This window comes from Streptomyces sp. NPDC001700, assembly GCF_053596435.1.
Window position 1 is genome coordinate 285834 of sequence record NZ_JBSFGE010000010.1, and the last position, 42765, is coordinate 328598.

The 42765-nt window shown below is 67.6% G+C and carries 30 protein-coding genes and 11 pseudogenes; 17 read left to right on the plus strand and 24 right to left on the minus strand.

Annotated elements, in window-relative coordinates:
• Positions 1–40: 40 nt before the first annotated feature.
• Positions 41–754 (plus strand): annotated as a pseudogene (locus tag ACWC5C_RS20950) (ISAs1 family transposase); the annotation flags it as partial.
• Positions 755–1127: 373 nt separating this feature from the next.
• Here the strand turns inward: ACWC5C_RS20950 and ACWC5C_RS20955 are convergent.
• Entirely contained in the window at positions 1128–1709 is a 582-nt protein-coding gene (locus tag ACWC5C_RS20955; protein WP_450877297.1) for a TetR/AcrR family transcriptional regulator, read from the minus strand.
• A gap of 50 nt (positions 1710–1759) precedes the next feature.
• On the opposite strand from ACWC5C_RS20955, the gene ACWC5C_RS20960 reads away from it, so the two are divergent.
• Entirely contained in the window at positions 1760–2716 is a 957-nt protein-coding gene (locus tag ACWC5C_RS20960) for a quinone oxidoreductase family protein (RefSeq protein WP_450877299.1), read from the plus strand.
• Positions 2717–2806: 90 nt separating this feature from the next.
• Here the strand turns inward: ACWC5C_RS20960 and ACWC5C_RS20965 are convergent.
• Both ACWC5C_RS20965 and ACWC5C_RS20970 read right to left on the minus strand, forming a co-directional pair.
• Positions 2807–3510, minus strand: a pseudogene (locus ACWC5C_RS20965) (transposase family protein).
• Between the two features lie 320 nt (positions 3511–3830).
• A complete protein-coding gene (locus ACWC5C_RS20970) occupies positions 3831–4967 on the minus strand; it encodes an amidohydrolase family protein (RefSeq protein WP_450877301.1) in 1137 nt (378 codons plus the stop codon).
• Positions 4968–5521: 554 nt separating this feature from the next.
• Here ACWC5C_RS20970 and ACWC5C_RS20975 point away from each other — a divergent pair.
• Both ACWC5C_RS20975 and ACWC5C_RS20980 read left to right on the plus strand, forming a co-directional pair.
• Positions 5522–6579: pseudogene (locus tag ACWC5C_RS20975) on the plus strand (IS1380 family transposase); the annotation flags it as partial.
• 447 nt (positions 6580–7026) lie between these two features.
• Positions 7027–7857, plus strand: a complete 831-nt coding sequence (locus ACWC5C_RS20980; protein WP_450877303.1) for a LysR family transcriptional regulator — start codon at positions 7027–7029, stop codon at positions 7855–7857.
• Here ACWC5C_RS20980 and ACWC5C_RS20985 read toward each other — a convergent pair.
• Positions 7840–8607 carry an SDR family NAD(P)-dependent oxidoreductase gene (locus tag ACWC5C_RS20985; protein ID WP_450877376.1) on the minus strand — a complete coding sequence of 256 codons (768 nt, stop codon included), beginning with the start codon at positions 8605–8607 and terminating at the stop codon, positions 7840–7842. The two genes, ACWC5C_RS20980 and ACWC5C_RS20985, sit on opposite strands and share 18 nt — an antisense overlap.
• A 203-nt stretch (positions 8608–8810) precedes the next feature.
• Here ACWC5C_RS20985 and ACWC5C_RS20990 point away from each other — a divergent pair, with 203 nt between their 5' ends.
• A complete protein-coding gene (locus ACWC5C_RS20990; protein WP_450877305.1) occupies positions 8811–9200 on the plus strand; it encodes a hypothetical protein in 390 nt (129 codons plus the stop codon).
• A gap of 157 nt (positions 9201–9357) precedes the next feature.
• The gene (locus ACWC5C_RS20995) at positions 9358–9528 is read left to right on the plus strand and encodes a hypothetical protein (protein WP_450877307.1); all 171 of its coding nucleotides are present in this window, start codon (positions 9358–9360) and stop codon (positions 9526–9528) included.
• A gap of 45 nt (positions 9529–9573) precedes the next feature.
• On the opposite strand, the gene ACWC5C_RS21000 is transcribed toward ACWC5C_RS20995, so the two are convergent.
• Positions 9574–10332, minus strand: a complete 759-nt coding sequence (locus ACWC5C_RS21000; RefSeq protein WP_450877309.1) for an SDR family NAD(P)-dependent oxidoreductase — start codon at positions 10330–10332, stop codon at positions 9574–9576.
• Between the two features lie 147 nt (positions 10333–10479).
• On the opposite strand from ACWC5C_RS21000, the gene ACWC5C_RS21005 reads away from it, so the two are divergent.
• Entirely contained in the window at positions 10480–11139 is a 660-nt protein-coding gene (locus ACWC5C_RS21005) for a TetR/AcrR family transcriptional regulator (protein ID WP_450877311.1), read from the plus strand.
• Between the two features lie 296 nt (positions 11140–11435).
• On the opposite strand, the pseudogene ACWC5C_RS21010 reads toward ACWC5C_RS21005, so the two are convergent.
• Positions 11436–12006, minus strand: a pseudogene (locus ACWC5C_RS21010) (integrase); the annotation flags it as partial.
• A gap of 73 nt (positions 12007–12079) precedes the next feature.
• On the opposite strand from ACWC5C_RS21010, the gene ACWC5C_RS21015 reads away from it, so the two are divergent.
• Positions 12080–12367, plus strand: coding sequence for an integrase core domain-containing protein (locus ACWC5C_RS21015; RefSeq protein WP_450877378.1), 288 nt, complete (start codon positions 12080–12082; stop codon positions 12365–12367).
• A gap of 649 nt (positions 12368–13016) precedes the next feature.
• Here the strand turns inward: ACWC5C_RS21015 and ACWC5C_RS21020 are convergent.
• Positions 13017–14066 carry a methyltransferase gene (locus ACWC5C_RS21020; protein ID WP_450877313.1) on the minus strand — a complete coding sequence of 350 codons (1050 nt, stop codon included), beginning with the start codon at positions 14064–14066 and terminating at the stop codon, positions 13017–13019.
• Between the two features lie 268 nt (positions 14067–14334).
• On the opposite strand from ACWC5C_RS21020, the gene ACWC5C_RS21025 reads away from it, so the two are divergent.
• Positions 14335–15333: a helix-turn-helix domain-containing protein gene (locus ACWC5C_RS21025; protein ID WP_450877315.1), complete on the plus strand. Its 999-nt coding sequence runs from the start codon at positions 14335–14337 to the stop codon at positions 15331–15333.
• 72 nt (positions 15334–15405) lie between these two features.
• Here the strand turns inward: ACWC5C_RS21025 and ACWC5C_RS21030 are convergent.
• The 3 genes and pseudogenes from ACWC5C_RS21030 to ACWC5C_RS21040 form a co-directional block, all read right to left on the minus strand.
• Positions 15406–16139, minus strand: a pseudogene (locus ACWC5C_RS21030) (integrase).
• Positions 16117–17301: a serine hydrolase domain-containing protein gene (locus ACWC5C_RS21035; RefSeq protein WP_450877317.1), complete on the minus strand. Its 1185-nt coding sequence runs from the start codon at positions 17299–17301 to the stop codon at positions 16117–16119. Before ACWC5C_RS21035 ends, ACWC5C_RS21030 begins: the two are co-directional and overlap by 23 nt.
• Before the next feature lie 1227 nt (positions 17302–18528).
• Positions 18529–19257 carry an SDR family NAD(P)-dependent oxidoreductase gene (locus tag ACWC5C_RS21040; RefSeq protein WP_450877319.1) on the minus strand — a complete coding sequence of 243 codons (729 nt, stop codon included), beginning with the start codon at positions 19255–19257 and terminating at the stop codon, positions 18529–18531.
• 27 nt (positions 19258–19284) lie between these two features.
• Here ACWC5C_RS21040 and ACWC5C_RS21045 point away from each other — a divergent pair, with 27 nt between their 5' ends.
• From ACWC5C_RS21045 to ACWC5C_RS21065, 5 genes and pseudogenes are all read left to right on the plus strand, one after another.
• Complete coding sequence (locus ACWC5C_RS21045; protein ID WP_450877321.1) at positions 19285–19446, plus strand: hypothetical protein; 162 nt, start codon at positions 19285–19287, stop codon at positions 19444–19446.
• Between the two features lie 188 nt (positions 19447–19634).
• Complete coding sequence (locus ACWC5C_RS21050; protein ID WP_450877384.1) at positions 19635–19760, plus strand: hypothetical protein; 126 nt, start codon at positions 19635–19637, stop codon at positions 19758–19760.
• A 268-nt stretch (positions 19761–20028) separates the two neighbouring features.
• On the plus strand, positions 20029–21240 hold the full coding sequence (locus ACWC5C_RS21055; protein ID WP_450877323.1) for an erythromycin esterase family protein: 1212 nt from the start codon (positions 20029–20031) through the stop codon (positions 21238–21240).
• Positions 21241–21586: 346 nt separating this feature from the next.
• Positions 21587–22576 carry a helix-turn-helix domain-containing protein gene (locus ACWC5C_RS21060; protein WP_450877325.1) on the plus strand — a complete coding sequence of 330 codons (990 nt, stop codon included), beginning with the start codon at positions 21587–21589 and terminating at the stop codon, positions 22574–22576.
• 69 nt (positions 22577–22645) lie between these two features.
• Positions 22646–23014: pseudogene (locus ACWC5C_RS21065) on the plus strand (type VII secretion system-associated protein); the annotation flags it as partial.
• 255 nt (positions 23015–23269) lie between these two features.
• Here ACWC5C_RS21065 and ACWC5C_RS21070 read toward each other — a convergent pair.
• Positions 23270–24697, minus strand: a complete 1428-nt coding sequence (locus tag ACWC5C_RS21070; RefSeq protein WP_450877327.1) for a ricin-type beta-trefoil lectin domain protein — start codon at positions 24695–24697, stop codon at positions 23270–23272.
• Positions 24698–24764: 67 nt separating this feature from the next.
• Positions 24765–26735, minus strand: a complete 1971-nt coding sequence (locus ACWC5C_RS21075) for a BTAD domain-containing putative transcriptional regulator (RefSeq protein WP_450877329.1) — start codon at positions 26733–26735, stop codon at positions 24765–24767.
• Between the two features lie 835 nt (positions 26736–27570).
• Between ACWC5C_RS21075 and ACWC5C_RS21080 the strand changes: the two genes are divergently transcribed.
• A complete protein-coding gene (locus ACWC5C_RS21080; RefSeq protein WP_450877331.1) occupies positions 27571–28269 on the plus strand; it encodes a hypothetical protein in 699 nt (232 codons plus the stop codon).
• Positions 28270–28388: 119 nt separating this feature from the next.
• On the opposite strand, the pseudogene ACWC5C_RS21085 reads toward ACWC5C_RS21080, so the two are convergent.
• The 3 genes and pseudogenes from ACWC5C_RS21085 to ACWC5C_RS21095 all read right to left on the minus strand — a co-directional run bounded on the left by ACWC5C_RS21085 (position 28389) and on the right by ACWC5C_RS21095 (position 30496).
• A pseudogene (locus ACWC5C_RS21085) lies at positions 28389–29232 on the minus strand (IS5 family transposase).
• 211 nt (positions 29233–29443) lie between these two features.
• Positions 29444–29662 (minus strand): hypothetical protein, encoded by a 219-nt coding sequence (locus tag ACWC5C_RS21090; protein WP_450877333.1) that lies wholly within the window; start codon positions 29660–29662, stop codon positions 29444–29446.
• Between the two features lie 528 nt (positions 29663–30190).
• Positions 30191–30496, minus strand: coding sequence for a Smr/MutS family protein (locus tag ACWC5C_RS21095; protein ID WP_450877335.1), 306 nt, complete (start codon positions 30494–30496; stop codon positions 30191–30193).
• Positions 30497–30796: 300 nt separating this feature from the next.
• Between ACWC5C_RS21095 and ACWC5C_RS21100 the strand changes: the two are divergent.
• Positions 30797–31277: pseudogene (locus tag ACWC5C_RS21100) on the plus strand (transposase); the annotation flags it as partial.
• 165 nt (positions 31278–31442) lie between these two features.
• Here ACWC5C_RS21100 and ACWC5C_RS21105 read toward each other — a convergent pair.
• From ACWC5C_RS21105 to ACWC5C_RS21140, 8 genes and pseudogenes are all read right to left on the minus strand, one after another.
• Entirely contained in the window at positions 31443–32309 is an 867-nt protein-coding gene (locus tag ACWC5C_RS21105) for a hypothetical protein (protein WP_450877337.1), read from the minus strand.
• Between the two features lie 185 nt (positions 32310–32494).
• Positions 32495–32744: pseudogene (locus ACWC5C_RS21110) on the minus strand (hypothetical protein); the annotation flags it as partial.
• Between the two features lie 80 nt (positions 32745–32824).
• Complete coding sequence (locus ACWC5C_RS21115) at positions 32825–33121, minus strand: RICIN domain-containing protein (protein ID WP_450877339.1); 297 nt, start codon at positions 33119–33121, stop codon at positions 32825–32827.
• Positions 33106–34176 (minus strand): hypothetical protein, encoded by a 1071-nt coding sequence (locus ACWC5C_RS21120; protein ID WP_450877341.1) that lies wholly within the window; start codon positions 34174–34176, stop codon positions 33106–33108. The genes ACWC5C_RS21115 and ACWC5C_RS21120 overlap by 16 nt, the downstream gene beginning before the upstream one ends.
• 62 nt (positions 34177–34238) lie before the next feature.
• On the minus strand, positions 34239–34910 hold the full coding sequence (locus ACWC5C_RS21125) for a hypothetical protein (protein ID WP_450877386.1): 672 nt from the start codon (positions 34908–34910) through the stop codon (positions 34239–34241).
• 79 nt (positions 34911–34989) lie between these two features.
• Positions 34990–36210, minus strand: a pseudogene (locus ACWC5C_RS21130) (BTAD domain-containing putative transcriptional regulator); the annotation flags it as partial.
• 663 nt (positions 36211–36873) lie between these two features.
• Positions 36874–38496 carry an ISL3 family transposase gene (locus tag ACWC5C_RS21135; RefSeq protein ID WP_450877343.1) on the minus strand — a complete coding sequence of 541 codons (1623 nt, stop codon included), beginning with the start codon at positions 38494–38496 and terminating at the stop codon, positions 36874–36876.
• Between the two features lie 810 nt (positions 38497–39306).
• A pseudogene (locus ACWC5C_RS21140) lies at positions 39307–39483 on the minus strand (pirin family protein); the annotation flags it as partial.
• A gap of 110 nt (positions 39484–39593) precedes the next feature.
• Between ACWC5C_RS21140 and ACWC5C_RS21145 the strand changes: the two are divergent.
• Positions 39594–40721: a tyrosine-type recombinase/integrase gene (locus ACWC5C_RS21145; RefSeq protein ID WP_450877380.1), complete on the plus strand. Its 1128-nt coding sequence runs from the start codon at positions 39594–39596 to the stop codon at positions 40719–40721.
• A gap of 63 nt (positions 40722–40784) precedes the next feature.
• On the opposite strand, the gene ACWC5C_RS21150 is transcribed toward ACWC5C_RS21145, so the two are convergent.
• A complete protein-coding gene (locus tag ACWC5C_RS21150) occupies positions 40785–40970 on the minus strand; it encodes a helix-turn-helix domain-containing protein (RefSeq protein ID WP_450877345.1) in 186 nt (61 codons plus the stop codon).
• Positions 40971–42765: the final 1795 nt, after the last annotated feature.

Below are 42765 nucleotides of genomic sequence, written 5' to 3' on the forward strand. Positions count from 1 at the left end.
ATCCGACGAGGTCCCGCGCCTGCTGGAGCGGCTGGCCGAGGTGCCCGACCCACGAGACCCACGCGGCGTACGGCACGCTCTGGACCGGGCGGTCGGACGCTGGCTCGCTGACCGACGCCCGAAAGCGACCGGGCTGCGCGGCCTCGCAGTGGACGGCAAAAGCCTGCGCGGCGCGGCCAGAGCGAAGGGGCGGAAGATCCACCTGCTCGCCGCACTGGAGCACGCCACCGGCCTGGTCCTGGCCCAGCTGGACGTCGGCGAGAAGACGAACGAGATCACCTGCTTCCAGCCGCTGCTGGACACCGTCGCCGACCTGGCAGGAACCGTCGTCACCAGCGACGCAATGCACACCCAGCGCGAGCACGCCGACTACCTCCTCGGCCGGGGTGCCCACTACATCGTGATCGTCAAGAGCAACCAGAAGAAGCTGCGCCGACAGCTCAAGTCCCTTCCCTGGAAGGACATCCCGCTGCAGGGACGCACCCGGGGCATCGGCCACGGTCGCTCGGAGATCCGCCGGATCAAAGTCGCCACCGTGAACAACCTCGTCTTCCCCGGAGCCCGCCAGGCTGTCCAGATCAAGCGCCGGCGCACCGACCTCAAGGCCGGCAAGACCACCGTCAAGACGGTCTGCGCCGTCACCAGGCTGACCGCCGAGCAGGCCACCGCGGTCCGGCTCGCCGAACTAGTCCGCGACCACTGGAAGATCGAGGCCCTGCATCATTACCGCGACACCACCTTCGCCGAAGACACCTCCCAACTGCGGACCGGCAATGCGCCCCGCGCGATGGCCACCTGGCGCAACCTCGCCATCGGAGCCCTCCGTACGGCCGGAGTGAAGAACATCGCGGCCGACCTCCGCCGCAACGCCCGCGACCCTCGCCGCCCCCTCACACTCCTCGGCCTTTAATAATCACGAACCGGACGTAATGCGGCTACGTCAAAGCCCTGCCCTCACCGTTCCAGGGTCTTCTCGGAACTCTCGCAACTCGTCATGTTCGAGGATCGCGAGGCAGACCTGTGCGGTGCGGGCGGCGGCCCCGATCCGGTCGTCCGCTGATGGGTGGGCCACCCACCGGACGAATGCTTCCGCTTTGCATGCGGTCCAACTGCCGGTGATCGTGCGTTCACAACAGCAGGTGGTCGAGGCAGAGGTTCAGCCCGGCCTCCAGATGTTCCGCAGAGCCGGTAGAGAGCAGGACGGTGACACCGCCTTGGACCGTGGCGATCACGGCCGCTGCCGTGCGGTCGGCGTCGAGGGCTGGGTTGGCATCGCCGGTCGCTTGCGTGGCCTCGATACCGGCTCGGACGCACTCCTGCCACCGTCGCACCAGTTGCGCCGTGACGGCCTGCGCGGCCGGGCTGTACCGGCCTACGTCAGCGATCAGCACCCCGAGCGGGCAGTGCAGCCCCTGATCGCGGTAGCGCTCGACAATGAGGTCGCGCCACGCCTCCCAGGCCGCGCGCGAGGTGAGTTCGCTCAGGTATGGCTGCTGGTCGTCGAAAACGCGCTCGGCTTCTAGTTCGGCGACTGCGAGCAGAAGCTGTTCCCGGCCTTCCGGGAAGTAATGGAACATTTGCCCCTTGCCGGTGCCGCTGCGCCGGCCCACGTCGTCAAGTGTGATGGCGTTCGTGCCGCGTTCCCGGATCTCGGCTGCGGCGGCTTCGACGATACGCAGGCGGGTCGCGGCGCCTTTCCTCGTGGTCACCGCCCAGAGTGTACTTGCAGGTACATTTTCTGGTGCCTACCTTCGGCCGCATGAAAGCGATAGTTGTCAGCGAAGCAGGGGGACCGGAGGTGCTGCGGCTGCACGAGCGGCCGGCACCTCGTCCGGGCCGGGGAGAAGTTTTGGTGGACATGCGCGTGGCGGGTGTGAACTTCTTCGACACCGCCATCCGCAGACAGGCCTTGGCCGAGGTGCCGGGCGCGGAAGGCGTCGGCGTGGTGGTGCAGACGGGTGAGGGCGTGCACGGGTTCGCCCTTGGTGATCGTGTCGCGTGGTTGACGATCAACAGCCACGGCAGCTACGCCGAGCAGATCGTGCTCTCCGCGGACGGTGCCGTCCCGGTGCCCGACGCCGTCGACGACGAGACGGCCGCAGCCGTGCTCTTGCAGGGGCTGACCGCGCACCACTTCGCCACCGTGTCCCACCCGGTGCGACCGGGGGACGTCGCGCTCGTGCACGCCGCCGCCGGCGGGGTCGGGATGATGCTCACTCAGATCATCAAGGCCCGCGGCGGCGCCGTGATCGGCCTGGTGTCGCGGCCGGAGAAGGCCAAGTACGCCACCGACGCGGGGGCCGACCACGTCCTGGTCTCCGCCGGTGACGCGTTCGTCGAGCCGGTGCGCGAGCTGACCGGCGGCGAGGGAGTGCACGTGGTGTTCGACGGGGCGGGCGCGACCACGTTCGCCGCATCGCTCCAAGTACTGCGCACGCACGGCACGATGGTGTTCTACGGGCCGCTGATCGGTGACGTGCCGACCATCGCGATGAACGACATCCCCCGCAGCACCCGCCTCACCTACCCCGTGACCGAGGACCATATCCGCACCCCCGAACAACTCAAGGCGCGCACAGCCGAACTGTTCGCGCTCGTCGAGCAGGGCGAGCTGGTCGTCCGGATCGGCGGCCGCTACCCACTGGCGGAGGCGGCGAGGGCCCACGCGGACATCGAATCGCGTACGACCACCGGGAAACTGCTGTTGATCCCGTGACCGGTGAGCGCGCATGCTCATGTGTCGCGTATGCCGGTCCGCAGGAACGCGACCCGAAACCGCCCACTCGCCCTGCTCGGTCTCAGATGATCACGAACCGGGCGTCATGCGACTACGCCGAAGCCCTGCCAGGACTTCAGGCGTGCGATGCCGCGTTCGATCGGTGCCCGTGCCGCGGCCAGGGCCCGGTTGACGGTCTTCTCGGTGAGGGTGGGTTCCTGCAGGGGCCTGCGTTTGATACCGGTGGTCACCCAGGGACCGCCGCCCTGGTAGGCACGGTCGGCCAGGACGGGGACGCCCTGGCGCTCGCAGTTGCGGATGATCCGGTTGGTGCGCGCGGCGGTGAGGTCGTGGGCCCGGCCCGGCAGCGTGGGTGAGAGCCACAGCAGCCGGCCGTCCGGATCGGTGACCACCTGCACGTTCACCCCGTGCCGGCGGTGCTTGTGGGAGTAGTCGGCCCGTCCGTCGCCGGACCCGGTCGCACTCGGCGAGCGTGCCGTCCAGCAGGACGAAGTCGGCATCGGTCTCGCAGGACCTTCAGCAGACCCGGGGCGCGTTGGGCGAGCAGGTTGATGACCGCGCTGGTGTAGGCGTGGGCGGTGGACTCGCTGGTCCCGAACCCGGCAGCGATCTTCGCCAGGGTGGTGTGCTCACGCAGGCACACCAGTGCCACCATCGCTCGCTGGGACGGGCGGAGCTTACAGCGCCGGTCCCCCCTCACGGGTGACAAGAAGCATGGTCACCCACTCCACGAGCGCATGCGGCAGGTCGAGTACGGCAGGACAAATGACCAACGAGGCCCCCGAGCAACGTGATTGAGACGTCAGACATCTCGATCAACAGCCCGGGGGCCTCGCTCGTTGCGCTTCGTCGACCGTCACCCGATCGGTAGCCAACTCGAAGAAGCTCACTTGTGACCATCCGATTCAGACACTCAGATAATCACCGATGGGCTGCGAGCCCTTCACATTCGGGTCGCCTCCAGCCGCGAACCCCGTTCAATCTTAGAAGAGCCTGTATGAGGCCGCGTTATGGGGCAGCCGCGCATCGCATACTTCGGCCGTGCTCTCGCCTTACAGCAAAGCATTCTTTCACTCCGGTCGACGCTGGCGTATCACTTCACGGGAACTTTCATTCTGAACAGTTTCTCTGCATTTCGGAACGCAATCTTTTCCTTGTCTTCGCGTGGCAAATCGACTCCGCGGAACCAGTCGGTCTGCTCCTTTATGTCCGCGAACGGGTAGTCGGTTGCGAACATCACTCGATCCACGCTTATGTACTTCAGTAGGAGATCGAGCAGTTCGGTCTGGGGGAATGCGCTGGTTGTGACCCAGAAGTTGTCCTGGAAGTATTGCCCGATGGGCTTCTCGAGCGAGTCTTCGGTCGGCTCGCCCATGTCATTGACGATCCGCTCGTAGTAGAAGGGAAGGCCTTCGCCCATGTGGCCGATGATGATTTTCAGCTTGGGGAATCTGTCGAAAACCCCATACGCGATCATCCGAATGCATTGGGTCAGCACCTCCTGGTGCCAGCCATATCCAGACCCACTGAAAATGTAGTCTTGGTACTCTTCCTTGTATTTAGACCGTGTGGTGCTGTAGTAGATCTTGAAGACCTCGTCAGCTGGATAGCCGGGATGCAGGTAGATCGGCACATCGAGAGCAACGGCACGTGCCAGCACAGGCTCGAAATCGGGATGATCGAGATACTTCTTCGCGATGTGTCCGTTGGTCAGTGCGCCCAAGAAGCCATCTTCCCGAACCGAGCGTTCCAGTTCGTCCGCCGCCGCCTCCGGGCTCTGCAAGGGCAAGGTGGCGAAAGCCTTGAAGCGGCCCGGATATTTGGCGATTGGCCCGTCTACAAGTTGCCGGTTAAGACGATAGGCAAGGTCGATACCCCTTTGCCCAGGGACATTTTGTACGGAGGGTGTATGAGCAGAGAGGATTTGAACGTTGAGTCCCCCCGCATCCATATCGCCAATGCGGCGTTGGCCTAGATCCGAAAGACCAATTTCCTCAAGGAACGCTATGTGATCCTGATTGATGGAGTTCAGCTTCAACAACGTGGGAGTCGAAAAGGTCTCCTCCGTGCCGATGAAGGGCAGGTCCCGGTCTCGCAATGCAATGTCCGGAGTCTTGTCCGGAGTCTTGTTCCCGTCCGCTGCCGAAACGGCGGCATACGCGGACAAGCCGGCGCCAGCGCCAAGTGCCGTGGAAGCGGCTAGAAAGCCGCGACGTCCCATAGACTTCATGTCAGTCTCTGTTCAGGTGTTTGTGTGGTGTGGTATCCGTACGGCATCCGTCTGCGAGATGCTTCACTTCGACCCTTCGTCGTTACCAGGCGCGCCCAGGTGTCCACCCACGCCGCGTCCCCCCTTCGACCTCGGCTTCGACCTCGGCGCCGGCCGCGCCGGTTCCGCCGAAACACTGCCAGCCGAGACCACGGGTCCTCGCGCCCTGCTTGCGCACCACGGCAGCGCCGAGCAGCGGCACCACGAGGAACCGCTCGCCGACGCGCGGCGGCTGTGGTGGAGCTGACGACCCGCCCGCGTGCGCGCTGTGCGGGCCGGCCGCGCCGGGCCCTGCGCTGTTGCCGGCGTGCGACCCGCGGGCGGCGACAGGGGACGCCGTCACCAGCGCCATGGCGCCCACCCAGGATCTCAACCGCTGGGCGGCGCTTTCCCTGACGGCGTTACGCTGACAACCATCAACACCTCCTACACACGAGTTGCCTCGCTCGTCTGACGCCGACTTTGTACTAAGCGAATCTGAGACGACCGTTAGAAGCTCCTGACACGATCTCCTAGCCGGCGCCCGGGAACTGGCCTGGGCACAGGTCCTCGAGACCCGGCGCTCGCTGCCCGCCACCATGGTGCTCGGTCAGGCGTTGCCCGGGTTCGTGCTGGACATCGACGCGACAATCGTGGCGGCGCATTCGGAGAAGGAATCGGCGGCGGCGACCTGGAACACATCTTCGGCTACCACCCGCTGCTGTGTTTCCTCGACGCCACCGGTGAAGCCCTGGCCGGGATGCTGCGCCCGGGTAACGCCGGCAGCAACACCGCCGCCGACCACATCACCGTCCTGGACCAGGCCCTGCACCAGATTCCCGACGCGCACCGCTACGGCAGCCCGATCCTCATCCGGTCCGACTCGGCCGGTAGCAGCCACGAGTTCCTCGCCCACATCCGCAGCCTGCGCGAATACGGCCTGCACACGCAGTTCTCCGTCGGAGTTGCGATCACCGGACCGATCCGGACCGCGATCACCGTCACCGCTGACTGGGTGCCCGCGCTCGACGGCGACGGCAGCCTGCGTGACGGCGCCCAGGTCGTCGAGCTCACCGACCATCTCGACCCCGGCGTGCTGGCCGCGTTCCCGGCCGGCACCCGGCTGATCTGCCGCCGGGAACACCCCCATCCCGGCGCGCAACTGTCACTGTTCGACCAGGTCAACGGCATGCGGTATCAGGTCTTCGCCACTGACACACCCCACGGTGGCGGCTCGATCCAATTCCTTGAAGTGCAGCACCGCTGCCACGCCCGCGTCGAGGGCCGCATCCGCACCGGCAAGACCACCGGGTTCGGCCGGTTGCCGTCGCAGCAGTTCGCCATCAACCAAGCGTGGCTCGAACTCGCTCTGACCGGCATCGACCTGCTCGCCTGGACCCAAACCCTGCTCCTGGACGGCGCCCTCGCCACGGCCGAACCGAAGAAGCTGCGATACCGGCTACTGCACGTCGCCGCGAAACTGAGCCGCACCGCCCGCACCACCACCCTGCGCATCGCCGCCGACTGGCCCTGGACCACCGACCTCATCGCAGCCTTCGAACGCCTCGCCGCGCTACCCGAACCCGTGACCTGACAACAGGAACCACCGCCCACCCACGACCAGGAACCAGGGCGCAACCCGGCCCACGGCCGTGTCTGCGGCCGCGACATCACACACGATCTTGCCCGGAGCATGGATGGCGCGCCGACCACGCCACGGCGCGAGCACGACCGACAACGCTCGCTGCGCCCCGGACGAGGATGTAACGGCAGGCACGGGACCTCGATGTGATCAGCTGGCGTAGACACCCTGATGATCACCGGTCTCGTACCTGTGCTGTTGCTGCGTCAACTCCCGCTGGAAGCGGACGATCTACGCGATTCCGGAACTTGCAACCGCCCTGGTCGTCGACTGGGCGCTCTCAGCCTCGCAGAGCAACACATCGCATCTCTCGGTAAGCCGCGTGAGGTTTGTGCACGGTGCTGTGTCGTCCCCGGAGTAGACCAGCGATCGGCCCTTACTATTCCTTACTCTGGGGGTATGGACCGAGTGGAAACACGCGAGCTCGAGTACTTCGTCGCCCTCGCCGAGGAGCTGCATTTCGGGCGGGCCGCAGAACGGCTCGGGATCGCCCAGCCACCGTTGTCCAGGGCGATCCGCAGACTGGAACGCCGGATGGGTGTGCAGTTGTTCGAACGCACCAGCCGTCGTGTCGGTCTCACCGCGGCCGGCGCGGTCTTCCTCACCGAAAGCCGCAAGGCATTGACCGCACTGGACGACGCGGTGTCACGCGCCCAGCGCAGCATTCACCCGTACCGGCTGGTGGTGGCCGCGCTACAGGGCACCGGGTCCGGGCTGCTGGCCCGTATGTTGCGGGAATACCGTCGCCAGCCCGGTGCCGCCGACGTCGACGTGGTGTTCACCCAGGACCACGTCGACCTCGTGCGCACCGGTTCGGCAGACCTCACGTTGACGTGCGGTCACAGCGGTCTTGCCGGGTTGGAGTTCACCGAACTCACCGAAGACGACACAGTCGCGTTGCTACCGCGGGACCATTTCCTCGCGGCGAAACCGGCTGTGACGGCTGCCGATATCGCGCAGGACGCGCTCTTCCAGCCACAATGGCCGGAAAAGACGCTCGACGAGATTGTCGATCAGGTCACCATGGGCAAACTGATCGTGACGGCTGCGGCGAGCGCGATCGACCGGATCGGCTCCGCCGTCGTGGCTGTTCCCGTCCTCGACGCGCCACCGACCTGGCTGATGCTGACCTGGCGGCCGGACATCCCTACCGCGACGCGCGACGCGTTCGTCTACACCGCCAGGAACGTGGCAACCAGGCAACTGGGCCACTCAGGACCAGGCGCCTAGTTGGGTGGCGCCGCCGTCGACGACCAGTTCGAAGCCGGTGATGTAGCTGCTCTGCTTCGATGCGAGGAACAGGATCGCGTTCGCCTGTTCCTCCGGTCGCCCCCACCGGGCCAGCGGGACGGCCGACGCGTAGTTCCCTTTCCACTCACGCCTGCTGGCCTCGTCGAGCCCGTCCGCGACGAGCGCATCCTCGATCCCCGCAGTCTCCACGATTCCCGGTGACAGCGCGTTGACCCGGATCTTCCGTCCCTTGAGCTCGTTCGCCCAGCTCCGGGCGAACGAGCGGACCGCGGCCTTCGACGCGTTGTACACGCTGTACCCCGACGTCCCGCTACTTCCCGACACCGAGCCGACCAACACGATCGACGCGTCGTCACTGAGCAGCGGAAGAGCTTTCCTGACCGTGTTCAGCGTGCTTCGGACGTTGGTGTTGAAGTGCAGGTCGAAGTGCTCGTCGGTGACGTCTTCGAGCATGGCGAACTTGGCGGTGCCGGCGTTGGCCACCACCACGTCGATCTGACGGCCGTCGGCGCGCACGGTGTCGTACAGCCGGTCGAGATCCGCGGGATTCGACGTATCGCCCTGCACGGCGATCGCACCCACCTTCTCCGCAGCGGCCGTGAGCTCCTGCTCCCTGCGACCGGTCACGTACACCACCGCACCTTCTTCGACGAACCGCTGCGCCGTGGCGAGACCGATACCTGAACTGCCGCCGCTGATGACCGCGACCTTGTTGTCGAGTTGACCCATGACACGAAGTCCACCACCGCTCACCAGCGGGAACAATGACGACTCCAGCATCACAGCAGTACCCGGCAGGTATCGATCGTGCGTGCTCATGTTGGCCGGTTGCCCAAACCACCGCAGGTCACCCCCATGAAGGGTGTCCTTGTTCCGTACGGTGGTTGACCTGGGGCTTTGTGGTCGCCCATGTATGGGCATGATCCTTGGTCGTGGGTCTGCGACTGCTCTACCTGATCTTCTGCCGACTGCTGGGCTGCCTCCTCTTGTTGGGCCTGTCGGCCGCCGCGAACGACGCCGAGATCCTTGCCCTTCGGCAGAGGTCGCTGTGCTGCGTCGACAGGTCGAGCGGCCGCGGCTTTCAAGGGCTGACCTTGCCGTGCTCTCCGCTCTCGCCCGGCACCTGCCACCTGCCTTACGTCGCCATCGGCTGGTCACCCCCGGGCACCCTGCTGACCTGGCACCGCCGTCTGGTGCGCTGGCGTTGGCACCAGATGGCGGTCGGCCCCGGCCGACCACCGCTGGCGGAAGAGGCAATCGCGCTCATTCAGCGCCTGGCGAGAGAGAAACCCGACCTGGGGATATGTCAGGATCCAGGGTGAACTTCGACGGCTTGGCGATTGCGTCGCAGCCGCCACGGTCCGGCGCGTTCGCCGAACGATGGATACGGACAGCCCGCGCAGAATGCACCGACCGCCTCATCATTCACGGGAAACGCCCAGCTCAGCAGCCTGATCGGAATATTGACAGCCTTCAGGCATGGAGGACCCGCTTGGCGCGCTCGGCCTGGTCCTCAACGCCATCGTGCTCTTGCTCGGCCGCTACAGCTTCACCGCCAGCGTTCCGGCCGCCGGCGCCCTGCGCCTGCTTCGGGACCTTGGTGCGCCGGAGCTGGACGAGGATGAGGACGAGTCGGTCGGCTCGGAGTGATTCGGGGCCGTCACTGCCTGCTTCCCTACCGGCCGTCGCCCGGCGTCACAGGAGGGCGCCGCCGGAGACCTCGATGCGCTGGGCGGTGACCCAGCGCAGTCCCTCGGAGGCCAGCGTAGCGATGGCGTCGCCGATCTCCTCAGGTTCGCCGACGCGGCCGAGCGCGGTCTGTCCGGCCAGAACCTGGCGCATTCCGGCGTCGTCCCGCATCGCTCCGCCGTTGAAGTCGGTGGCGGTCGGCCCCGGGGCGATGGAGTTGACCCGGATGCCGCGAGGTCCGAGTTCTGCGGCGAGGGTGCGGCTCAGAGCTTCGACGGCGGCCTTCGAAGCGGAGTAGGCCGAGGTGGCGGGGCTGGTGTGGCGGGTCAGTGACGTCGAGACGTTGATGACCTGGCCGCCCTGGGCCAGCAGCGGCACGAGCGACTGGATGAGGAAGAACGTGCCCCGGACGTTGGTGCCCATCACCGTGTCGAAGTCGTCGATCGTGACAGTCTCCAGCGGCCCGAAGACTCCCACTCCCGCGTTGTTGACCAGGATGTCGAGCCGCGAAGTACCCCAGCGCTCCAGCTGCGCGCCCAGTTCGGAGGTGAAGGACGCGAAGGAGGAGACGTCGCTGATGTCGAGCCGGAGAACAGCGGCAGTCCCGCCCACAGCCTGCACCTGTTCCGCCGTCTTCTCAGCCCCGGCCGCATCGCCGCGGTGGGTGACCACGATCCGCACCCCGCGTGTGGCCAGGGCGATGGCCGCGCTGCGCCCGAGGCCGCGATTCGCACCGGTCACCAAAGCGATCTTGTCGATTGTCATGAACTTCCTCCACCGTGCGACAACCAGGATGCGCCCAGGTGCCACAGATCAGATGCGAGTCACTCGACTCGCCTTGCTGGTGCACCGTAAGCGGGGCTCCCGAGGCGAGTCAAGTGACTCGCCTCGGGGTTGCGGCATACTTTCCGCATGGCAGCAGAACTCACCGCGCATCACCGCAGGCTCGCCCAGCAGAAGCGCGGGGCGATCACCTCCGCGGCCACAGAACTGTTCTTGGACCGTGGCTACGACGGCACCTCCCTCGCACGGATCGCCGAAACGGCCGGGGTCTCGAAGTCCACCCTGTTCAAGCAGTTCCCCACCAAGGCGGCCCTCTTCGAGGCCATCGTCACCGAGTCCTGGCAGCGCGACGTCGGCGATACCGCCGCGCGGCCACAGGCGGGAGATCTGCGCTCCGGGCTGACAGCCATCGGCCATCGCTACGCCGACCTGATCGGCCAGCCCCGCATGGCAGGCCTGTTCCGGATCGTCATCGCCGAACTGCCTCGTTTCCCCGAGCTGGGACGGATGCAGTTCCAGCTCGGCAAACTGCCCTACTTCGCCTCCGTCCAGCACTACTTGGAATCCGAGCATGAGGCGGGCAACGCCGATGTGCCCGACGCTGAGAGCGCCGCGAACCAGTTCCTCGGCATGATCGCTAACTACGTCCTGTGGCCCCGCATGCTGCTGACCGGCTGGAACCCCGCAGCCGCCGACATCCGCAACGCCGTCGAAGAGGCCGTCCAGACCATGCTCGCCAGATACACCCCGACCCGCCGGCCTGACCCGAAGCCGGAGCTTCGACACTGATGCGCAATGCCCAAGACCGCGACGCCTTCACCCGCGATACCCGTCGTCAAACGATGGCACCCTCAAGTGATCAACGCACCACCACGGATGATCATGTGATCGTGGAGGCACAGGTGCGTGGCTACGGGTCTTCGCCAGCTCAGCAGGATGAGATCTGAAGACGCTGGCGCGAGGGGCAGCCATTCAGCGTGATCGGCCGGGCGCTCGGGGCGCCGATGCGGCACTGCCCTTGCCGGAAACTTCATCCGTACAGGTCATGCAGCATGTTGGTATTCGTGGAGGATGCCGCCGAGGCGATCGTGTCGGTGTAGGTCGAGGCGTGTCCGGCAGCCGAGGTCTTTGAGGTCCATGACGAGGTTCTTTGCCGCTTGCACTACCCAGGAGGTGCTCGGCTGCGCGGTGGCGCCCAGGACGCGGATCCGGCGACTGCCGTGTTCGATCACTACGAGCACGTATACCCGTACGCCCGACAGGGTGATTGTTTCCATGAAGTCGCAGGCCAGAAGCGCCTCAGCCTGGAAACGCAGAAAGTCGGCCCAGGTACCGGAGTTCCGCTCGGGCGCTGGGTCGGATGCCTGCCTCCTTCAGGATTTCCCAGACGGTGGACGCGCCCACCCTCACCCCCAGCACGAGCAGCTCGCCGTGCAGGCGCCTGTACCTTCAGTTCGGGTTCTCCTTCGCCAGGCGCAGCACCAGGATGCGGATCGAGCGCACGGTACGCGGTCTTCCCGAGCGTTTGGGCCGACAAGAGACGGCATGGCGGCGTGCGACGAGGCCGCGGTGCCGACGCAGCACCGTGTCGGGACGTACGAGCAGCCGTAACTGTCGCAGGACGTGCAGCGGCAGCCGGTGCAACAGTGCTGCCAGGCCCGCCGCGCCGGCCCGACATGGCGCGAGTTCCTGACCTCGCTCTTGAGGCGGGCGTGCGCCTGGGGTCGAGATCGCCCCGCAGTCCCCGCGGATGAACGCACACTGCGAGAGGGTCATCGGGACGCTGCGGCGCGAGGCCCTCGACCACCTGTTGCTCTGGAGCGAGCGCCACGCTCTCCGTGTTCTCAGCACCTACGCCGGACACGACAACGGACATCGACCGCATCAGGCCCGAGAGCAACTACCTTCCCTCGCCGACCACCACACGGCGCCGCTGACCGACCGGAAAACCCCACGACGGCTGCTCCGGACCCGTGTCCTTGGTGGCCTGATCAATGAGTACAGGTACGTGGCATGACCAGCAGTGACACGTTTCTGAACGGCACAGGACACGTCAGGATCCAGGGCGAACTGCGACGGCTTGGCCATCGGGCCGCTGCCGCTACCATCCGGCGCGTTCTGTGCCGCTCCGGCCTGCCGCCCGCACCGCAGCGCGCCTCCCACCCGACCGGCGCATGGGTCACTCAACTCGCCCGCAACCTGCTCATGGACCTCGAGGAAAGGGCTGGGTGCTTCCGGTTCCTCATCCGCGACCGGGACAGCAAGTTCACCGCCGCGTTCGACGCCGTCTTCGTCGGCAACGGCACAGCCGTCATCCCGACTCCGCCGCAAAGCCCCGCGGTCCAACGCGTTCGCCGAACGATGGAAACGGACAGCCTACACAGAATGCACCGACCGACTCCTCATCACCGGCGAACGACTCCTGCGTACGGTCCTCAACCAGTACGCGTCCTCCCGACCGCCTCACCATCCACAGGAAAGGACCAGCTCAGCAGCTTTTGAGAACGGGGAATCCCGCTCATCGAACGCGGCCGCGGCCGCGGGGCCGTCTCGCCCGGCGATGTCCGGTCGCACCTGCGCGAAGACCCCGCGGCGTACGGGTGCGCGACACGCGGCTCGCCGGTGGCCCCTCACGGGCCACCGGAAAGGGGTTCGCGAGTGAGGCGTCAGACGGCGACGAGCTCCAAGCCGAAGTACCCGCCGCCCACGGGGTATGTCTTCGACCGGCGCCACCCCGAGGCCGCGAAGAGGGCATCGAATGCGTTCAGGTCGCGTTCCATGCCGTTCGTCATGGCCAGCATGGCCATGTCCGACAGCGTGGCCGAGTCGGGCTGACCGATCTCGCCGATGACCATCTCGACGACCAGCGCGCGTCCCCCTTCGTTCACGGCGTCCCTGCATCGGCGCAGGATGGTCGTGCATTGAGTGTCGTCCCAGTCGTGCAGGATCGTCTTCAGCAGGTGGAGGTCCGCCGGGGGAACCTCCACGAAGAAGTCGCCCGCCACCGTGGAGAACCGATCGGACAGGCCACGCTTCTCGGCCTCGGCGCGTGCGCCCTCGACGACGTGAGCCAGATCGAGGACCTGCCCGTTGAGCTGCGGGTTGGCCTCCATCAGCGCCAGGACGAAATCACCGTTCGAACCGCCGACGTCGACAACGGTGGACACACCGGCGGTGGAGACCGCGGCCACGGCGCCCTGAGTCACCAGGCTGGACATGTCGCCCATCGCCTGAGCGAAGAGAGCCGCTTCCTCGACGTTCTCCGGCTGCGCGTAATACTCGAAGACGTCCATCCCCAGCGACTTCTTGGTCTGGCTCGTCCCTTGCCGCACGGCCTCGGGGAAGTGGGTCCAGGACCGCCAGTGCGCTTGGCCGGTCTGGGCCAGTACCAAGGAGCGCAGGGAGCCGGGAACCTCTGAACGCAGCAGCCGGCCTCGGCCGGTGAGAGCGAAACGGTGCTCCCCCTCGTGACTGAGCAGGCCCAACGACGAGGCCGCGCGCATCAGACGGTACGTGGCCTGCGGATGACTGCCCTCGCGCTCGGCCACTTCCCTGGCCGTCATGGCCCCGTCGGAGAGGTGGTCGGCGATGCGCAGCGCCGCCACGCCCCTCAGGACCTGGGCGCGAACCAAGCCGATCAGCAGGTCGAAGACGGCTGCGGCATCGGCCGCGGGATCACTCGACGCGACGTCAGTACCACTACTGGTGTCAGACATGACAGAACCTTTCAGGATTCACCATGGGAGCGGAAAGCGCGAAAGCGAGCCCGGGAAATTCACCCGCACAGCGACGTGACGGCTCCGTGAGCGGCACGGCGTCGGCCCCGGGACGCCGTCTGCCCGGTCCGGTAGAGGCGCGACCCGGCCTCCGTGCTTTCGGCATCGTCCGCGCCGCTCACCCTAGGCAGATCACCCGGGCGGGCGCTTGTATCATCGCGTTACTCCAATGGCATATCAGTGCCAGGAAGATGCGTGCCGTATGACCATGAGCGACGCGGGAGACACCGCACGGCGGACCGGCGGGTCGGCGAGGAACTTCTTCGTGGACGTCACGGCTCCGCGCACCGCGCGGGACGGTTTCGACGTCTTCCGGCGTGGATGGGAGGCGCAGATCGGGGAGACGCTGCCGCTGCCGCCCATGGAGCCGCTCGGATCGGGTGATTTCCGGGTCAGGGTCCGCGCGTCCAAGGTGCACGACACGGTGGTCGCGGGCGTCTACGGTGAGTCGATGGCAGGCGGCACCCGGGGTGCCTCCCACCGCCTCGACGACCGGGTCCTGGTGCATGTGATCGGGCGTGGCGAGTGGCGCTTCATCGGTCCGCGCGGCCAGGGCGACGCCTCCGTACCAGGCGGGCAGTTCATCGTGCGGCACAACGGCCCTCCGGTGCGGTTCGAGATGGAACCGCGCACCACGGCGAACGTGCTGATCCTGCCGGCCTCGCAGCTCAGGCCGCTGATCCGCGACCGGGCGATCGTCGGATCGGCCGACTCTCCCGAACTGCGTCTGCTCATGGCATACACCAAAATCGTCGACGCGACGCTGAACGACCTCTCCACCGCCGGTGCGCGAGCCGCTCGCGACTCTCTGATCGAACTGGTCAAGGGGGTGCTCATGCAAGCGTTCGACGACCGTGAGCCCCTGCTGGCCCCCGCACTGGCCCAAGCGGCCAGGGACATCGCGGACAGCCGCCTCACCGATCCTGGTCTCTCCCCCGCGGCCCTGGCCCGCGAACTCAACGTCTCCGTACGGACGCTGCACCGGGCGTTCGCCCGGACCGAGGAGTCAGTGGCCGCGTACATCCGGCGCAGGCGGCTGGAACAAGCCCGGCTCGCCTTGGCGGCGCCGGCCGGCCGGCCGAACATCTCGGAACTCGCCGCACAGTGGCGCTTCACCGACAGCAGCCACTTCAACCGTGCCTTCAAGAAGCAGTACGGCCAGACCCCCACCGAATACGCGCGCTCGACCGGCCGGGCCCGGCGATGACCGGACTGATCGCGGTGGGCCGTGGCCTTCGGCAGTCTTCGGCCGCGCCTGCGCGATGCCCCGCTTCCAGTGTCATGGCTGGTGCCCGGTGAGCGGAGGGGTGACCATGGACGTCGGGTGCTCCTGGAGGAGGGGAGGGAGCTGCCCGTGAGTCTGATGGGGCGATGACCGTTGTCATGCTGGGCGTAGGTATCGAGGACCTGCCGGGCGTGCGTCTCGTTCCTGATCAAGAGGTGGTCGAGGACCTCGCGCCGCAGGGTGCCGATAACCGCGCGTCCCGGTCGCGGAGCAGGAAACGTAGCGATTCCACCCGAACACCCAACTCGACGCTGAGGTTTCTTGCCTCCCTGCACCGCCCAGGGCCCGGTGGGATGGGCGGTCACTCCCGCGATGTGCAGCCGTCGTGTGCCGTGCTAGAGGAACACCAGCGCGTACACCCGGCGCAGATCGACCAGGTCGATGTGGACGAAGTCGCAGGCGATGATGGCTTGGGCTTGCGCGGTCAGGAAGTCGCGCCATGTCGGGCTGCTGCGGCGTGGGGCTGGATCGATGCCCGCCACGGTAGGGATCTCCCAGACCGTCGTCGAGCCGACCGGGTGTCCGAGCCGGACCAGCTCGCCCTGAATCCGTCGACAGCCCCAACGCGGATTCTCCCTGGCGAGCCGCAGCACCAGAGCCTTTACCGCAGCCGCCGTCGAAGGTCTCCCGGGCCTGCGTGTGCGCTTGCTCTAGTCCCACTTCCGGGCGACCAGCCTGCGGTGCCATGCCAGCAGTGTCGCGGGCTCACGAGCAGAGTTCGTCGTCAATCAGGCTGTTCGCCGCTTCCTGCGTGGACGAGTCCGTCGAACCGTCGCCGGTCGCGTTCAGGGCCACCGCGCGGCGACCATCCTCGCTGACGCCGTTTCGGGTCGTGTAGCCCGGCATGTCACCGCCGTGGCTGTAGTACGCGCCGCCGCACGACAGCGGAATCTCCATCAGGCCGAGCCCGTACCGCATGCCGGGCCACCCGGGGTCCAGTTCCGGGGCCCGTACGGACGTCTTCATCTCCGCCAGCTCGGCCGGGTGCAGCAGTCGGCCGCCGAGGAGCGCCTGGTAGAAGCGGTTCAGGTCGGCCGTCGTGCTGATCATGGCGCCCGCTGCGCCGCCCGCGGTGGGGTTGATCTCGGTGACGTCGATCGGCGCCCTGTCCTCGTCGAATGAGGAATAGCCGCGCAGATGGCGTCCAACCATCTGCGGGTACGTCGTCGGGGCGAGGGTGTCGCGCAGACCCAGCGGCCGGATGACGCGCGCGGTGACCTCCTGCTGCCAACTGTGCCCGGTGGCCTTCTCAAGGATCATTCCGGCGAGAATGTAGTTGGTGTTGGAGTAACTCCACCCGCCGCCGGGCGCGAAGTTCGGGGCGTGCTTCGTCGCGATGGCGACCAACTGTTCCGGGGACCAGGTGGTGTAGCGATCGGCCTCGTAGCCGTCCAGGCTGGTGAGCTCGGGGAAGTCCGCCGCGTAGTCGAACAGTCCGCTGGTGTGCTGGAGCAGCTGCCGTATGGTGATCCCGCTGCCGTCGTTGCCGTGGCCGGACACGACTCCGGGCAGCCAGTGCTCCACGGTGTCGTCCAGCGACAGGCGTCCCTCGCCCACGAGTTGCAGCACCACCGTGGAGACGAACGTCTTGGTGGTACTGGCGATCCGGAACCGGTCACCGGCACGTGCGGCCTCGCCCGTGGTCTTGTCGGCCACCCCGGTGGTGGCGTACCGGGGAGCTCGCGGGCCGGTCGACCGGGCCACGACGCCGACGGTTCCGGTCTTGAGGATCGCGTCCACGTGTGCCTGCAGCGCCTTGCTGTGCGCCTTGTCGTGCAGCGGCGCGGTGACGGGTCCGGTCGCGCCTGCCGCGGGCAGCGTCAGTCCGACGCCTGCCAGCGCGGTGACGAGCGTGGTGGCCACCAGACGGGAGGTGAGCTTGGTCTTCATGGGGCGCGGGCTCCTTGGGTGTTGTCTCGGTCGGTCCGGTGTTGCGGTGTGACCACCACGCTAGGAATTTCGGCCGGGCGAAACGATCAGGCAGGCGGGTCATCCGGCGGGGGTGCCCACCCCCGGGTGCCGGTAGCGCCTGCTGTACCGGCGTCGCCGCAGGGAGCGGTTCGGGGGGCCGCCCGCATGGGAATGAGCCGGCGCGGTACGGCTCCGCGCGCAGGGGATGAGTCCGCGGCCCAGTGGGGGAGGGGCGCGCAGTCCCCCGCTCGTGCGGGATGTGTGTGCCACCGGTGATGGTTGGGCCGAAGGAGCCACACTCGACATCCTCGGCACGGTCCGCCACGACGACTCGGTCGCGATCTACCGACAGTCCATGCCACTGACCTGCGGTTCGAAACCCTTGAGCACGGCGAGCACGGCGACCGTCTGGGCGCCGCTGCGCCAGCGGGAGCCCAGCTCCTTGCGCCGTTTGCGTATCAGGCCGGCGACGAGACCAATGGTCCGCTTCGACAGAGGGAGGCGAACTTGGTAGACAGCTTCCTGAGAGCCCTCGGCGGGCCGGTGGGTCTTCGCATACGCGCCGACTACCGCCGGGGGCCCTCCTGTTACAGCCGGAACCGGCCAGTCCGCCCGTCCTGGTCGGTCAGCACGGGAGATAACGGCCCGCGCCGGTCCGGGAGACCCAGCCTCGGCCGTCACCGGCCTGCCCGCACCGACCACGATCTCCATGATCCGCCGTTACTCCGGGGGTAGGACCCCCGCCCCCATGCCCTCGGCCCAGTCCGGCACCAGCCGCATCCCGCCCGTACCCGGCCCGGCCACCACCCGCTCCCGCTCGGGGTCGGGGGACACGGTGCCCGAAGGCCGCCGTCAACCGTCGGTCGCCTCGGCCCACTGAAGATCCCTCCCGCGCAGAGGCTACGCAGCAAGCCGAGGCACGCACCCGGAAGCTCAGAAGACGGTCTCGGTGGGGTAGTCGTGCTGGTCGGGGAGGGATCGGTGGCACGTGATGGTCAGTCAGGGGCGGTAGCAGGGGGGGCGAACGCCGCCTCCTGCTCACGGCGATGTGTCGTGAGGACCTGGCGGGGGCGACTCACCCCGCACGGCCTCGCCCCCCCCCACGCCGAACCCCCTCGTTCGAACTCTGAGCTCGGCAAACGCACCGACAGGGCAATCCGCATACGTGCGTGCGGCAGACAAGCGGCCTGAAGGAGAGCGCAGCGCCTACTCGGCATCGGTGAGGAACTTGTCGGAGAGCTGGAAGTCCCATTCCTCGGGCAGGTCCTGGTAGAACAGTTCGGGTTCGGTCCGCTGCTGGTGCAGCCGCCAGTAAGCGTCGGCGATGACGTCGGGTTCGGAGTTGGGGCGGCCCTGGCCGATCGCCGCGGCGAGGGCGACATGGGCGACGTAGACGCCGTGCTGTGCGACCGAGGCGTTGAGGTTCAACAGCCAGTTGCGCAGGCCGGCTGTCGCGATCTGAGCGTTGGCGACCTGAGGGATGAGCATGGGGCCGGAGCCCGCACCGGTGGTGGCGATGATCGTGCCGGAGCCACGTTCGAGCATGCCGGGCAGGACCTGCTGTACGGCGGTGATGCCCCCGTGTACGTACAGTTCCAGCTCGGGAATCACTGACTCCACCGTGATCTGAGACGCTTCGACAATTGGCCGACTGGCCATGTCGGCGGTACTGGGAGCAGGCGAGTACTCCAGTACGTCGATCGTGCCGAAGTGGCGCTCGGCATCTCTCAGCGCGGCTCTCAGGGCGGGCCGGTCGGTGACGTCCGCGGGAAACGCGGCCGCGTCACCCCCGGCCGCGGACAGTGCGTCGGCCAGTTCGCGCAGCGCCGCCTCGCGGCGGGCGATGAACGCGACACTGAAGCCTTCCGCCGCAAACCTTCGGCCGATCGCTAAGCCCAGCTGGGGCCCGGCGCCAACTATTGCAATCGTGCTCATTGCTCTCCTATTTCACAAAGGTCCATCGTGGCCAGTTCAGACGGTCCGGTGATGGCCAAGGACGTCGCGGTCGCGCTGGGCAGGGAGACGACACCGGCGAAGGTGGGGCCGGTTCGCGGGCAGCTGCGCAAACTCGCCGACCGGGGCTGGATCTCGCGAACCGGCGCGGGACGCCAACTGACGCGCTGACCGGTCAGGGCAGTGGCGGACCCGCCGATTTCGGCCGTAACAAGACGCCCTTCGGGGGGAGTTGGTGAATCCGTGACGAAAAAACCAGCCCGCCGAAGGCCCTCAGGATGTTGTCTACCAGGTCCGGCTCCCGCTGTCGAAGCGGACCATCGATCTCGTCGCCAGCCTGGTACGAAAAGGCGCCCGACATGAACGCGGCCAAGGCGCCCGAGACCTGGCAGACCTACGACATCGTCTTCCGTACAGCCCGATACAGCGGCCGCATGACCGAGGACGTCCGGGTGACATGGTGGTGCCAGGAGTCCCGGCGGTAGCGCCTGCTGTACCCGGAATGGGCAGCGTATGGGTTGGAGGCGACCCCTGTGCGCACGGGAATCTTTCGCCATGACGCGACGCAAGGCAGTAATCATTCCCTCGGTCCTCCTCTCCCTCAGTGCTGTGGCGGTTGCCACTCCGGCCATCGGCGATGCCATGGACAAGCCACCGGCTCAGGGGGCAGCGTCCGTTGGCCTTTCCAGGACGTCGGCAACAGGGCAACGCGCGGGTGGTGTGGTCGATGCCATCGAGCGCAGTGCCCACACATTGAGGAGCACCGAGCCCGAAGGCAGTCTGCGGGACCTGGACGTGCTGGGCCGCATGGTCAAGGACGCCGAGGTGGTGGGTTTGGGCGAGGCCACCCACGGATCGCGGGACTTCTTCCGCATGAAGCACCGGGTCTTCCGTTACCTGGTGGAGCAGAAGGGCTTCCGGACCTTCTCCCTTGAGGTCGCCTGGAGTAGCGGTCTACGGCTCAACGACTACGTATTGAATGGCAAGGGAAACCTCAAGGACATAGCGAACGAGGAGTTCCAGGGGTCGTACCGGATCTGGAACAACCAGGACTACATCAACCTCATCGAGTGGATGCGGGACTACAACCGCCAGCACCCGAAGGACAAGGTGCAGTTCATGGGCGACGACATGGGCTACGCCGGGCCGGAGCTGTACGAGAAGGTGACCGACCAGGTGGCGCGCGAGTACCCGCGGCTGCTGGAGCGCGTCACCGAGCTGTACTGCGGTCTGGCGCCGACCACCGACGCCGGCACCTACACTGAGGACTACCTGAAGTTGCCCTTGGCCGAGCGCCAGGAGCGGGCGGAGCGGGCCGGGAAGGTGTACGAGCTGCTGCGCAAGCAGCGTCCCGGCTCCGGTGCCGACCGGCAGGAGCATCTGTGGACCGTGCAGCACGCCAGGGCCATCCACCAGATGGCCAAGGGCTACTCCTTCGACATCACCGACGAGGCCCAGGTCGCGGAGATGATGAGGCTCCGTGACCAGATGATGGCGGAGAACGTGGCCTGGTGGAACGAGCACACCGGCGACCGGATCCTGCTGTCGGGCCACAACACGCATGTGTCGTACGACTCCTTCGACGAGCGGTACCCCAAGACCCAAGGGGCGTTTCTGCGCGACGCGTTGGGCGGGAAGTACGTCAGCATCGGCTTCAGCTTCTTCAAGGGCTCCTTCAAGGCGTTCGGCACCGACGACGACGTGATGCGCACCTACAGCGTGGGTGCCGCGAAGCCCGGCTCCAACGAGGAGACCCTGGACAAGGTCCGCCAGGACGACTACATCCTCGACATGCGCACGGCTCCCAACTCCGCGCGTGCCTGGCTGGACACGTCGCGTGTCACCTGGAACATCGGCGCCGGATGGCCCGACCCCGTGACGTACAAGAGCGCCCTTGGCCAGGCACATGACGTCCTCATCCACCTGAACGAGATCGAGGCCACCGAGTACCTGGGCAAGCCCTGACCCTGCCCTTGCCGGAAACCTCGTCCGTGCATCACGCCACCTGTTGATATGCGGGGAGGATGCCGTCGAGGCGATCGGACGACTTCGACAACTGCGTCCATGATCGTTTCGAAGAAGTCGCGCGCCAGTAGGGCGTCGGCTTGGAGCGCAGGCTAATCCTTTTCCTGGTCGGCGTCAGGGTTTCTCACGACGCTGGTTTCGGTTTCCCTCGGCCCGGCCCGGGGCATGTCGAGGAACCGTGCGCTCTTCGCTCCCGCCCCGAGCACCGTAAACAGCGGCCATTCGAGTCGAACAACACTGCTTACAATGGTGTTGGGCATCGAATGCGAGGTGGAACCAACTGGCTATGGATAGCGATGGAACGGTGATTGATTTGTCGCGCGCGAGCTTCAGATGGGACACCACGGACTTCGACGCCTTCAGACGTGAGTGGGAGGCACGGTTCGGTCAAGGCTTCCCCCTGACGGCATTCAGCCAGGTCACCACGGATGCCTTCCGGACCAAAGGCCGAGCCGTCACGGTGCGCGACGTGGCCCTCACAGACTTCCGCACCGCGTTGCCCCTTTGCACCGCGCCCGCGCAGGACACCGATGAGGGCTGGGTGCAGATGTTCGTCGTACGGCGCGGCACATGGACGATCGGCGGCTCGTCCGGTCGTGGCGTGCACACCGTATCCGGCGGGCAGTTCCTGCTCCGATATTCGGGACAGCAGACGAATTACGAGACGTCGTCACACATTAGCGCGCGGAATTTCGTCCTGCCTTCCGGGGAGCTCAAACCGTTACTCGGGGTCCGGACCAGCATGGGGTCGGCGGATACGGCCGAGATGCGCCTGCTGTCGGCCCACGCGAACATGGTCCACTCCACCTTCGCCGACCTGAGCCCGGCCAGTGCGCAGGTCGCTTGTAGCACGCTGATCGAGTTGGCCAAGGCGGTGGTGATGCGTGGTTTGGACGATGTGGAGCCCCTGCTGGCGCCCGCCCTCGCCCAGGCCGCGAAGGACCTGGCGGACAGCCATCTCGCCGACCCCGAGCTCTCTCCCGCGATGCTGGCCCGCGAGCTGAGCGTCTCCGTCCGCACCCTCCAGCGGGCGTTCGCCGGGGCGGGAGAGTCGGTGACCGCCTACATCCGTCACCGACGGCTGGAAGAGGCCCGGACCGCTCTCATCGCCCCGGTCGGCCGCCGACTGAGCGTCTCGGAACTCGCCGCACACTGGCAATTCGCCGACAGCAGCCACTTCATCCGGGCCTTCAAAAAGCGCTACGACCAGACACCCACTGAATACGCTCGGTCGACGGCCGTGCACGAGGCGGGAGAACCTCGCTGCGGCACGTGATGCCCCGCCCCACCACGCAGGGCGCGGTGCTGCACGTCACGTGGCCACGGGTCGCCCCCCGCGTGGGCCGTGGTCGGTCAGTGGTGGTCCGGTCCGGACGGCGAGATCGTCGAGTGGCAGGACAACGAGGAGTACCGTCCGTCCCCCAAGGCCCTCGGCTGGCCCGAGCCCGCCGACGACGTGGACGCGGCCGTACAGCTGGCCGCGACCGGCTGCGGGCCGGGCGAAGACGTCACCAGGGCGCTGGCCGAACTGCCGGAGGCGGCGGTGTTCGTCACGCCCGGCGGCGATCCGCTGCCCGCCACCGCACAGGACGGCGAGACCCCCGTCGTGCCGTTGTTCACCTCGCCGGTGTATCTGCACACCTCGGGGCGTCTGGCGTTCGAGCTGCTGCCTGTCTCCGAGGTGCTGGACCGGCTGCCCGAAGGGCACGTTCTCTACCTCAATCCGTCGGCCCCCGTGAGCATGACCGTGGAAACCGACGCGCTGCGTGAGGCACTCGCCGGGGATGCCGTCGAAGCGACAGGCGGGGACGAGGCCGACCACGCGGTTCCCTCACGCCCGGCCCCCTCCCCGGCCGGGGAGGGCAGCCGCGGCGGCGTTTCCTCATCTGTGGTGGCCGTTGGACGACGCCACGGGAGCGACCCCGGCGGAAGCCGCCGGGGCCACGGGGAGCCGAACCGGAACGGCGGCTCAGGAGCGAGTGAAGATCCACTCGTGGTTGTTCTCGTTCTCCGGCGCGCAGGGCCAGATGATCAGGCCACGTTTCTCGTCGTCCCGTCCGTACGCGTCCAGGCACTGGTCGTCACTGGCGAAGTTGCGGATCCAGAACTTGCCCTCCGCCCGCTTGTCCAGCCACCACAGCTGGTTGTCGGCGGTCGTGCCGTTGCACGGGAACTCCTGGACCTTCGTGCTCCCCGGGCGGGCTCCGTACTCGCCCAGGTCCAGGCAGTTGGAGTCCACGACGTTGCGGATCTGGAAGAGGGGCGCCCCGCCGGGGCCGGCGCTGTCGTACTTCTTCTCCACGTTCCACAGCTGGTTGTCGTCCGCGTTGCTGTTGCAGTCCGCCTGGGTGATGGGCCCGTCGGAGGAGCCGCTGCTGGAGCCGGGGATGTCGACACAGGTGCCGTTCGCGTTGTTCTTGATCAGCACACGGGTCAGCACGGTCGGGAGGCTGCCGGTGGCTGCCTTCTTCTTCTTGGCCGCCGCGTGCTTCTTCTTCCCGGCTGCCTTCGCCGACGTCGAGGGGCTGCGGGCAGACTTCTCCGCCGCCTTCTCCGCCGCCTTCTCCGCTGCGGGCCCGGCGGACTTCTTCGTCGACCCCTTCTTCTCCTTGCCCGCCTTCGACTTCGTCGGGCCCGGCGACTTGGCGACGAACGCCCCCGACTTCGACCCGTCGTCGTCCAGAACGGTGTCGGAGGAGCTGGAAGAGCTCACCTTCTCGCTCTTGCCGTCGTCCTTGTCGCCGGCCATGACCAGCAGCGGCACGGCGATGAGGATGGCCCCCGCCATGGCGGCACCGGCGAGCACGGGCTTGTTGGGGCGGCCGGGGAAACCCTCGTCCGTGTCGGGGGAGTGGCCACCGGCGCCCGCCGAAGCGGTGGCCATCGCGGCGGCACCATCGGCGTCCCCGTCGCTGGACACGGTGGCCACCGTGCCCCTGCCGCGGCGGGCCGCCCAGCCGCGGATGCCGTTGCCCGCCGGTGCGTCGCTCGCCGGTTCCTCACCTGCCGCGGCTTCGGCCTCGCCTTCGTCCCGGGCCGCTGATGTCCCGGGCGCCGTCGGTGTCCTCGGCGTCTTCGAACCTTCGCGGGCGACGTCGGCCGCCGGCTCGGAGGAGCGACCGGCGACCAGGCCGCCCCGCGGGGCCCACCTCCGGACGACGGTGGTCGTCTTCCCGGCGTTCGCGCTGGTTTCCGCCGCGTTCCCGGAGGCGTCCCGGCCGACGGCCTCTGGTGTCTTCGCGGGAGCGGACGCGGACCCGGATGCGCCGGGGCGGGCGGTGGGGGTCCTGGCTCCGTTGAGGTGCTCCTCGACGCTCGCGGCGTCGGGGGACGCGGTGGAGGAACCTTCGCCGCCAGTGGCGGAGGTTCCTCCGGCGGTCTTGTGCTGATCGGGCATGTGCTTCTCCTGTGGCCACGAACACGGGTTGGCGGCGATGAGTGGTGACGGGGGGCGGGGGTACGCGTCAGCGCCCGTGTTCCGGCGCCGGGCTGCGGCTCCGGCCGGGTGCGGCAACCGAGGTCATCGGGCCCGCCGCGCGCAGATGGCGGACCAGCCGCGCCGGATCGGCGCCGCCCCTGCGGGTCAGCTCACGGGCGAGCGCGGCGTGCAGCAGATGTCTGGAGGAGGGGGCGAGGGTGGACAACACCACCTCCCGGGGCAGTTCGGGGAATCGGTAGTGCCCCGTGGAGTGCTCCTCAGGGGCCGCCTCCCAGAGCAGGACGCGGGCGGTGACGGCAGCGTCGACCAGGGGCAGCAGCCGGTCACGCGTCATGCCCTGGACATCGGCGAGCAGACCGATGTCCAGCGACGTGCCGTCGGCGGCGGCGTAGGTGAGCATCGTCCTGACCGCGGCGGGCAGTTCGGCCAGCCGCGACTGGACGACGCTGCGCACCGAGGCGGGAACCCGGGCCGAGGGCCCGGTGCGACGGTCGGGCGGGAGCTTCAACAGCTCGCCGAGGACGAAGGGATTGCCCTCACTGCGCCGGTGCAGCGCCGAAGCTTCCTCGGAGGGCGCGCTTTCACCGCGGGCGGTGAGCAGCTCGGCCACATCGGCGACCGACAGCGGATCCAGGTGGAGCCGGGTGGCGCCGTGGCGGGCCAGCTCCGCGAGCAGCCCGCTGACCGCGGGGTCATCGGCGTTCCTCAGGGCGCAGACGACGGCGACGCGGGCGTCCCGCAGGACGGTGGCGAGCTGGCGGAGCAGGGCGTGGAAGTCCGGCGGGGCCCAGTCGAGGTCGTCGATCACGCACACGGTCGGCCCCCGGCCCAGCTCCCGCAGCAGCGCGGCGAGCCGCCCCTCGCAGGTGGGAACCCGCGCCGGTGTTCCGGGCCCGTCCTGGCGCAAGTGGTGCAGGAGTTGGGTGGCGGGGCACACCATCGACATCTCCTGGCTCTCGCTCAGCGCCTGACCGCCACTGGCCCGGGTGACGGTGAACCCGGCGGCCTCGGCCCGGGCGGATACCTCGTCCAGCAGGCGGGTCTTTCCCGACCCCGGCTCACCGGAGAGCACCGCCCACTGGGGGCGGCCCGCCGCCGCGGTGTCCAGGACGGTGGCCAGGTGGGCGGTCTGTTCCGCCCGGCCCACCAGCGGTTCGGCGGTGGCGCCGGGGCCGGCGGACAGGGTGGCGGCGCCCCGGGAGCGGCGGGAATCGCCGAGGACGGCGGTGTCATGGCGCAGGATGGCGGTGTGCAGCTCGCGCAGCGCGGGGCTGGGGTCCAGGCCGAGATCCGTGGCCAGCATGGTGCGGAACCGCTCGTAAGTGTGGAGCGCCTCGACCGACCGGCCCGCCTCGTACAGCGCGCGCATCAGCAGCGCCCAGGACGACTCGCGGAGCGGGGCACTGATGACGAGGCCCTCGCCGATGCCGATCGCCCCCTCCGGATGGCCCAGTTCGATGAGGACGGTGGCCTGGAGTTCCCTCGCGTCGTGGTGGGCGGTGGTGAGCCGCGCCGCCTCGCGCGCCGCGAAGGCGTGCTCGGCGACCTCGGCGAGGGCCTCGCCCCGCCACAGCCCGAGCGCGGCGTCCAGCTCCTCGCGAGCCGAGCCCAGTTGTCCGCTCCTGAGAAGGGCGCGGGCCCGGGTCACGGACTCCTCGAAGAGGACGGTGTCCCGGGCCTCACGGGGCACCTTCAGCGCGTAGCCGGCCGGCCCGTTGACCAGCACCGTGGAGCGGCCCTGCCGCACCGGGTCGAGTACCGAGCGCAGTCTGCTGATGTGCGCGCGGATCGAGGAGACCGCCCCCGTGGGCTGGTCTCCCCGCCACAGATCCCGGCAGAGTTCGGCCAGCGAGACGGGTCGGCCGTACTCGATGAGCAGCCGGGTGAGCAGCATCCGCCGCTGCCGTGGCCCGAGATCCAGTGGCGTGTCGCCGCGCAGCACTTCGACCGGCCCGAGCATGCCGTACCGCAAGGTCTGGTCCTGATGTGAGTTCATAATGTGTGCCCACCTCCTGGCGACACCGCGAACGGTCGCCGAGGCACCCTCCACACGCACCGGAGTGTGGACAGGGAACGTTTCCTCAGCCGCTCGGCCGGGCCGGGAACACCGTCACCGCCGACCTGCCACTGACAAGACGTCCCGTTCAGCCCGCCCCGTGGCAGGGGCGGTCGGCCATCATGCCCATGCGGGGCGACCTGCTGCATCGGATGTTCCTTGTTGTGGCGGCTGTCAGGTCTGGTCGGTGGGCATGACCCAGGGGCCGAACCGGTGCGCAGCCTCGGCCCCACGCCGGTACCGGCGCCGGTCGAAACGGCTGGGACTCCGTTGGTTCGCGGGGCCAGTCGTTCGTGTGCGCCGGGGCCGGAGCTGCCGGGCTGCCCGTACCGCGGAAGCTTAGGAAGATCGGCACCGCGCGCACTTGAACCACAGCGCCATCCGGGCAGAACATGAGCGCCACCGGACAGCGCGGACTCACGCGGCCGGGCGGATCGACCGCACGGTGGGCGCCCCGCGAGATCCTGCCCGAGACTCACACACTCCATGCGCTGCTCCGGCGCGTCTTTGTGGCGCTCATGTCCTATCCGCATGTCGCTGTGCATCAAGTGTGTGCCGCGACGATCTTCTTAGGGTTCGGCGGTGGGAAGAGAACCGGGCCGTTCCGGGCCGGGCTGATCGCCCAGGATGTGCGTGAAACGGCCGTACGCGCCCGTGTGGTCGGACCCGTGGCGCTGGATGTGTACCCGGATCGGGGCGACGGCCGAGCGGCGCGGCCGGGTTCAGGACGTGATCGCCTCTCCGCGCAGTCCGGGCCGGGAGGAGAAAAGTGGGAGTGCGATTTCCTGACCTGCGTGAACTGGGGCCGCTGAGCGTCCTGGAGTGGGAGACGCTGCGCTCGCTGAACCGAGCGTGCGTGGATCTGCGGCAGGAGTGGAAGTCGGCCTGCACGCAGATCGGCCGGGCCGCGACACGGATGGAGCTGACCGAGGACTACGCGCAACACAGCGGATTCTTCCACCACCTGGAGGCCGTCAACGCGGCATACGAGGCCGCCTCCGACTACGAGTGGCGGGTCAGCAGGATCACCTGGCGGTACGCGAGCGCAAGCGCGCTGCTCGGCATCAGGGTGCTGGACCGGCTCGTTTCCGGGCAGCCTCCGCTGGCCCCGAGCCTGGTGAAGCAACTCGCCTCCACCGAGCCGACCCTCGGACAGCTGAGCGAGGCATTCTCCCTGGTGCCGAGCCGGCTGCGCGCCGCCCAGGACGCCGGGGACCAGCAGCGCGACACGGTGGAATACGAACTCCTGACGGCGGCGATGCGGCGCGTCTACTACGACGTCACGCACCAGAGTGCCGCCGACCGAGGACGGACCGCGAAGGAGGCCGACGAGTGCCGGCTGACCCTGGTGTCCGAACCGGACGTGGACCCGTTGTGGGAATACCTGCTGGAGCCCGTGCTGCAACTCGCCGAGCGGTTGCCGTACGACATCTCCTGGTGGCTGTCGCACGCCGGTGTGCGCAGCGGCGTGTGAGCCGGGCCCTGACCGAGCGAGAACCGGCCCGGTCAGGGGCCCGCGGGTGCGGAGTTCGTCGGCCAGGGTCCGGGCGGCGTCTTCCTGAAGGTCGAGTGCCTGAAGGAGCGGATTCAGGTTCACGCGCCGGCCGCCTGCGGATCACGCCAGGTGAGCGTGGTCGTGTCGGTGAGCCGTCGGGCCATGACCTGGGTCATGGCCCAGCAGACGCGCGAGGCGGAGGAGGCCGGGCGGTGTTCGTAGTCACGGACCAGACGCCGGTGCAGTATCAAGATCCCGAAGGTCTGTTCCACCCGCCACCGCTTCGGCTGCGGCACGAAGCCCTTCTCCTCGGGGTTGCGCCGGAGGATCTCGACGTCGATGCCGAGCCCCGTGCGTGACGACCTGGTTCTTGAAGCCGTGGCCGACCAGTGCCTTGCTCATCGAGCCGCCGGCCGCGACGGCGACCTGGTCGAGCAGGGCGATGCCGGCGGTGTTGTCGTGGACGCTCGCGGCCAGCACGGTGACGGCGATGACCAGTCCGAGCACGTCCACGGCCAGGCCCCGATTGCGGCCCGGCACCCGCTTCGCGGCGTCTCTGCCCGTCGTGGCCGAGGGGACCCCGGTGGCCGCCCGGACACTCTGGGTGTCCAGGATCACCAGGGTCGGGTCCTCTAATCGCCGGTTGTTCTCCCGCACCTGGCAGCGCAGGAGTTCATGGATCTGCCGGTCGGTACCGTCGTCCCGCCAGGCGGCGAAGTAGTAGTACGTCGCACTCTTCGGCGGCAGATCGTTCGGCAGCAGAGCCCACTGAGAACCGGTCCGGGACTGGTAGACGATCGAGTTCACGATCTCCCGCAGTGGATAACGCCCCTGATGCCCACTTACCGAGCGATGCCGGGCCTTCCAGGCCGTAAGCACCGGCTCGATCAACGCCCACTGCTCGTCGGACAAGTCGCTCTGGTACGGCTTGCGTTCACTCACCCCACCTACCCCAAGCAGCCCACCGACACCGGACCGGCACGTTCCGGCTTCGCCCACACCATCAGGCGACGCCAGAACCACTCATAGACTCACGAACCGCCCACTGACATCGCGGCTCAGGCATGGTCCGGACCGAGCGTCGGCGCCCTGCTGGTCAGCGTCCGGGCCGGTGCGGCCCACGAGGCGAACCCCGCCCTCCAGGTCCTGCAGATCATGTGCAGGCGTCCGGGCGGTGGACGATGGTCGACACCGTCACCACAGCCAGGCTCTCCAGTGCGGCGTGAGCCCGGCCGACCTGATGCCAGCCGACTCCGGCCTCCACCGCGGCTTCAGTGACCGGACACGACACTTCATGCATCGTCAACACCAGGCGTTCAACCACCGCAAACGTTTCCGGATCCGACGCTGCCTGGCGCTGGAACCACTCCACGAGCACATCGTCTGCGAGCTCATGCACTGGCGGAAACCCCTGCGCTCTCTCCCCATCCATGCCCACTCAACGAACCCGACCGCCCACGAGCAACGAGGCCGCCCCGAAGAACTTTCCAAGATCCCCAACAGCGTCAGGTACTCGATCTGGCGCCCCAGTCGGTTGTGCATCGAACGACCGGGGCCGCCCGCTTGTCGAGGATGGGAGCCGTGCCAGGCCGTCAAGGGCGCCTTCAGCGTCGCAGAGCGATGACCTGCGGTCACCCTTGACTGCCAGTCCCGTCTCCTGGCTTGGCCGGCTATCGGGCGACCCCTCCCGAGTGGCGTCCGGCGCGGAAGGCTGGGGAGGTTCGGTGAGCAACTCTGGCCGAACTGCGGATCGCCGGGTGGGGAGATTCAGGGGTTCCCATCACCAGCCGGGTAGTCCGCCGCGATCGCGTGCGTCGTCCGCCGGATCCCGCTCAGCGCGGGCCCGCTGACAGCTCCCAGTGAGGCCGCAGGCCCGATGCAGGGTTTGCCGACTCCCTCATCACATGCCCCAGTCATGGTCTTCCTCGTCGTCCACGGGGGCAACGGAGCGTGATTCGGGCGGGGCCATGCGAACGATAACTCGGCCGCTGTTGCCTGGAAGGGTTTCAACAGCGTGGTACAGCTTCTTGATGTGCTTCTGCGCGAGGAACGTCAGTACCCGCTGCTTAAGCTGCCCCGATCCTTTGCCCGGAATGAACTGAACGGCATCCTCGCCCGTATGCGCCGCTTTGAAGATCGTCTGCCGCAGCGTCAGCTCGATATCACGGTTGTTCTTGAAAATCGGATGCAAATCTACGGTGATCACTCTTATCTGTCTCCTTAAGTCATGCTTAGGGCCCATCATCATCCGCCGGGGAAGACGGGATGATCGCGGCCCGCGTTCCGAACTACCGCACGCCAACCTACCGTGACTGGCGAAGAATTCCGGACCCAGGCAGTTCGCTTGGATCACCGGACGCCAGGTACAGACCGAGCGGCTTGAGGCCGCGGAGGATCAGAAACACGCGCTGAAAACCCCGAAGAAGGCATGGGCGCAATGCCTACGACGCGGGCGGCACCGAGCGGCTCGGCGCCCGGGTCGCGGAGATCACCGAACATGCACGACTTGAGCACCTGGCCCAGGGGGATGCGGCTGATCGTCCGCAAGGAAGGCCCGCGCCACGGGGCCCCAGTTGCGCTTCACCGACTTCGACAGACTGCGGCTGGCCTGCTTCGCCACCAACACGAAAGGCGGTCAGTTCGCCGACCTTGAACTACGCCACTGCCGAAGGGGCTGCTGCGAGGACCGTATCCGAGACGCCCGCGACACCGGCCTGCGCAACCTGCTTCTGCACGACACCGCCCAGAATCGGATCTGGCTGGAGATCGTCTCCCCCGTACTCGGCCTCCTCGCCTGGATACCGATGCTTGCTCTGACCGGCGACACCCGCCGCTGAGGGCCGAAACGCCTTCGCCTCCGTTTGTTCTCCGCCGCCCGGTTCGCGAACACCGGCCGCCGCCGACTCCGCTTCACCGCCCGATGGCCCTGGACGCCCTTGATCACCAGCACCATGAACCGGCCCCATACCCTCCCGAACCCCGGCTGACCAGCAACTTCTGCCGTCTCAACAACTCACACGACCACCACACCGGGAATGAAACCGGCGCTCATCCGACGCGAAAGCCGGGCCTCAGCCTGCACCGCCCCAAGAAGAACGCTCCTGAGACACGAAGTCGCCGACGAACTGACGGGAACTCATGAATGATCGAGGCTAAGGAGTGGGTGCTCGGTGTTCCCGGGCGAGGATGGCCAGCGTCAGGGCGTGCCGCCGTCCCGGTGTAAAGGCCCACGTCTCCACTGCCTCGCGTAGCCGAGGTGCCTGTTCGTGGCCGTTGACGGGTGCCCGGCTGATCCAGCCGTCGAGAGCGCTGGCCAGTGGATAGCAGGAGCCGTCGCCCGTGTAGTCGACTACGGCGGTGGCCGCGGCCGATAGAGTGAGGCCAGGGATGTGCCGCAAGACGGTAACGAGTCGTTCACCGCTATACCGCGACCAGTCATCAGCCTGCTCCAGATATGCGGCAGCGGCCGAGCGCAGAACGCGAGCCGTATCGTGACCCATACCCGTGTCGGCGAATCCGCGGTGGGGCAGGCTGAGCACGACCTTGGCGCCGGGCGCAGTATGGACGGGGCCTTCTGGGTGCGAGTGGTGGGCACCGTACAGTCGGCACCACTGACGGTAGTGCGCCCGTCCAATCGTCGTGGGCATGCCCTGCATGATGACCGCCGCCGAAAGCGCCTCCCAAAGGCACAGCGTGGATATCCGCATAACCGTCCCCAGCGAGGCGAGCGACCGCACGATGGGTATCGGCCCCTCACCAAGCCAAGAGGGGAGTTCGGTATAGGTGATCTCCGGAAGGTCGGCGTCTTCCGTCCGCCCGTCAATAGGGCGGAGGTCGAGTTTGGTATCGCCCCACGTGGCCAACCATTTCGCGCCGCGCCCATCCGTGAATATTCGATAGTAGTATCCAGAAGGCGCGTGCGTCCATGCGGGATGGTCAAGGCAGAACGAAAGAGTCTCGATCGATGCGTCCGCGGCGAGTCGACCACCGCGGTAGAGCTGAAGGGTAGGCGTGGTCACGGTGAGCCTTCCGGATAAGCATGATGGGGGTGCGTCGGAACGACGGAGCAGGTCATGCACTGCGACGATTGGGCAAAGACACGAATCGGTGGTCCTTCCGCCTCGCTCAAGGTAGTTGCCGTCGGTTGATTCTTTCCTTATCTGGTTTGCAGAAGGCTGCGTACTGCGCATCGCATTACCCTTGCATTGATGACCAGCACACCACCCATCGCGCTTTCAAACACCTCCTTGGTGAGCTGTGGCGGTGTGGCCTAGGTAGCGACCAACGAGATCGGCGCGCGCCACCTCGATGAGCTGACGCACGGCAGTACACCCATGGAGGTCAGCAGTCCGGCGTAGAGGCAGACCACGGTGGTCTCGTCGGTACCGGGTGGCCCGGCGAAAACAGATGCTGGCTGATGCGGCGGCGGGCAGTCCCACGGCCTCCCGCTGCCGGCGGAGGGAGCGCCCTGATGTCACGGCGGTGGCCGGGCGGTAACCGCCGAGGTCACGAACGGAAGCACACTGGTGGTGGTTCAGGAGGGCGTGACGATCCACTGGTGGTTGTTCTGGTTCTCAGACGTGCAGGGCCAGGCGATCAGGTTGCGTACGTCGTGGTCCCGCCCGTACGAGTCCAGGCACTGGTTGTCACTGGCGAAGTTGCGGATCCAGAACTTGCCCTCGGCCTGCTTGTCCAGCCACCAGAGTTGCTTGTCGACGGCCCTGCTGTTGCACGTGGATTCCTGTACGTGCGTGGTGCCGGGACGGGCGCCGTAATCGGGCAGGTCCAGGCAGTGGGAGTCCATGACGTTGCGGATCAGGAAGAGAGGCACCCCGCCCGGTCCGGCGTTGTCGTACTTCTTCTCCAGGTTCCACAACTGGGTGTCGTCCGCACTGCTGTTGCATACCCCCCTGGAGGATGGGGCCGTTGGCGTAGCCGGGGATGTCGGCACAGGTACCACTGGTGTTGTTCTTGATCAGCACACGTGTCATGACGGCCGGGAGGTTGCCGACGGCCGTGTTCTTCTTGGCTGCTGAGTGTTCCTTCTCCTCGGCCTTCGCCGAGTTCGAGGGGGTGAGAGTCGGGCTTCGACTCCGCCTTTTCCGCCGCGGGCGAGGATGGCTGCTTCGGCGGTTCCTTGTCGGCCTTCGGCTTCGTGGGCGTTGGTGACTCGGCGACGAATGCGCCCGACTTCGACCCGTCGTCGTCCAGAACGGTGTCGGCGGAGCGAGAAGAGCCGGCCTTCTCGCTCTTGTCGTCGTCCTTGCCGGTGGCCACGACCAGCAGCGGTACGGCGATGAGGATAGCCCCCGCCATGGCGGCGCCGGCGAGCACGCCCCCCTTGGGGCGGCCGGGGAAGCCCCCGTCCGGGCTGGGTGAGTCGCCACCGGCGCCCGCCGCCGCGGTGGCCATCGCGCCGACGCCGTTCGCGTTCACCTCGGCGGGCGACGTGGCCACCGAGTCTCTGCCGAGGCGGGAAGCCCTGCCCCGAATGCCGCGACCGGTCCGTGCGTCGCCCGGCGTTTCCGCACCGCCCACAGCTTCGGTCTCGCCTCCGACGCGTGCCGCCGAGGTCTCGCATGTCCTCGGCGTCCTCGCGCCGTCGCTGTTGACAGCGGTCTGCGTCTCGGAGGCGGGGCCGGCGACCAGGCCGCCTCGCCGGGCCAACCGCCGGATGGCGGTGGTTTTTTCGTCGGCGCTCGCGCTCCTTTCCTCGTGGTTGGCGGACACGTCCCGGTCGGCGGGCTCAGTGGCTCCGGGCGCGGATCCGGCGGGGGCCTTGCCACCGGTGTGATGCGCCTCGACGCTTTCGGCGTCGGGAGACGCGGTAGCGGACTCCTCGCCGGTGGCGGAGGTCTGGCCGGGTGCCTTGTGCTGATCGAACATGTGCTTCTCCTCTGGCCACGCGTCCGGCGGCGGTGGGGGCGGCGACGGAGTGAGATGGCGCGTCAACGCCCGTGTTCCGCCACCGGGCTGCGCGACCGGCCGGGTTGCGCGACCGGGGCCATCGGGCCCGCCGCGCGCAGGTGGCGGGCCAGCCGCGCCGGGTCAGCGCGGTCCCCATGGGCCAACTCATGGGCGAGTGCTGCGTGCAACAGGTGTTGGGAGGAAGGGGTGAGGGTCGACAGCACCACCTCCCGGGGCAGTTCGGGGAAGCGATAATGCCCTGTGGAGTCCTCGTCACCGCCCGCCTCCCAGGTCAAGATGCGGGCGGTGACGGCGGCATCGACCAGTGGCAGCAGCTGGTCCCGCGTCATGCTCTGAATGTCGGCGAGCAGACCGATGTCCAGCGATGGGCCGTCGGCCGCAGCGTAGGTGAGCGTGGTCCTGGCCGCGGCGGGCAGTTCGGCCAGTCGCGCTTGGACGACGCCGCGTACCGTGGCCGGTACCCGCGCCGAGGGTCCGGTGCGCCGGCCGGGTGGGAGCTTCAGCAGCTCGCTGAGGATGAAGGGGTTGCCCTCGCTGCGCCGGTGCAACGCCCACGCCTTGTCTGGCGAGGCGCTTTCCCCGCGGGCGGTGAGCAGCTCGGCCACCCCGGCCACCGACAACGGTTCGATCTGCAGCCAGGTGACGCCGTGGCGGGCCAGCTCCGCGAGCAGCCCGCTGGCCCGCGGGGTCATCGGGGTTCCTGAGGGCGCAGACGACGGCGACGCGGGCATCCCGCAGTACAGTGGCGAACCGCCGCAGCAGGGTGTGGAAGTCCGGTGGAGCCCAGTCCAGATCATCGATCACACACAAGGTGGGCCGTTGGCCAAGCTCCCGCAGGAGCGCGTTGAGCTGTCCCTCGTCGGCGTCGTCCTGTGTCGGTGTTCCGGTCCCTTCCTCACGCAAGCCGTCCAGGAGTTGGGTGGCGGGGCACACGATCGAGATTTCCTGGCTCTCGCTCAGCGTCTGGCCCCCGACGGCCCGGGTGATGGTGAACCCGGCGGCCTCTGCCTGGGTCGACATCTCGTCCAGCAGCCGGGTCTTCCCCACTCCGGGCTCACCGGAGAGTACGACCCACTGGGTGCGGCCCGCTGCCGCGGCCTGGAGGACGGCGGCCAGATGGGCGGTCTCCGCCGCCCGGCCCACCAGCGGTTCGGCGGTGGCGCCAGAACCAGCGGACAGGGCTGTGGCGGAGCGAGGGGGACCGGGATTGCCGAGGACTGCGATGTCGTGCCGCAGGATGGCGGTGTGCAGCTCGTTCAGCCCGGGGCTGGGAACCAGACCGAGGTCCTTGGCCAGCATGGTGCGGAACCGCCCGTACTGATGGAGTGCCTCGACCGACCGACCCGTCTTGTACAGCGCGCGCATCAGTAGCGCCCACGATGACTCGCGGACCGGGGCACAGATGACGAGATCTTCGGCGATGCGGACCGCCCGCTCCAACTCGCCCAGTTCGACGAGGATGGTGGCCTGCAGTTCCCTTGCCTCGTAGTGCGTGGCTGTGAGCCGTGCCACCTCGCGCGCGGCGAAGGCGTACTCGGCGGTCTCACCGAGGGCCTCGCCACGCCACAGTCCGAGTGCGGTATCCAACTCTGCGCAAGCCCGGCCCAATTGATTTCGCTTCAGCATATCGCGAGCCCTGGCCAGGGAGTCGCCGAAGAGAACGGTGTCCACGGCCTCACGAGGCACCTTCAGGGCGTAGCCAGCAGGTCCGTTGACCAGCACCGTGGACCGGCCCTGCCGCACCGGGTCGAGCACCATGCGCAGCTTTCTGATGTGTGCGCGGATGGAGGAGAACGCCGTCGTCGGCTGGTCCCCCTGCCACAGATCCCGGCGCAGCTGTGGCAGCGAGATGGGGCGGCCGTCCTCGATGAGCAAGCGGGTGAGCAGGATCCGGCGCTGCCGAGGCCCCAGATCCAGCGGCGTCTCACCGCGCAGGACCTCGACCGGGCCGAGTACGCGGTATCGCATGGTCTGTTCGTGACGTGAGTTCATGATGCGCGCTTACCTTCTGGCGACACCGCAAACGGCCGCCAAGGTACCTCCATAACGTACTGGCGTGTGGGCAGATCAAGCGCCTGGTGAATGGACTCTCGACCGGGAGACTGGTTGACGAGCCTTGGATGAAGCAGTGCCGCCATGGAGCCGAACTGCCTTTTCACGGAGGAAAGGACGGCTGTGGATCTTGGTGGCAAGACGTGCTTCATCAGGTATTCCTTGCGGTGGCGGCTGTGAGGCCTGGTACGTGCCGGGGCCCGGAGCAGCCCGGGTTACTCCGAGCCCTGGGGCAGCTTAGGAAGGACGGCACGGCGCACGCTTGGACCACAGGGTCATGTTTATGGAATATCAGTGCCATCAGAAAGTGCCGGAGTACTCAACGCAGCTGAGTCGGCCTCGGCTTGGTGGAGACCCTGAAGCAATGTTCAGGGCTTGCCTTGCCGGGATTCAACGTGCGGATTTGGTCTTTGCGTTGTCTGATGCGAGGAGGCAAGCACGACTTTCCCGGCCAGACCGAAGAAGGCGATCCCGTGCGGTCTCCACGGCGCGAGCAGGGTGCCGCCCAGACCCGCCAGGGCATCCTGGAGATTGCCCGCAATCTCTGTCGGCGACGGCTGAAAAGCGGTTCTGTCGCATGCTTTGTGATGCGGTGACTGAGTGTTAGCTCAGGAGGATGCGTTTGCGGAGTAGGGGCAGCTTGGCACGGCCGAACATCTGCCGTTTGAGCATCTTGATGCGGTTTACTGCGCCTTCGACGGGGCCGGAGCTGTAGGGCAGGGTGAGGCCGTTGGTGACAGCCTGGGTGTCCTGTCGCAGGCCCGCGACGAATGAGTGGAGGTCCGGTAGGTCGTCCGCTTGGACCTTGGACATCCATTCCTCCAGCTGGTCACCGTGGCGCTTGTTCATCAGCTCGGCGAAGGTTTGGACGTGGTGGGCGGTCTTCTCCAGTTCCGGGCAGCGGCCGAGGATGGCCCTGAGACGCTCGGCCTGGTGCTCGGCGATGTTGTCCGGGTGGCGGGTGAGCCAGCTGGTCACCTCCCGCACGGACAGAGGCCGACGGGGTGGCCGGTCAGTGCGGGGGACGGTGTCGCGCAGTTGCCGGAGGTACTCCTTGACCACGCTCTGGCCGCCGGTGTAGCCGCGGTTGCGGAGTTCTTGGAGTAGTCGGCCGGCGGTGGTGCATCCTTCCGCCCACCGCTGGTGGAGGTAGGGCTTGTGGGGGTCGAGGATGCTGGTGCGGCCGGTCCACTTGCCGGCCAGCAGGTCATCTGCGGTCCCCGCGCGCAGGAAGCGGCGGACGGTGTTGCGGGCCAGGCCGAGCTGTGCCGCGATGCCGTGCAGGCTGTGGCCGTGGCGGTGCAGCTCGTGGATGATCTGGTGACGCTCGCGGGTGCGGTCACTGATCCGTCCCGATGTGCGAGGTGCGGCTGTCGTTCGCGTCGTGGACGCGGCTGCCCGGATGTCCTCGGCCGTCAACGCCAGCTGGTCGTCGGGCGGTTCGGGCTCGGGGAGCAGGGCCCGATGGCGCACGACCGTCTTCTCCACGGCCTCCACGAGGTTGTGGAAGAGGTGCCAGCGGTCCGCGCAGTGCTCAGCCTCCGGTGCTCCGGCGCGGGCGCCGTCGGCGTAGGCGGTGGAGCGGTCGCGGCAGATCACCTCCACGCCGGGGTGGTCGGCCAGCCAGCGGGCCAGGGTGGCGGCCTCGCGGTCAGGGAGAACGTCGATGGGCCGGTGGGTGTCGATGTCGATCAGGATCGTGCCGTAGGTGTGCCCCTTGCGGAAGGCGAAGTCGTCCACGCCCAGCACCCGTGGGGTGAGTCTGTCGGGGTCGGGCAGAGCGTGGATGAGCCGCAGCAGGGTGTCCCGACCGGCGCTCATGCCCAGCAGGTGGGCCAGCCGGGCGCCGGCCCGGCCGGCCAGTGCCAGGGCGATCCGGGCCAAGGTGGAGCGTTGCCCTTCGGTGCGGTGGGCGTGGGGCCTGGTCAGACCTGTTAGCTGTTCTGCGAAGGTCTGTCGAGGGCATCGCCGGTCGCCGCACAGGAAGCGCCGGACCGTCAACGCCAGTACCACCGCCTTCCCCGCGGTCGGCAGGTGGGCAGGACGACGCTGGTAGGAGCCATGCACCCGCTCGGACCAGCCACGACACCCTGGACACCACGCACCACGGGCAGTGCTGCGAGCCACAACGCGTATGACTCCCGGCTCTGCCTCTATCGACGCGATCGCCACGTCGGCAACGCCGGGGAACAGCAGCTCCTTCAGGTCAACCGTGCTCTCTCCCACGGCCGGTGACCATCACCCGGGCGAGCACCGTGCGGGGCTGATTTCGGGCAACTTCCACGCGGCCGCCCAACCCGCCAGGGGCTACAGTCCGTGACCATCCACAACACATGCGACAGAACCACTTTTCAGCCGTCGCCGACACTGGACTGCGCTAGTGAGCTGGCCAGTTCGTCGCGTGAACTCGGCGATTCAAACTCGCGCTGTGCCAGGAGCAAACCTCTGGGGGAGGAACCTGCAAGCTGCTGCTCTCCGAGGATGGGCAGTGTCCAGGGGCTGAAGAGCACTTGACCGCCCCGAGCCGCAAATCCTGAAAGCAGCCGTGCGGCCAACGTGATCTAGGTCAGCACCAGGCTGCGCCTGCCGCATCGATCAGACCACGGGGCAGCGAGTCCGCATCTGATCACAGCCGCCTCATGCGCCGGACATTGGCCTCCCGACACTCCTGTCGACTTGTAGAGGAGCAACAAAAGCGGCGCGTGCCGCGTTGCCGCCCGATCTCATCGTGAAGCCGCAGTGGCCAGCGAGGACCGTCGCTCAAACATCGCGCAGCGCGACCTGGCCCCGATCCCGGCTTGCGCGGTGCACCCCTCGAGTGGATCGAGCGGACGTTCCGACCTGATGAAGGGTCAGCAAAGTCAGCATTGGGTCAGCGTAAGGTTTGCCAGAGGCTGTCACAGACGGTCAAACCTGGGACTCGTCGCTGTCCCTGTGAAGCGGCCGCAAGAGGCGCGTCCACGTCACGTTGCCGCTGGGTATCGACCATAAATGATCAAGCGTTCGGTGATGGCTCGCTTTCGATGAAAGTGCAGGTCAGCGGGCGCGTCCGCGCGGTTTCAGCGGTACTGGGGGGAGTTCGGGGGCGGGGAGCGGCGGGCCGTCGTAGCCGTGGACCTCGCCGAAGTGGCGGCCCGCCGTCCAGTCGGCGCGGGCCTGGGCGATGTCGTCGTGGGAGCGGCCGATGAAGTTCCACCACATATCACACGATTCCCGTCTTCGTGCAGGTCGGAGACGTCTCGGAGTATCGGCTGTCAGTAAAGTGTCAGCATCGGCGCCCGAGGAGTCAGCAGTACATGGCGGCCAAGACGCTCGCCCGGGGTATGGGCACCTTCTTCAAGGAGTGCGAGCACGCTCAGTCCCGGTGGTCCAAGTGCCCGCACCCGTACAAGATCCGCTATCGCGACGCGGCCGGGAACCAGGCCGAGGAGTCCGGCTTCTCCAGGCAGGACGACGCCATCGAACGCTTGTCGGAGATCTACAAGGCGAAGAGGGCCGCTCCTCAGAATCGGAGCAGGGCGGAGCGCATCCGGAAGTACGGCGCGATGCAGTTCGCGGAGTACGCCGCTGATTGGAAGGCCGGGCAGCGGGATCTGTCCGAGTCGTCCGTCCGGCATCTCGACTCGCTCCTGGAGCACCACCTCTTCCCGGCCCTGGGAAGCCGCCGGATGAATACCTTCGACCACAAGGTCGTGGACGGCTTCATCCAGACCATGGAGCGGAATGGCGCCGGTCTGGCCACGCAGGCAAACGCGTACGACAAGCTCAAGGCCGTCCTCCTCGACGCGCACAGGCTCGGCCTCTTCAGCGAGAACCCTCTGGAGGGGGTCAAGCCTCCGCAGTACGACCCCGAGCGCGCGGTCATCCCGTCGGTGCAGCAGCTCCAGGAGATACGCACTGCTGGCGACGAAATGTTTCTCCTGGTGGCCGACCTCATGAGCGGATGTGGCATGCGCAACGGGGAAGCGGCGGCAGTCAACATCAACAACATCGTGGCCGACGACGTGTACCGCATCACCGAGCAGGTGAACCAGACCACCAGGGAATACGGACGGCTGAAGCACCGGAAGGCCAGCGAGTACCGCGACGTCCCCCTCCCGGCGCGGGTCAAGGCCACCATCGAGTGGTACGCGGGGAAGTACGGCACGGTAAACGGCTACCTCCTCCGCCACCCCCAGGACCCGAGCAAGACGTTCCCGTACTACTACCTCTCGAACCAATGGCAGAGGATCAAAAAGGCTGGTGAGGTGGACATCCCGGAAGGGATGGTCATGTACGGCTTCCGGCACTTCTTCGCCTCGAACTGTCTGACCAACGGCATCCCGATCACCGACGTGGCCGAGTGGATGGGCCACAAGAGCCTGGACATCACCTTCAAGATCTACCGGCACCTCATGCCGGGATCGGTCGGCAAGGCTGCCAAGCTGCTGGACTTGGGGCTGGCGGCCTGAACCGCAGGAGACCCCCGTACTGCGAAGCAGCGACGGGGGACCTGTGTGTTCGCGAGTGCTGCTCTAGCCCAACTTCTGCTGTCGAAGCCAGGCTTGGACGTCCGATATCTTGAATTGAATCTTCGCATTGCGTCCACGCCCAAACTTGTAGGGGGCCAGCCCCAAGCTAGGGGCCTCCCGATACACCCAGGCCACTGACATGTTGAGATACTCTGCTGTCGCTTTCACGTCCATGAATTGAGCAGACATGCTTAGCCCTTCAGGGTGGAATTTTCCGGATCAAAGTTAAGTCTGGGAATGCTGCTCGATTTGGCCAGGCTGGTTTCTGCTGATAAAGAGGAGGTCCCGGTAATGGACTTCCCAGGGACCGGAGCAAGGCGGTCGTTGTTGAAGGGCGTGTTCGACCTCGTACAGCCAGGCCATGCGCGAGCAACCCGCGCGGACGCGGGCCGACACGTATCTTCTCTACGCTGGCCTGGACCCCATCGAGCAACCCCCGCAGACGCGGGGCCGACCACACGCCTACGCGCTGCATGGGCGCGTCGCGAGAGCAACCCCCGCGGACGCGGGGCGACTGGAAGAGGCCGGCCGAGTCCCGGTCGCCGCCCGAGTAACCCCCGCAGACGCGGGGCCGACAGGGCCAGGCCGAACCCGTCCTGCAACAGGACCGAGTAACCCCCACAGACGCGGGGCCGACGTTCAGCGGGGGGCGACGATCGCGCAGGTCGCGGAGCAACCCCCGCAGACGCGGGGCCGACGAGGAGGAGACGCGCGAGCGGAAGTGGGCCAGCGAGCAACCCCCGCAGACGCGGGGCCGACCCCCAGAAGCGCCACGCAATGCAGCCAGGTCAAGAGCAATCCCCGCAGACGCGGGGCCGACTACGTCAGCCCCTCGGGCTCCGTGTCCGCGTCAGAGTAACCCCCGCAGACACGGGGCCGACATCGGCGTGCCGAGCACGCGCGCCTCGATCAGCGAGCAACCCCCGCAGGCGCGGGGCCGACGGAGGAGCCGCTGTGCGCGCAGCCGTACTGCACGAGCAACCCCCGCAGACGCGGGGCCGACCTGGCTGGGGACCGAGCGGGGTCGGCAACCCCAGAGCAACCCCCGCAGACGCGGGGCCGATGAGGCGAACCACGGGGCGGACGCCGTGGAGCACGAGCAACCCCCGCAGACGCGGGGCCGACCACGTCCTGCGCAGCGCCAGCCTGCTGGACGCCGAGCAACCCCCGCAGACGCAGGGCCGACCTCCCTCCGCGGCCCCCCGCGCCGTCGACTCGGGAGCAACCCCCGCAGACGCGGGGCCGACGTTGGCGATGACCGCTCTCGTCTCCCCAGACGAGAGCAACCCCCGCAGACGCGGGGCCGACATCTGGCGAATGTCACGCGCGGCGCCTGCAACCGAGCAACCCCCGCAGACGCGGGGCCGACCCCCTCCACATGTACAGCCAGGCCGAACACCTCGAGCAACCCCCGCGGACGCGGGGCCGACATAGTCTCTACCAAGGTCAACAGCTCCTATCTGGAGCAACCCCCGCGGACGCGGGGCCGACGCACGGCCGAAGTCCACGGACGCGCTGGACGTTAGAGCAACCCCGGCGGACGCGGGGCCGACCTCCGAGGACAACGTCACGCCCGCGTCGCGCAGGAGCAACCCCCGCGGACGCGGGGCCGACTCGGCGCGCAGCCACATCTCGTACGGAAGCCGGGAGCAACCCCCGCGGTCGCGGGGCCGACCCGGCTGCGTCCGTACTCAGCACCCACAACGCAGAGCAACCCCCGCGGTCGCGGGGCCGACAGCCGTTCGGGACGGAGGGTGATGTCGAAGCCGGAGCAACCCCCGCGTGTGCGGGGACCACACCGCCGTGGAGTACGACGGACTGGCAAACGGGGGACCAACCCCGCGTGCACGGGGACCACGTCAGACAAGGTCGGGGTCTTGTCGGGGCGGTGGGACCAACCCCGCGTGCGCGGGGACCACAGGAGTTGACCTGGGGCTTTATGTGGCTGGGTGCTCGTTTTCCATCACTTTCGTGAAATCCGTCA

Excerpts from the sequence above, each read along its gene's own strand:
- ACWC5C_RS20960 (WP_450877299.1), top strand. The coding sequence starts at position 1,760 with ATGAAAGCGATAGTTGTCAGCGAAGCAGGGGGACCGGAGGTGCTGCGG.
- ACWC5C_RS20970 (WP_450877301.1), bottom strand. The coding sequence starts at position 4,967 with ATGAAGTCTATGGGACGTCGCGGCTTTCTAGCCGCTTCCACGGCACTT.
- ACWC5C_RS20980 (WP_450877303.1), top strand. The coding sequence starts at position 7,027 with ATGGACCGAGTGGAAACACGCGAGCTCGAGTACTTCGTCGCCCTCGCC.
- ACWC5C_RS20985 (WP_450877376.1), bottom strand. The coding sequence starts at position 8,607 with ATGGGTCAACTCGACAACAAGGTCGCGGTCATCAGCGGCGGCAGTTCA.
- ACWC5C_RS20995 (WP_450877307.1), top strand. The coding sequence starts at position 9,358 with ATGGAGGACCCGCTTGGCGCGCTCGGCCTGGTCCTCAACGCCATCGTG.
- ACWC5C_RS21000 (WP_450877309.1), bottom strand. The coding sequence starts at position 10,332 with ATGACAATCGACAAGATCGCTTTGGTGACCGGTGCGAATCGCGGCCTC.
- ACWC5C_RS21005 (WP_450877311.1), top strand. The coding sequence starts at position 10,480 with ATGGCAGCAGAACTCACCGCGCATCACCGCAGGCTCGCCCAGCAGAAG.
- ACWC5C_RS21020 (WP_450877313.1), bottom strand. The coding sequence starts at position 14,066 with ATGTCTGACACCAGTAGTGGTACTGACGTCGCGTCGAGTGATCCCGCG.
- ACWC5C_RS21025 (WP_450877315.1), top strand. The coding sequence starts at position 14,335 with ATGAGCGACGCGGGAGACACCGCACGGCGGACCGGCGGGTCGGCGAGG.
- ACWC5C_RS21035 (WP_450877317.1), bottom strand. The coding sequence starts at position 17,301 with ATGAAGACCAAGCTCACCTCCCGTCTGGTGGCCACCACGCTCGTCACC.
- ACWC5C_RS21040 (WP_450877319.1), bottom strand. The coding sequence starts at position 19,257 with ATGAGCACGATTGCAATAGTTGGCGCCGGGCCCCAGCTGGGCTTAGCG.
- ACWC5C_RS21050 (WP_450877384.1), top strand. The coding sequence starts at position 19,635 with ATGAACGCGGCCAAGGCGCCCGAGACCTGGCAGACCTACGACATCGTC.
- ACWC5C_RS21060 (WP_450877325.1), top strand. The coding sequence starts at position 21,587 with ATGGATAGCGATGGAACGGTGATTGATTTGTCGCGCGCGAGCTTCAGA.
- ACWC5C_RS21070 (WP_450877327.1), bottom strand. The coding sequence starts at position 24,697 with ATGCCCGATCAGCACAAGACCGCCGGAGGAACCTCCGCCACTGGCGGC.
- ACWC5C_RS21075 (WP_450877329.1), bottom strand. The coding sequence starts at position 26,735 with ATGAACTCACATCAGGACCAGACCTTGCGGTACGGCATGCTCGGGCCG.
- ACWC5C_RS21120 (WP_450877341.1), bottom strand. The coding sequence starts at position 34,176 with ATGTTCGATCAGCACAAGGCACCCGGCCAGACCTCCGCCACCGGCGAG.
- ACWC5C_RS21125 (WP_450877386.1), bottom strand. The coding sequence starts at position 34,910 with ATGACCCCGCGGGCCAGCGGGCTGCTCGCGGAGCTGGCCCGCCACGGC.
- ACWC5C_RS21145 (WP_450877380.1), top strand. The coding sequence starts at position 39,594 with ATGGGCACCTTCTTCAAGGAGTGCGAGCACGCTCAGTCCCGGTGGTCC.
- ACWC5C_RS21150 (WP_450877345.1), bottom strand. The coding sequence starts at position 40,970 with ATGTCTGCTCAATTCATGGACGTGAAAGCGACAGCAGAGTATCTCAAC.